The organism is Altererythrobacter sp. CAU 1778 (assembly GCF_054482795.1).
This window is the reverse complement of sequence record NZ_JBTLRP010000001.1, coordinates 601,464-659,134: the sequence shown is the minus strand read 5'-3', so window position 1 is coordinate 659,134 and position 57,671 is coordinate 601,464. Positions and strand designations below refer to the sequence as shown.

Annotated in this window: 46 protein-coding genes (2 of these 46 cut by a window edge); 27 read left to right on the top strand and 19 right to left on the bottom strand. The window is 65.2% G+C overall.

The genetic code is table 11. The annotated features are described in order from the left end of the window. The 4 genes from ACXYN8_RS02880 to ACXYN8_RS02865 form a co-directional block, all read right to left on the bottom strand. Positions 1-520, bottom strand: partial view of a TolC family protein gene (locus ACXYN8_RS02880; protein ID WP_226700164.1) — the 5' portion only. Its footprint begins 734 nt before the window's first position; 520 of the gene's 1,254 nt are visible here — the first part of the coding sequence; it begins with the start codon at positions 518-520; its stop codon lies beyond the left edge, outside the window. Positions 521-584: 64 nt separating this feature from the next. Beyond that, entirely contained in the window at positions 585-923 is a 339-nt protein-coding gene (locus ACXYN8_RS02875) for a hypothetical protein (RefSeq protein ID WP_222553358.1), read from the bottom strand. 83 nt (positions 924-1,006) lie between these two features. Then, positions 1,007-1,390, bottom strand: a complete 384-nt coding sequence (locus tag ACXYN8_RS02870; RefSeq protein ID WP_458887799.1) for a DUF3703 domain-containing protein — start codon at positions 1,388-1,390, stop codon at positions 1,007-1,009. Continuing rightward, positions 1,383-2,003 (bottom strand): cation transporter, encoded by a 621-nt coding sequence (locus ACXYN8_RS02865; RefSeq protein WP_458887797.1) that lies wholly within the window; start codon positions 2,001-2,003, stop codon positions 1,383-1,385. Before ACXYN8_RS02865 ends, ACXYN8_RS02870 begins: the two co-directional genes overlap by 8 nt. A gap of 67 nt (positions 2,004-2,070) precedes the next feature. On the opposite strand from ACXYN8_RS02865, the gene ACXYN8_RS02860 reads away from it, so the two are divergent. Further along, positions 2,071-2,469, top strand: a complete 399-nt coding sequence (locus ACXYN8_RS02860) for a MerR family transcriptional regulator (RefSeq protein WP_458887796.1) — start codon at positions 2,071-2,073, stop codon at positions 2,467-2,469. Between the two features lie 314 nt (positions 2,470-2,783). Here the strand turns inward: ACXYN8_RS02860 and ACXYN8_RS02855 are convergent, their stop codons facing one another. From ACXYN8_RS02855 to ACXYN8_RS02840, 4 genes are all read right to left on the bottom strand, one after another. Next, positions 2,784-3,959: a tyrosine-type recombinase/integrase gene (locus ACXYN8_RS02855; protein WP_458887795.1), complete on the bottom strand. Its 1,176-nt coding sequence runs from the start codon at positions 3,957-3,959 to the stop codon at positions 2,784-2,786. A 155-nt stretch (positions 3,960-4,114) separates the two neighbouring features. Further along, positions 4,115-5,455, bottom strand: coding sequence for a hypothetical protein (locus tag ACXYN8_RS02850; RefSeq protein ID WP_458887794.1), 1,341 nt, complete (start codon positions 5,453-5,455; stop codon positions 4,115-4,117). A gap of 96 nt (positions 5,456-5,551) precedes the next feature. Further along, positions 5,552-6,202, bottom strand: a complete 651-nt coding sequence (locus ACXYN8_RS02845) for a LuxR C-terminal-related transcriptional regulator (RefSeq protein WP_458887793.1) — start codon at positions 6,200-6,202, stop codon at positions 5,552-5,554. Positions 6,203-6,450: 248 nt separating this feature from the next. After that, positions 6,451-7,059, bottom strand: coding sequence for a polysaccharide biosynthesis/export family protein (locus tag ACXYN8_RS02840; protein WP_458887792.1), 609 nt, complete (start codon positions 7,057-7,059; stop codon positions 6,451-6,453). A 271-nt stretch (positions 7,060-7,330) separates the two neighbouring features. On the opposite strand from ACXYN8_RS02840, the gene ACXYN8_RS02835 reads away from it, so the two are divergent. Then, positions 7,331-8,104, top strand: coding sequence for a sugar transferase (locus ACXYN8_RS02835; protein ID WP_458887791.1), 774 nt, complete (start codon positions 7,331-7,333; stop codon positions 8,102-8,104). 18 nt (positions 8,105-8,122) lie between these two features. Here ACXYN8_RS02835 and ACXYN8_RS02830 read toward each other — a convergent pair whose 3' ends face one another. Beyond that, the gene (locus ACXYN8_RS02830) at positions 8,123-8,248 is read right to left on the bottom strand and encodes a hypothetical protein (RefSeq protein WP_458887790.1); all 126 of its coding nucleotides are present in this window, start codon (positions 8,246-8,248) and stop codon (positions 8,123-8,125) included. 127 nt (positions 8,249-8,375) lie between these two features. On the opposite strand from ACXYN8_RS02830, the gene ACXYN8_RS02825 reads away from it, so the two are divergent. The 5 genes from ACXYN8_RS02825 to ACXYN8_RS02805 are packed head-to-tail and all read left to right on the top strand — an operon-like array spanning position 8,376 to position 15,315. Next, positions 8,376-9,752: an outer membrane beta-barrel protein gene (locus ACXYN8_RS02825; protein WP_458887789.1), complete on the top strand. Its 1,377-nt coding sequence runs from the start codon at positions 8,376-8,378 to the stop codon at positions 9,750-9,752. A 32-nt stretch (positions 9,753-9,784) separates the two neighbouring features. After that, a complete protein-coding gene (locus ACXYN8_RS02820) occupies positions 9,785-11,917 on the top strand; it encodes a GumC family protein (protein WP_458887788.1) in 2,133 nt (710 codons plus the stop codon). Next, entirely contained in the window at positions 11,917-13,062 is a 1,146-nt protein-coding gene (locus ACXYN8_RS02815) for a glycosyltransferase (RefSeq protein ID WP_458887787.1), read from the top strand. The genes ACXYN8_RS02820 and ACXYN8_RS02815 overlap by 1 nt, the downstream gene beginning before the upstream one ends. 7 nt (positions 13,063-13,069) lie before the next feature. Continuing rightward, positions 13,070-14,524, top strand: a complete 1,455-nt coding sequence (locus tag ACXYN8_RS02810; protein WP_458887786.1) for a glycoside hydrolase — start codon at positions 13,070-13,072, stop codon at positions 14,522-14,524. Continuing rightward, positions 14,515-15,315 carry a methyltransferase, TIGR04325 family gene (locus tag ACXYN8_RS02805; RefSeq protein WP_458887785.1) on the top strand — a complete coding sequence of 267 codons (801 nt, stop codon included), beginning with the start codon at positions 14,515-14,517 and terminating at the stop codon, positions 15,313-15,315. The genes ACXYN8_RS02810 and ACXYN8_RS02805 overlap by 10 nt, the downstream gene beginning before the upstream one ends. A gap of 7 nt (positions 15,316-15,322) precedes the next feature. On the opposite strand, the gene ACXYN8_RS02800 is transcribed toward ACXYN8_RS02805, so the two are convergent. Both ACXYN8_RS02800 and ACXYN8_RS02795 read right to left on the bottom strand, forming a co-directional pair. Next, the gene (locus ACXYN8_RS02800) at positions 15,323-16,825 is read right to left on the bottom strand and encodes a lipopolysaccharide biosynthesis protein (protein ID WP_458887784.1); all 1,503 of its coding nucleotides are present in this window, start codon (positions 16,823-16,825) and stop codon (positions 15,323-15,325) included. Next, the gene (locus ACXYN8_RS02795) at positions 16,822-17,589 is read right to left on the bottom strand and encodes a 4'-phosphopantetheinyl transferase family protein (RefSeq protein ID WP_458887783.1); all 768 of its coding nucleotides are present in this window, start codon (positions 17,587-17,589) and stop codon (positions 16,822-16,824) included. The genes ACXYN8_RS02800 and ACXYN8_RS02795 overlap by 4 nt, the downstream gene beginning before the upstream one ends. A gap of 396 nt (positions 17,590-17,985) precedes the next feature. Here ACXYN8_RS02795 and ACXYN8_RS02790 point away from each other — a divergent pair, with 396 nt between their 5' ends. From ACXYN8_RS02790 to ACXYN8_RS02775, 4 genes are read left to right on the top strand one after another with little or no spacing between them, the layout of a single operon-like run. Continuing rightward, positions 17,986-19,857, top strand: a complete 1,872-nt coding sequence (locus tag ACXYN8_RS02790) for a non-ribosomal peptide synthetase (protein ID WP_458887782.1) — start codon at positions 17,986-17,988, stop codon at positions 19,855-19,857. Further along, positions 19,854-27,836 (top strand): hybrid non-ribosomal peptide synthetase/type I polyketide synthase, encoded by a 7,983-nt coding sequence (locus tag ACXYN8_RS02785; RefSeq protein WP_458887781.1) that lies wholly within the window; start codon positions 19,854-19,856, stop codon positions 27,834-27,836. The genes ACXYN8_RS02790 and ACXYN8_RS02785 overlap by 4 nt, the downstream gene beginning before the upstream one ends. Next, on the top strand, positions 27,833-30,079 hold the full coding sequence (locus ACXYN8_RS02780; RefSeq protein ID WP_458887780.1) for a condensation domain-containing protein: 2,247 nt from the start codon (positions 27,833-27,835) through the stop codon (positions 30,077-30,079). The genes ACXYN8_RS02785 and ACXYN8_RS02780 overlap by 4 nt, the downstream gene beginning before the upstream one ends. After that, a complete protein-coding gene (locus tag ACXYN8_RS02775) occupies positions 30,063-31,082 on the top strand; it encodes a poly(ethylene terephthalate) hydrolase family protein (protein WP_458887779.1) in 1,020 nt (339 codons plus the stop codon). Before ACXYN8_RS02780 ends, ACXYN8_RS02775 begins: the two co-directional genes overlap by 17 nt. Here ACXYN8_RS02775 and ACXYN8_RS02770 read toward each other — a convergent pair. From ACXYN8_RS02770 to ACXYN8_RS02755, 4 genes are all read right to left on the bottom strand, one after another. Beyond that, positions 31,079-32,173: a glycosyltransferase family 4 protein gene (locus ACXYN8_RS02770; protein WP_458887778.1), complete on the bottom strand. Its 1,095-nt coding sequence runs from the start codon at positions 32,171-32,173 to the stop codon at positions 31,079-31,081. The two genes, ACXYN8_RS02775 and ACXYN8_RS02770, sit on opposite strands and share 4 nt — an antisense overlap. Positions 32,174-32,202: 29 nt before the next feature. Continuing rightward, a complete protein-coding gene (locus ACXYN8_RS02765; protein ID WP_458887777.1) occupies positions 32,203-33,072 on the bottom strand; it encodes a glycosyltransferase family 2 protein in 870 nt (289 codons plus the stop codon). A 24-nt stretch (positions 33,073-33,096) separates the two neighbouring features. Further along, a complete protein-coding gene (locus ACXYN8_RS02760) occupies positions 33,097-33,420 on the bottom strand; it encodes a hypothetical protein (protein WP_458887776.1) in 324 nt (107 codons plus the stop codon). 122 nt (positions 33,421-33,542) lie between these two features. Further along, positions 33,543-34,850, bottom strand: coding sequence for a cell wall hydrolase (locus tag ACXYN8_RS02755; RefSeq protein WP_458887775.1), 1,308 nt, complete (start codon positions 34,848-34,850; stop codon positions 33,543-33,545). Positions 34,851-34,939: 89 nt separating this feature from the next. Here ACXYN8_RS02755 and ACXYN8_RS02750 point away from each other — a divergent pair, with 89 nt between their 5' ends. Further along, on the top strand, positions 34,940-35,989 hold the full coding sequence (locus ACXYN8_RS02750) for a glycosyltransferase family 2 protein (protein ID WP_458887774.1): 1,050 nt from the start codon (positions 34,940-34,942) through the stop codon (positions 35,987-35,989). Here ACXYN8_RS02750 and ACXYN8_RS02745 read toward each other — a convergent pair. The 3 genes from ACXYN8_RS02745 to ACXYN8_RS02735 form a co-directional block, all read right to left on the bottom strand. After that, positions 35,954-36,841 (bottom strand): glycoside hydrolase family 16 protein, encoded by an 888-nt coding sequence (locus tag ACXYN8_RS02745; RefSeq protein WP_458887773.1) that lies wholly within the window; start codon positions 36,839-36,841, stop codon positions 35,954-35,956. The genes ACXYN8_RS02750 and ACXYN8_RS02745 overlap by 36 nt on opposite strands. A 108-nt stretch (positions 36,842-36,949) precedes the next feature. Continuing rightward, positions 36,950-37,243 carry a hypothetical protein gene (locus ACXYN8_RS02740; RefSeq protein ID WP_458887772.1) on the bottom strand — a complete coding sequence of 98 codons (294 nt, stop codon included), beginning with the start codon at positions 37,241-37,243 and terminating at the stop codon, positions 36,950-36,952. 61 nt (positions 37,244-37,304) lie between these two features. Continuing rightward, positions 37,305-37,919, bottom strand: a complete 615-nt coding sequence (locus ACXYN8_RS02735) for a TetR/AcrR family transcriptional regulator (protein ID WP_458887771.1) — start codon at positions 37,917-37,919, stop codon at positions 37,305-37,307. 119 nt (positions 37,920-38,038) lie between these two features. Here ACXYN8_RS02735 and ACXYN8_RS02730 point away from each other — a divergent pair, with 119 nt between their 5' ends. Then, positions 38,039-40,393 carry a TonB-dependent receptor gene (locus ACXYN8_RS02730; RefSeq protein WP_458887770.1) on the top strand — a complete coding sequence of 785 codons (2,355 nt, stop codon included), beginning with the start codon at positions 38,039-38,041 and terminating at the stop codon, positions 40,391-40,393. A 30-nt stretch (positions 40,394-40,423) separates the two neighbouring features. Here the strand turns inward: ACXYN8_RS02730 and ACXYN8_RS02725 are convergent, their stop codons facing one another. After that, on the bottom strand, positions 40,424-41,716 hold the full coding sequence (locus tag ACXYN8_RS02725; RefSeq protein ID WP_458887769.1) for a sulfotransferase family protein: 1,293 nt from the start codon (positions 41,714-41,716) through the stop codon (positions 40,424-40,426). Positions 41,717-41,864: 148 nt separating this feature from the next. Here ACXYN8_RS02725 and serS point away from each other — a divergent pair, with 148 nt between their 5' ends. The 14 genes from serS to ACXYN8_RS02655 all read left to right on the top strand — a co-directional run. Continuing rightward, entirely contained in the window at positions 41,865-43,145 is a 1,281-nt protein-coding gene (gene serS / locus ACXYN8_RS02720) for a serine--tRNA ligase (RefSeq protein ID WP_458887768.1), read from the top strand. Then, complete coding sequence (gene surE / locus ACXYN8_RS02715; protein WP_458887767.1) at positions 43,142-43,903, top strand: 5'/3'-nucleotidase SurE; 762 nt, start codon at positions 43,142-43,144, stop codon at positions 43,901-43,903. Before serS ends, surE begins: the two co-directional genes overlap by 4 nt. A 10-nt stretch (positions 43,904-43,913) precedes the next feature. Further along, positions 43,914-44,720, top strand: a complete 807-nt coding sequence (locus tag ACXYN8_RS02710) for a peptidoglycan DD-metalloendopeptidase family protein (RefSeq protein WP_458887766.1) — start codon at positions 43,914-43,916, stop codon at positions 44,718-44,720. Positions 44,721-44,737: 17 nt separating this feature from the next. Beyond that, positions 44,738-45,829 carry a potassium channel family protein gene (locus ACXYN8_RS02705; RefSeq protein ID WP_458887765.1) on the top strand — a complete coding sequence of 364 codons (1,092 nt, stop codon included), beginning with the start codon at positions 44,738-44,740 and terminating at the stop codon, positions 45,827-45,829. A gap of 59 nt (positions 45,830-45,888) precedes the next feature. Further along, on the top strand, positions 45,889-47,268 hold the full coding sequence (rimO, locus tag ACXYN8_RS02700; RefSeq protein WP_458887763.1) for a 30S ribosomal protein S12 methylthiotransferase RimO: 1,380 nt from the start codon (positions 45,889-45,891) through the stop codon (positions 47,266-47,268). Between the two features lie 22 nt (positions 47,269-47,290). Continuing rightward, positions 47,291-48,109 carry a transglutaminase-like domain-containing protein gene (locus ACXYN8_RS02695; protein ID WP_458887762.1) on the top strand — a complete coding sequence of 273 codons (819 nt, stop codon included), beginning with the start codon at positions 47,291-47,293 and terminating at the stop codon, positions 48,107-48,109. 121 nt (positions 48,110-48,230) lie between these two features. After that, positions 48,231-49,679, top strand: coding sequence for a glucose-6-phosphate dehydrogenase (gene zwf / locus ACXYN8_RS02690; RefSeq protein WP_458887760.1), 1,449 nt, complete (start codon positions 48,231-48,233; stop codon positions 49,677-49,679). Continuing rightward, complete coding sequence (gene edd / locus ACXYN8_RS02685; protein ID WP_458887759.1) at positions 49,672-51,477, top strand: phosphogluconate dehydratase; 1,806 nt, start codon at positions 49,672-49,674, stop codon at positions 51,475-51,477. Before zwf ends, edd begins: the two co-directional genes overlap by 8 nt. Beyond that, positions 51,474-52,460, top strand: a complete 987-nt coding sequence (gene glk / locus ACXYN8_RS02680) for a glucokinase (protein ID WP_458887757.1) — start codon at positions 51,474-51,476, stop codon at positions 52,458-52,460. Before edd ends, glk begins: the two co-directional genes overlap by 4 nt. Continuing rightward, the gene (gene eda, locus ACXYN8_RS02675; RefSeq protein WP_458887756.1) at positions 52,457-53,071 is read left to right on the top strand and encodes a bifunctional 4-hydroxy-2-oxoglutarate aldolase/2-dehydro-3-deoxy-phosphogluconate aldolase; all 615 of its coding nucleotides are present in this window, start codon (positions 52,457-52,459) and stop codon (positions 53,069-53,071) included. Before glk ends, eda begins: the two co-directional genes overlap by 4 nt. After that, positions 53,068-55,842, top strand: a complete 2,775-nt coding sequence (locus tag ACXYN8_RS02670) for a phosphoenolpyruvate carboxylase (RefSeq protein ID WP_458887755.1) — start codon at positions 53,068-53,070, stop codon at positions 55,840-55,842. Before eda ends, ACXYN8_RS02670 begins: the two co-directional genes overlap by 4 nt. A gap of 108 nt (positions 55,843-55,950) precedes the next feature. Continuing rightward, positions 55,951-56,505, top strand: a complete 555-nt coding sequence (locus tag ACXYN8_RS02665) for a DUF4402 domain-containing protein (RefSeq protein WP_458887754.1) — start codon at positions 55,951-55,953, stop codon at positions 56,503-56,505. Between the two features lie 4 nt (positions 56,506-56,509). Then, positions 56,510-57,067, top strand: coding sequence for a DUF4402 domain-containing protein (locus ACXYN8_RS02660; RefSeq protein ID WP_458887753.1), 558 nt, complete (start codon positions 56,510-56,512; stop codon positions 57,065-57,067). A 216-nt stretch (positions 57,068-57,283) separates the two neighbouring features. Then, positions 57,284-57,671, top strand: the 5' portion of a protein-coding gene (locus tag ACXYN8_RS02655; protein ID WP_458887752.1) for a DUF4402 domain-containing protein. The gene runs 122 nt beyond the window's last position; 388 of the gene's 510 nt are visible here — the first part of the coding sequence; the start codon lies at positions 57,284-57,286; its stop codon lies off the right edge, out of view.

Genomic DNA, 57,671 nt, shown 5'->3' with positions numbered 1-57,671 from the left:
TACGCGCCAGTTCTTCATTGCGCGCGACCACATCCTGCGCAAGTTCGACCCTGGCAGCTGCGGCAACAGCCGTGAGGTATCGCTCGCGCACCAGTTGGCCGAGTTCGACCGTGGTCAGATCGGCCCTGAGGGATGCGAGTCCCGCCTGGGCTTCAGCCGCACTGACACGGGCGGAGCGTTTGCCGCCTAGTTCGAGACGCTGTCCTACAGAGAGTGTATACTCGGTCGCCTGAAGGCCGGAAAAAGCCCCGCTGCCAGCGAGGTTCTCGACCTCGAAGGACACTTCGGGATTAGGCCGGAGGCGAGCCTGATCGACAAGCGCCGCTGCCGCCTCGGATTCCGCGCGGGGACCCACGAGGCGAGGGTTGGTGGTGGCGGTATCGGCCTCAGCGGCGACCCCGCTGAGTTCGAGGGCGTCGTCGAGCGTGACGACACGCGGGTCCTGCGCGCTGGCAGGTCCCGTGGACAGGGCGAGTATCAGCCCCCAGACGGGGGCTGCTCGCCACGATATGGCGAACATTGATGGGTATTCCTCTGGTGACGTTCAGTCAGCGTCGGAAAACAGGTCCGACGCGCGGCGAACGTCAGCCGCGAGGAGGGGGCGTTGCCAGTTCGGTCAGATTGGACGCAAAAGAGGGCTGGTCGCCAGCGCGCAGGGCACTCATCACCGAGCCCAAGGTGACGGCGTCAGACGACCGTCCGACGGCCTGCGAAGCATGATGACAATGGCCATGCGCACATGCGCCGTGCTTCTCCGGGCCACGGTCATCATCGCCGGGCTCGTCGTGCTGCTCGAGTTGGGATGCTACCGGAGGCTCTCCCGCGCATTCGGCCGCTTCCGCCACCGGAGCCCACAGGACACCGAATGCGGTGCACAGCGTGATGAGCTGTAGCAAAAGGGAGCGGGCGAAGAGCCGGGTCATCGCGCGTCCGGTAGCAGCGGAGGCTCGGCTGCGAAAGAACTATCTCGCGAGACGGAATGTGATTTCATAACAAAACCATCGATCTACTTCGAGCCACGAACATCTTGAACTGGCGATTGACCAAGCACACGACTGATCTCCGGTTCTATTTCCAACCGAGCGAATGCGCTTACATTCGAACGACCACTGTTTCCTATTGGAAGTCTCCTGGTGATGTTGCCTATGGGGGCAAGGGAAAGTCGGAATATCTGACCTAGAAGTTCGCGCCAATCACGCGTTCTCCACGCAAGCTCCAGCATACGCCAATGCGAGACGCAGTGCGGTCCCAAGCGGTCCTGAGCAACTACGTGGGCCCGTTCGAGATGGTGCCAGGCTTCCTCGAAATTCTGCTCGTCCGTAGCCTTCGCTGCGCGTCGGTATTCTTCTGCGAGAAATGCATCCCTGCTGGGAATGGTATTGCTATCCATGGGACAGCTCCTGGCGTGCCTGGCCGAACACCTCCGCACTGCCCCACAGGGCTAGTCCGGCCATGATCGAGGCGACGAGCAGGTCGGGCCACGCGTCGCCCGTTCCGAACACGCCGAGGGCGGCGCCGAGAACCGCAATATTACCGATCGCGTCGTTGCGGGAGCAAATCCATACCGATCGCATGTTCGCATCGCCTTTTCGGAAACGGAAGAGCATGAGCGCGACGATCACATTAGTCGTCAGAGCCAGCGTGCCGACCACTCCCATTGTAGCCGGCTCCGGATTGGCACCCTCCATCAATCCATAGATCGCATAGCCGATCACCCAGATGCCAAAGGCGAGCATGGACGTAGCCTTTACCAAGGCAGCTCTGGCCCGCCATGCGAGCGCCATCCCGGCGACGCCAAGACTGATCGCATAGTTTGCGGCATCGCCGAAGAAATCGAGCGCATCGGCCTGGAGCGAACGGGAATCAGCAGCGACACCAGCCACCATTTCCACCACGAACATGGCTGCATTGACGGTAAGCGCGATCCACAGGACGCGGCGCCAGCGAGGATCGTTGTGCGCGGCGGCATCAGGCTCCGGTGTCTGGCAGCAGGACTTCGCCATGCCACTCTCCTTGCAACGTTCGAGTCGCAAGAACATATGCACCTTGTAGCAACTACAAGGTCAAGCGATGCGTATCGGAGAACTTGCAAAAGCCACCGGCACAAAGGCGGAGACGATCCGCTATTATGAACGAGAAGGCATCTTGCCTGCTGCGGATCGCACGGACAGCAATTACCGCGACTATTCGGACAATCACTTGGCAGCGCTCACATTCGTTCGCCGCGCGCGCCAGCTCGGCTTCAGCATGGCGCAGGTGCGAGAACTTCTCGCGCTCTCCAACCATGAGAACAACCCGTGTCAGGATGTTGATCGACTGGTTCAGCTGCAGCTGACCGAGGTTGAGCGCAAGATCGCCGATCTAATGGCGCTACGAGACGAGCTGGGACAGATGTTACGGTCCTGCCAGGCGGATAAGATCGGTGAGTGCCAAATCATCGGCAGCCTAGGGCGCCAAAGCGTCATGTGAGACCTTGATGACCGTCTGCTTATGGGTGACCCAGCGAAGCAATGGAATGGCCGACATTAGGGCGCGAAGCTGCCGTTGCGTCCAACGCAATCGTGGGCGAGGCCATTTTGAAAAAATTGGACAAGCCTGCCCCCCGTTGTGGACTTCCATATACATGCACTGGGCACCCACACACAGCCCGAGCACAAAGTTTCTGCAATTCTGCAAAAATCCGCGGAAGTCTGCGGTTGCGGTTGAGAGCTATTCCGGGTTCGAATCCTCTCTCCCAGACCAGTTTACTGATGCTGCCTAAAATCTCATCGGCTGACCTCATTCTAGAGCATTAAGGTCGCCAGCGCGTCTTCGGCATCGTCGCGCACAAGATGGCCATAGTGCTTCTCGATCATCGCGACACTTGTCCCGGACAATTGGGCAACTGTCAGGATCGGCAAGCGCACGCGTACAAGGTCCGTGATAACGCTATGGCGTAATGTGTAAGCGGACACGGCATCTGGTAAGCTGGCTTCCCGTACAGCATCCTTGATTGGGTGTTTCCAAGTATCCTTGTTCCAAACGTCCCCCGAGTGCCGAGCAAAGACCGGCGCGGTTGGCAATTTACCCTTCGCCTGAGCGGCAAGGAAATCGGCGATCATTTGTGGTAACGAAATTTGCCGCGGGCTGCCGTTCTTGTCCTTGCCTATTGTTAGTGTCCGGGTGCGCTTGTCAAAATCACGCGCGACAAGGCCTGCAAGCGAGCCGGGACGCAATGGCAGGAGACATAGCGCCCTTAGAAACGGCCGCACTTCCGCGCAGGCGGTATCGATCAGTCTCTTGCGCTCAGTCTTGTCCAAATAAAGTTCTCGGCGCTTGTCGGCACCCTTGAAGGGCTTGAGCGCCTCCTGCCATGCTGCATCGGTATTGGGGGCACCGGGCGTGAGGACGCGACCCAGCGCCGCGCGCAATGGCACCATGTCGCGGTTCACTGTCGACTTGGCTCGTTCCTTACAGCGCTTCTCTCCTTCCTTGGTCCGGGACAACAGGGCGGGTGCCTTTTCCAGCCGCTTGCGCCAGCTGCGCAAGTGGTGCCGCCGAAGCTTGTCGAGCTTCACCTTGGCGATGGGATCATCGTAGACATGTCTCCGGAACACACCTTCAGCGATGGAATTGGGCTTGTCCTCCAGATAGGCGAGACAGGCATCCTTCACCGTCACCATATCGCGGGCGCGTTCGCCGCCGGACTCTACAGTTGCCGCCCACGCCTCAGCGTCGGTCTTGGCCTGCTTGAACACGTCATGACCGGTAAGCGTGCCGTAATCGCCGAGCCGCTTGCGCTTGTTGCGATTGGTGTCAGCGTCGTAGAATCTGGCGAACCACGTGCCGCCGTCGGCCTTCTTCGATGGCCGATAGCCGAGATAGACCCCTTGGCGCAGACGATGCCAGTGCGGCTCGTCACCTGATTTCGGCTTCAATCTTTCACGATCCCCGATGCGGCTCAAGTCTGGCATCAGCATGCGCTATCCTAAAATCCATGAAAAAAACATGAAAAACTTGAGTGGACAGCGGCGAACACCGACGGGCATCAAACATTGGTTTTATTAGGTTTTATGATTCTCAGAAACCACAGATTTGCGTTATTCCCATCCTTCACACGGGTGGGGTCGCAAGTTCAATCCTTGCCGCGCCCACCATTTCCCCGGCCATTGTTCGTTGAAATGATCTCGTAGCGCCGCGCAAGCTCCTGCTCGCGGCTCAGCTTTTCGATCAGGGCGGGGTTTTCGCAGACCTCGCCTACCATGATGACCTTTCCGCTTCGGTCCTGCCGAACGAGGACGAGGCCGAATTCGCCGCTGCCGAGATGCGCTTCGGTCAGGGGGCGTGTCGGAAGGTCCCGCAATTTCCGCACGGTCGCGGCGGCGAGCTTGCGTTGGCCGGGCTCGCGCTTTCCGGCGCGGCGCAGGGCACGTGCTTCGGCGACGATGCCCTTGATACCGCCTTCTGCCGTTTCGATGAAGGCGCTCAGCCCGCCCTCCTCTACCCCGCAATGCGCCGCGTGTGCGAGCACGGTGGCGTATTCGGTCACCCGCGTGCGGTCGAAAGCGCTGCCGAACACCAGTTTCACGACCGGCGTCATCGGCGCACGTGCCTGAAACGTTATGCCGGCTTCCTGCGCGATGGCGGTCAGGCGGTCGGGATCGCCCAGCGCCAACAAAGCGAAGTCATACGCCTTGGCGATGGCGGCATAGAGCGCCTTGCGCGAGCGCTTGTCATAGGCGAGCGCGTGGTCTGCCAGCGCACGCGCGCGCTCCAGCGCGTCGTTCAGACTGCCGGCAGGCGGCACCGCGCGGGCTTCCGCCGCTGCAGCCATTTGCCCAAGTTCCAGATCGAGGATTGCGACCGGATCGTGTGCGAGATGCTCCGCCGTCAGGTCGAAGACGCTGGTGTCCGGGGCTGCCCGGTCCTCACCGTCGAGCACGGCGAAGATGTGGACGTTGCTGCCGAGCCGATCGCAGAAGGGCAGCAGGATGCCGCGGAAGACCAGTTCGCCTTCCGGCCCGCTGGCAGTAATCTTTTGGAGTTCGAGCGGTTGGGAATCGCTCCGAACCTGCTCGCACTGCCGGGCCAGTTCGCCCAGCACAGAAGCGCCGTCGAAGTCGGAAAGATCGTGAACGGTGCCGCGATCCTCAATGCCCGCCATCTCTGCGACGTAATGGCCCAGGTAGACGATGCGCGAGTGAAGCTGGCCGTCGGAGAAGGACAGCAGCACGCTATGGGCGCGATAGAGGGGCAGCAATTCGGCCTTCAGCGTCTCCAGCCGTGGAAGGCCGCCATGGCGCGGCAAACGGGCCCAGATCGCCTTTGCATTCTCCACGAAGAGGTCGTGATCGAAGCCGTCATAAACCTGCGGCAATCCCCCGCGTCGCGGCGCGCTGCCGGGGGTCATGGCAACCTTCAGCAAAGGCTCTGAAAAGGGGTCGCGCAGATGCGCCTGAGAGATGTTCGTCGTCATGCCCACCCGTCGTCGAAATCGTCAGACAACCCATCAATTCGCCGTCCGGGCGCTGTCTCAAAAGGGGTAGCTTGGGGTGCCCCCGCGCGGCCGCAGTCAGGCGTGCGCCGCTACCTCTTCATTGCCCGAAAGATGATGCGCGCTGGCCCAGATCGCTGCCTGGGTCCGGTTGCGCACGTTCAGTTTCCTGAGGATCGCCTTCACGTGAACCTTCACAGTCGCTTCGCAGACGTCGAGTTCGCGCGCGATCAGCTTGTTGGGATAGCCGGCCATCAGGCAACAAAGCACCTCCAGTTCGCGCGGAGAGAGATTGGCGTTGGCGATCTCTGTCTCGACCTGCTGCGGTCGGCCCTGCGCGGGCGAATTCCAGTCGAGCATCTCCAGCATCTGCGAAGGGAAGACCTTCTCGCCCAGCGCCACCAGCCGCAATGCCGTGACGAGCGGCTTGGAGCTCGTACTCCGCACGATCACGCCCCGCGCGCCGGCGTGGAAACAATCGAGCGTCGCCGCGAGATCGAATTCGTCGGTCACGATGACGACGTCCACATTATCGTGCGCGCTCAGGATCGCCTCCGTCGAACGCACCAGTTCCTGCGGTGAAAAGTGATCGATGACGATGAGCACGCGGCTCTCATCTTCGGAGATATTCAGCGAAACTGCCTTGTCCGCAGCGCCGACGACATCAAAGCCCGCGCCAACCAAAATCGCGGTAAGACCTTCACGAATAAGGTCGTTCGGGCTCGCCAAGCAAACCATGTCCGTCATTTTTCATGCCCCAAAATCGCGAAACAAAAACCGCCTGTTCTGTTCTACCCTCGCCGGACATTGCGTGCGTGCGAGGGAATCGCGACTCGGTGACGATGTGGTTAATACAGTATTATAAGCGGGGAAAACATCGCAAGGGGCGTTTCCATTGCGTCGCAGATTGGTGCTAAATAATCTTTGCTGGCCCTACACCTAAGGGATAGCCGCCCAATACTCCCAAGGTATAGCTTTCAGAAAAAGGCCTCGCGCACGGTGATAGTATCGCCCGGCGCGATCAGCAGCTGCGCATCGCCCAGCTTCACCCGCACCCGCTGCCCTGTGCGCTGGCGTTCCAGCAGGATGATCTTCTTGTTCGCGCGGGGCGTGAAGCCGCCCGCCTTGGCCACCGCCTGGCTTAGCGTCAGATCGCCCGAGTAGGCGTATTCGCCCGGTTCGTTCACCTCGCCCAGGATATAGAACGGGCGATGCTCGATCACCTCCACCGAAACGCGCGGCACCAGCACGTATCCGCCTGCCTGAAGGCGCTGCGCGATGGCTTCAGCGAGCGAGCTCGTGACGTGACCGTCCGCCCGGATGGATTCGAGCAGCGGCAACGACAGGTCGCCGTCGGTGCTGATCTGGTAATCGCCGCTGAGGCTGGGTTCGTCGAACACGGTGACCCGCAGCTTGTCGCCGGAAGCGACGCGGTATCCGGCGACCAGCTGGCCGTTGAGAGCCTGCGGCTCCAGCGTGGGCTCGCGGCTCCCCGCGGCGGCGGCGCTGCTGCCGACTGCAAGGGCGAGTGCCGCAACCACCCCCACAAGACGTCCGGTATGGTGCCAGAATTGTCCGCGCATCATGCCACTCCCACTCCTTGCATCCACCACGGCAAGCGGCCGCGGGCGAGTTGACGGGGCAAGGAATAGCGTAACCGGCGCAGGGCTGGATATTATCACCTTGCGTAACCAGGGCGCGGAATCGCCGGGGCCGATAGCTCTTCTGAATAGGTCGCACTTACGCCCAATGCCCGGTTGAGCCGCGAGCGTTTTCCGCGATGATTCACACCGTAAGGGGTCACTGTCGGCGCGTGCCGGAAGGGGCTGCGATACCAGATCGGATGGATCGACCAGCGTGGAAATATTGAAGGAAGACGACAGGGGATTTGTCGAGCGCGAAACGGAGCCCGGTGCCGCTCCGCTGATGTTCGTCACCCCTTGCGGCCGACATTCCAGTCAGGCCGAACTCGCGCTGATCCGGGCCGAGGCGGAGGTAGCTCCACCACCGGTCCGCACTGCCGCCGCCACCCGCAAGCGCGCAATTCACGCCATCATTGCCCTGCTGCTGCTTGTCTTCCTGGCGCCGGTCCTACTGATCGTCGCGGCGCTGGTTGCGCTGACCGATCCCGGCCCGGTGTTCTATCGCCAGAAGCGTGTTGGGAAGGACGGCAAGCCGTTCGATTGCCTGAAATTCCGCACGATGCGGGTGGATGCGGAGGCGCGGCTGGTGGAACTCCTCGCACAGGATCCCGTCCTGCGCGCGGAATGGGAAGCGACCCGCAAACTCGAAGACGATCCGCGCATCACGCCGATCGGCCACTTCCTCCGCCTAAGCAGCCTCGACGAACTGCCGCAGCTCGTCAACGTGGTGGCCGGCGACATCAACCTGGTGGGCCCGCGCCCGATCATCGCGTCGGAGCTGCCGTGCTACGGGCGTTATCTGCGGCACTATCTCAGCGTGAGGCCGGGGCTGACCGGAATGTGGCAGATTTCGGGGCGGAGCAGCACGACGTACCGGCGCCGCGTGGCGGCCGACGTGCTGTATGTCCGCCGCCGTTCGCTTGCGCTGGATTGCTATATCGTCGTCGCGACCGTGCCGGCAGTGCTGTTCGCGAAGGGGGCGGTATGATGCCGCGCGCGCCCTGCGTCAGGCGGCCAGCCAGTAGGCGAGCGCGGCCCAACACGCGATGGCCAGCGGAGCGGCGACCAGCAGGCCGAGCGCAAATCCGCGGCGCGTGCGTGGAGTATCGGGACACTCCGGGCGTTTGGTCATATCGTACACTCTGGCGCTACCCGCTTTTTCTCTATGTTAGCCGGACTATCTAGCCGTGAGCTTCGCGCGGTGCACATCTCATGCGGCAGGACGCAGCAAAAACGCGGGAAGCCGCGCGGCGGTTCCCGTGTCGAAACGCTCCTTCGGACCGCTGCGGGCGGCCTCCGGCATTGTGCGCGATGGCCCCGTGGTACTCGCCGCGCTCGCACAGGAAGGCAGGACGGAGCGTATCCGTGCGCCCGCGATCCGACTTTCGGGGAGCCTGCATATATCCTCGCGCCACGACTCGCTGACGCTCGTCATCGGATTTGCCCTTGCCGCCTTGCTCGCCAGACCAGCTGCCGCGCAGGCCATCGAGCGTCCGGGAACGCCGACCGAGCTGTTCGAGCCGGAGCAGGGAAACGGCGCGCGGCTGGCCCCTTACCTCGTCCTCTATCCCACGATCACGATTGACGCGGTCTACGACACCAACGTCTACAATACCGACACGGACGAACGCTCCGACGGTATCCTGCGAGCGCGCCCGGAAGCCCTGCTCGCCTCCGACTTCGCGCGCCATTCGGTGGAACTCCGGGCGGGCGCGGAACTGCGCAAATACGCCGACAACACGGACGAGGATGCGGAGACCTTCCACCTCGACAGCACGGTCCGGCTCGACCTTGGCGAGCAGATCGACGTGACGGCGCAGGCCGGATACGCGAGCCTTACCGAACAGCGCGGCTCGGCGGGCGACCAGTTCTTCAGCGACGAACCGATTGCGTTCGACCGCAAATACGTCGCCCTCGCGGTCTCGCGCTTCCGCGCACAGCTCGGCCTCGCGCTCGACGGAAGGGTCACGACCCTCAACTACGACGATGCCACGCTGGGCGGCGCGCCCGTGTTCCTCGGCGACCGCGACGTGACGGTGCGCCAGCTAAACTTTCGCACCAGCTATCGCCTGCAGGAAGGGCTCAACCTGTTCGGGCAGGTCGGCGGCAACGAGGTCGACTATCGCACCACCGCCTCCAGTACGCGCGATTCCAGCGGCTGGTCGGCGCTCGCCGGCGTGCAGTTGCAGCCGAGCGCGGCGCTGAATTTCGAAGTGGGCGCAGGCTATCTTAAGCAGACTTTCGACAATCCGCAGTTCGATGCCGTCAAGGCGATCAACTATCGCCTGTCTGCCGACTGGCTGCCGCGCCGGACGTGGAAATTGCGCGCGGAAGTGTCGCGCAACGTCGATCCCAGCCCGCGCAACGACACGCCAGCCATCGTCCGCAGCGAATTCCGCCTTGGCGTGCAACACTCGCTCGGAGACCGCACGCTGATCGAGGCGAGCGCATCATCGACGCAGGACAATTATCGCGAGATCGACCGGACAGACCGATATTACCGCGTCGGACTGTCTGGCCGGCACAGGCTCAACAGCAGCACCGGCATCACCGCAGACATCGGTTACCGCACCCAGAACGGAGGGCGCGATTACAGCGGCTTCCACGCCGGTGCGGGCGTGCGGTTCGTGTTCTGACGCGCCCCAATCGAAGACGGAAGGATCGTCCCATGGCTAGCACCAACGCACTCGTCCCGGCCCGCGAAACCGGCGGCCCGCTCGCGCTGCCCCGGTGCCCGCATTACGACGAGGACAAGCTCGACCTGTCGGAAACGGTCAACTTCCTCGCGCGGTGGTGGCGGCTGATCCTCAGCGTCACGGCAGCCGTGTTTCTGATCGGCCTCGCGATCTCGCTCTACCTGCCGCAGACCTTCCGGGCGGAGGCGACGGTGGTCGTCGACAAGAGCGCCGAGAACGCCGACCGGTCCACCCCGACACCGGCAGGCCGCGCGGTGGTCAGCAATGAGCTGATCGAAACGCAGGTGGCAATCATCACTTCGGCGGAAATGACGTCGCGCGTGGTCGCGGCGCTGGGCCTCGCCAACGGGCTACCCGCCGCGCAACGGCAGGCTTTGGAAGAACAGGTGCGCGAGCGGGTCGACGCGCGGCGCGCCGGCGAAAGCTACGCGCTGACGATCGAGTATCTCGCTGCAACGCCAGAGGACGCGGCGACTGTCGTCAATGAATTCGCGCGGCAATATGCCAGCTGGGAACTGGGTGAGGAGCGCGGGCGCAATCAGGAAGCGCTGGCGATGGTGCGCGAACGGCTGACCGCGCTGCGAAACCAAGCGCAGCAGGATACGCAGGCGCTGCAGCAATATCGCATCGCCAACAACCTGCTTAGCACATCGGGCACTTCCCTCACCGAACAGGAAATTTCCAATTACGAACAGGAGGTTGCCCGCGCCCGCGCGTCTGCGGCAGAAGACGTTGCACGGCTCGACACCGCGCTCGACCAGTTGCGTTCCGGATCGAACGGCGACGACGTGGGCGAGGCGCTGGGATCGCAGGTCATTTCCTCGCTCAGAGAGCAGGAAGCGCTCGCCGCCGGCCAAGTTGCGGACCTGTCGGCACGCTATGGCCCCAATCATCCCGAACTCATCCGAGCGCAGAGCAAGCTTACGGAGGTGAAGTCGCAGATCCAGAGCGAGATCGGCCGCGTCGTCTCCAACCTTCGCGCCAAGCGGCAAGTGTCGCAGCAGCGTCTCGCTTCGCTGTCCGGAAGCCTCGGTTCGGCGAAGAGCAAGCTGTCGCAGAACAATGCCTCGATGGTCGGGCTCAGCGACCTGGAGCGCAAGGCGGCTGCCTCTCAGGGAATCTACGAAACCTATCTCGGCAGCTACAAGGGACTCGTCGCCGCGGAGGGCGCAGAACGGCCCGGCGCCAAGATCCTGACCATCGCGACCCCGCCGACCGACCCGGTCAGCCCCAACCTGCAGCTCAATCTGGCGCTGGCGGCGATTACCGGCCTCGGCCTCGGACTGCTGGTCGCCTACGCCGCAGAGGCGCTCTCGCAAGGCATCCGTTCGACCTCGGAAGTCGAGACGGCGCTCGGCGAGAATTTCCTCGGGTCGATCCCGCTGCTTTCGACCAGCGGCGTCAGCAGCCGCCATGCCGTCGAGGCCATTCGCGACGAACCCAAGTCCGCCTTCTCGGAATGCTTCCGTGCGCTATCGGCCTCGATCGAACAGGTGGCGGAACGCGATGACACGGTGATCGCCGTTACGTCCGCCCTCCCGAACGAGGGCAAGACGGTGATTTCCTGCTGCCTCGCGCACACCTCGGCCAGCGCTGGGATGAGGACCATATTGATCGACTGCGATCTGCGTCGGCGCGGCATCAGCCGGCTGCTGGGTATGCGCGCCGACCAAGTTGGTCTGGTCGAGGTGCTTCAGGGCGCCAAACCGCTCAACGTGCGCGACCTCAACGACGATTCGGTGTTCTGCATCCTGCCCATCCGGCCCAGCGAGATCGAGCCGGAAGGGCTGCTCACCGGCCCGCAGTTCGACGAGCTGATCAGCCAGCTGCGCGGTCAGTTCGACCGCATTATCCTCGACCTGCCGCCGGTGCTTCCCATCGCGGCGACCCGCAAGATTGCCGAGGCGGCGGATTCCGTGGTTTTCACGATGAACTGGCGCACCACGCCCAAGGCGGCGGCCATGGCGGCGCTCAAGCGGTTGCCACGCGACCGCGTCCATGTCGCCGGAATCGTGGTCAACAAGGTCGATATGCGTCGCCGCGCCATGTTCGGCGCGCATGACGCGGGATATTTCTACAACAAGTACAGCGAGTATTACGCCTGATGGAACATGGCCGGCTCCAGTCAGCCGCGATCCATCGCGCGCCAACGCCGTTCTCCGCGCCGCGGGTCGCCATCGTCCATTACTGGATGCTCTCGATGCGCGGGGGGGAGCGGGTGGTAGAGCGGATGCTGGACCTGTATCCCGGGGCCGACCTTTTCTGCCACGTGATGGACGACAGCCGCGTCTCGAAGAAAATCAGCGCGGCCAAGGTCACCCGCAGCTTCATCAGCCGCCTGCCGTTCCACAAGCGGTTGTACCAATATTACCTCCCGCTGATGCCCATGGCGCTCGAGGAACTGGACCTGGGCGGCTACGATCTCGTCATCAGCAGCGAATCCGGACCGGCAAAGGGCGTCATCACGCCGCCCGGCAGCACCCACGTATGCTACTGCCATTCGCCAATGCGATACCTGTGGGACCAGTACGGCCCCTACAAGCGCGAGGCCAACGCGCTGGCGCGACTGGCGATGCCGCTGATGTACCACCGGCTGCGGCAATGGGACGTAACCTCATCGGCGCTGGTCGACAATTTCGCCGCCAATTCGCGCTTCGTGCAGCAGCGCATCCGCAAGTTCTGGCGCCGCGAGGCGGAGGTAATCCACCCGCCGGTGGAGGTGGACCTGTTCAGACCGGCAGACGCGGTGGAGGATTACTATCTCTGGGTCGGGCAGATGGTGCCGTACAAGCGGCCCGATCTGGCGGTCGATGCCTTCAACGCAAACGGCTTGCCACTGGTGATGGTCGGCACGGGCAGCATGGCAAAGGCGCTGAAAGCGCGCGCCGGGCCCAACATCCGCTTCGTCGAGCGCATGGACTTCGATCGCCTGCGCCAGACCTTCGCCCGCGCAAAGGCATTCCTGATGACGGCGGAGGAGGACTTCGGCATCACCCCGGTCGAGAGCATGGCCACCGGGCGCCCCGTGATCGGATATGGCAAGGGCGGACTGCGCGACAGCGTAGTGGAGGGGGTCACAGGACTTTTCTTCGATCGCCAGGAAACGGACGCGCTGCAGGATGCGGTCGAGCGGTTCGAGAAGTTCGCGAAGCATTACGACCCCCGCGAATCAATTGCCCGCGCGCGCCTGTTCGCGCCGGAGGAATTCGACCGCAAGATGCTGGCCTTCGTCGGCGCGGCAATGGGGTGAAGGGGCGATGGAGCTGACCTTCATCGGCGCGATCCAGATTGCCATCGGAGTCGCGATCCTGGTGGCCGGGTCGCTGCGCGCGGCGTTCCTGTTTTTTGTCTTCTCCTGCCTGTTCGGCGGATCTGCTGCCATCATCCTGCCTGCCCTGGGCGGATCGTCTATCCCGCCCGCGCAAATCGCGCTGCTGTTCGTCGCCTTGCGGATCGTCGCGCCTGCCGGGGGCCATTTCGGCCGGGTACCGGAGGCTTTGCGGGCGAACATCTGGCTGCTCGTCTACACCGGGTTCGGCATCGCTTCCGCGATCCTTGCGCCGCGCATCTTCGAAGGGAAACTCGACGTCGCGCCGATGCGGCCGATCGTCGGGGGTGGCCTGTTCGAAACCGTGCCGCTCGCGCCTTCGCCGCAGAACCTGACGGCGGCGTTCTACCTGTTCGGGACGCTGGTGGCCGCGCTTTCGGCCTTCATCCTCACCCGCCACCTGCGCGGGGGCAAGGAAACGCTGGTGAACGCAGCGCTATGGGTCGGCTGGGCGCACCTGTTGCTTGGGCTGGCCGTGGCGCTGTTCGCCGGAACGCCGCTCGACACCGTGTTCGAGGCCTTGCGGAACGGCAGCTACGCGCAGCTCAACCAGTCGTACCAGGGGTTCGTTCGCATCCGTGGCGTGTTCCCCGAATCCTCCGCCTACGCCGAATTCGGCTTCGCGTGGTTCGTGGTGAATGCAGAACTTTGGTACCGGGGCATCCGCCCGCGCGCGACCGGCCTTCTGGCGCTGTATCTTGCTGCCATCCTCGTCGCGAGCACATCCTCCACCGCTTACGTCGGACTTGCCGCCTATCTCGCGTGGTTCGGTCTGCGCGTGGTGTTCGTACGCAGCGCGATCGAAGGGAAGCGATTGGCGCAGTTCGGCGCGGGCGTGCTGGCGATTGCGGTGGCGGTTTCCGCTTTGCTGCTTGCCAGCCCGGACCTATCCGCGCGGTTCGTCGCGATGGTCGAACAGATGACCATCGGGAAGAGCGCTTCGGCGTCTGCCGAGCAGCGGCTGTTCTGGGCGACGCAGGGATGGGAGGCGTTCCGCCAGTCCTTCGGCCTTGGCATCGGCGCGGGCAGCTTTCGTTCCTCGAGCTTCCTGACCGCGGTCGCGGGATCGATGGGTGTGATCGGGATCCTGTCCTTCACCCTTTACGGCCTGCGCGTGTTCGAAGCGTCGCGCCGTTCCACTTACGGGCGCGGAGCGGACCCGGCGCTGTCCATCGGCGGAGCCTTTGCCGTTGCCGCCGTGCTCTCTCTCGTGCCGGCCGCCGTATCTTCCCCGCGCCCCGATCCCGGCGTGATATTCGCGATCTTTGCGGGCGCGGCCATCGGTCTGCGCCCCCGCCGCGCAGCAGCGGCGCTGAGAGGCGATGGCGCGGAAACTGAAGCAAACAGGGGCGCCCTGCCCGGCGGAGCGGTGCCATGCTCATGACCGCCTCCGCGCCCGAAAGGCGGGGCGGCGCGGCGCGCCTGAAAGCCATCGCCAGAAGCGGGCGGAACGCCGTATCGCGGGCGTTGCGCCTCGAAGAACGCAAGAGATTTCGCGGTAGCTTCGCCTGCCATGCTGACGCCATCGCGGCGATCGGGCCGCGGCGGCTCGCCGGGTACGATCACGATGAACTTGCCGATGTGTCCTACGAGGAGATGTGCAAGGTCCACCTGTGGGACTACCCCGTGATCCACTGGTTGGCGAAGGTGCTGGACGGCCAGACGAACCTGATCGACGCCGGTGGGCACATGGGTACGAAATTTCGTGCGTTCGCGCGGTTCATCGACTTGCCGGACAGCTTTGACTGGGCGGTTCTGGACGTCCCCGCCATCGTGCGCGCAGGGCGGGATCGTGCAAGCCGGGACGGTTTGAACTCGCTATCCTTTCACGACGATACCGCGACTTTGCCGACCTCCGACGTCGTGCTTGCCTCCGGCCTGTTCCAGTATCTCGATGCCAGCCCTTCGCAATTCATCGCCGGTCTACCGCGGATGCCGCGCCACTTCATCATCAACAAGGTGGCGACGCGCGAGGGCGAGAGCGTGGTTACGCTGGAGCGTTTCCCGCAGGCGGAGGTGCCCTACCAGGTCCGCAGCCGCGTGAATTTTGAAGCCGATCTTGCAAGTGCGGGCTACATCATTCGCGACCAATGGGACATTCCGAGCTACAGCCGCCACCACGCGGCTTTCGGCTTCGCGACCAGCCGCGGCTATTACGCCGAACTGGCCGACTGACGCCCCGTCAGATCGGTTGCGCGGCGCGGCGGGGGAGCCGGGCCACAATCAGTCCCATCGTCTGGATCGCCAGCCGCTCCACCCCGTCGGGTTTGCCTGACAGCCACCAGATCGCCCAGTGCGTTGCCCAGTAGGTCGCCGCGGCGAGCGGCACGATCTTCGCCAGATAGAGGAGGATGCCGATCGTCCCCTCCGGCGGGGCGATGACGCTCTGCAACCCGAACACGACACCGGCCATGACCAGCGCGCTCAGCACCCCGCGGCCCGCCTTGCCGACCTGTTCCATCATGCCGATGCCCACAACCTTGCGGGCAAGGTGGATGCACAGGCCCGCCAGGAACAGGTCCGCGATCACCAGCGCGGCGACCGCGCCGATCCAGCCGAAGGCCATGATCAGCACGATGGTCAGCGGCACGCGCAGCGCGAAATCCTGAAGATTGCGCGTGAAGATGTGGCGCGGCTTGCCGGCGGCATAGAGCAGCGTCAGCGTCATGTGGGAATAGAGGCCGGGTATCAGCGCCAGCGATACCGCCTGAAAGACGATCGTCGCGCCGAGCCATTGCGGGCCAAGCACCAGCGCGATGAGCGGCTGCGCCAGCAGCGCCTGCCCGACGGCGATCGGCATGGCGATGGAAAGGACCGTCGCGATCGACATGCCATAGACAGCGCGCTGCCGCTCAACATCGCGATTGGACCGCGACAGCGCGGACATCAGCGGCCTCTGCATGGCCTCCAGCAGCGCCTTGTGCGTCGTCGCGGCAAGATCGCGCGTGGTGGAGAACAGGCCGACCGTAGCCTGCGAGGCAAGCTTGCCGAGCATGAAGCGGTCGGTCTGCCAGTTGAGCGCGCTGACCGTCTGCGCCCCCATGCTCCAACCGAGATAGCCGTAGAAGAAGCGGTAGTGCCGCAGGGTAAAATGCGGCCGCGCCGGAACGAGGACATAGCTTGCCAGCACGTAAAAGAACGGCCCGGCGATGGTCGCGGCGGCGATGGCCCAGTAGCTTTCTGTCGAGAGCGCGAGACTCACCGCCACCACCAGCGCGCACAGCTTGCCCACGACATCCGCCGCCGCATCCTGCGCAAAGCGCATGTGGCGGTAGAGCAGGACGAGCTTGGGGCTGCGAAGCGCCCGGATTGCCGGGGCGAGCGAGAGCGCGCAAATCAGCGCGATCAGACGGTCATCACCAAAGAAACGCGCCAGCGGCACCGACAATGCGCACAGCGCCGTGATGAGTAGCAGCGCGCGGATCAGGGCAATACTGAACGCCGCATCGACCAGGCTGCGCTTTACCGAGCGCAATTGCAGCAAAGCGCTGCCGGTCGGCATTTCCATCACCGCTTCGGTGATCTGCACGACCGACAGGGCGATCGCGACAAGGCCGAAGTCCGAGGGGGTCAGGTGCCGGGCAAGCACGATGAGCGTGACGAAATCGAACCCGCGCGAGCATATCCTTGCGACCGCGAGCATTGCGGCCCCGCCCGCGACCTTGTGCCGCAGACCGTGCTTCAACGCCTCTCTCCGGCAGTGCGCCAGTTTACCGTGCCGCCATGCGCGTGGCCGAATTGCCAACCGGCACTTCTGCGCGCCGCCGCCCCCAGCAGTCGCGGCAATCCGCGCGCGGTGAAATGGAGGTCGCGGGTGGATCCGATCAATCCTTCGCCGCTTGCCTTGAGATAGGCCTCGCTAAGGGTCCACAACCGCATGAACAGCGTGGGCTTGTCCTGTTCCGCATCGAAGGCGGCAAGCGCCGGCGCGCTCATCAGCTCGATCACCAGATCGCGCATTTCCGCCACGGGCCGCGATTGTTCGACATCGACGCCGACCGGCTGGCGCGCGATGGCGACCGCCACCAGCCCGCGAGTGTGTGAAATGTTGAAGTGAATGCCCGCAAGCCGACGCGAGAAAGGCGATGCCGGGTCGGGCAAGGGCTTGCCCGAACGCTCCGCAACGAAAGACAGCGCGCACGGGTCGCAGTCGGCCATGGCAGCCAGAACGCGGCGGAGCAGTGAATGTGCGGCGGTATAGCTCGCCCGGTCGGCGGCAAAGTGGAACCGTGCCGCCCGCGCTGCTTCGGCTACGGAGATGTTCCTTGAGAGCGCTTCTCCTGTGTCAGCCGAAGTAGAAGCGAGAAACAACCACACCTCGTCAGCGGGTGGCCCCGCGCCCGACAGGCCGTCGAGGCTTGGCCATATCCGCGTCCCCAGTGGTGGCAGACCGTCGGCGATGCAGGCCCAGGCAATCGCGTGGTCGCCAACCTCGGCTGGCGTGGCCACAAGCCGCCCGCAAGCGCCGTGTGAAAGGCCCTGTTCGCAACCCTCGGAAGTCTGCTCGGAAAGCATCAGCATCGCGGCCTTGAATCTCGCGAAATTGTGCGGCGCCACAATCGTTCATCGGTCTAGGGCAGGCGCTACCCCCTTGGGATAGGCCGGCTGACCCGACACCCCATCGCCCTCTCCCGAATGGTGATTTCCTCCTTCGCGATCTTCGCTGACAATGCCCGGCAAGAGGGATGGGCGATTGCGCCGATATGCCGCCAGGTGCGGGGCCGCTCAGACGCCGAAATCCCTCCTGCCGGAAAGGTTCTTCGGGTCGCTGAGACATCGCACCGCCCATTCGTGGGCCCTGAAAGGCCGGGTGCCACCACGACACTCGGAAATGCCGAAGACAATATGGCCACAGACCCGAATATCGCAGCCCGCCTCGCGCAGACAGCCGCCGAATGTCCCGGTGCCATTGCGATCGTCCGCTCCGGGCACGAGCCTGTGACCTATGACGAACTGGAGCGACGCTCCGCCGCGCTCGCGGCCCGTCTGTCGGCACTCGGTATCGGGCCGGGCAGCTACGTCGCCATCTGCACGCCGCGCTCGGTCGAAGCCATCGTCGCCATCGTCGCCATTGTTCGTGCAGGGGCGGCCTACGTCCCGCTCGATCCTGATTATCCGGACGCCAAGCTGTCCGAAATGCTGGCCGACACGCAGCCTGCCGCGATCCTGAGCGTCCCGTGTGCGCGTGACCGTATCGAACGGATTGCGGCAGAAGCGGCCAGCGCTTCGCGGCCCGCGATTTGGGACCTCGAGGATGCAACTTCGCAGATTTCCGATGCGCCCGGCGCTGGCAGTCCGGCGACGCCTGACAGTGCGGCCTATGTCATGTTCACCTCCGGCTCGACCGGGCGGCCCAAGGGTGTGGTCGTGCCGCAGCGCGCCATCCTGCGGCTGGTTGTCGGGCAGGACTATTGCGAATTCGGGCCGGACGAGGTGATCCTGCAACTCGCCCCGCTCAATTTCGACGCGAGCACGTTCGAAATCTGGGGCGCGCTGCTGAACGGCGGCGTCCTCGCGATCATGCCTGAAACGCAGCCCTCGACCGCTGAGATCGCGGCTGCGCTGGAGAAGCACCGGGTGACGACGCTATGGCTGACGGCGGGCTTGTTCCACCTGATGGTCGATACGGAAATTGCCGCTCTTACCGGGCTGCGACAGATGCTCGCAGGCGGCGACGTGCTCTCGCCCGACCATGTCCGACGCTTCCAGCATGCTGCGCCGCACGCGCGCATGATCAACGGCTACGGGCCGACCGAGAACACCACCTTCACCTGCTGTGCCACACTGTCGCGCGGTTTGTGGCCCATCGCTTCCGCCCCGATTGGGCGGCCGATTGCCGGAACCCAAGTGTTCATCGTGGACGATATGCTTTGTCCAGTGCCGGATGGCGAGGCGGGCCAGCTCGTCACCGCAGGAGAAGGGCTGGCAATCGGCTATCTGGACAATCGCCAGTTGACGGCGGAGCGGTTCGTCGAGGCCCCTGCCCCGATCGGCCAGCGCATTTACCTCACCGGGGATCTCGCCCGCAGACTTCCCGACGGGCAATTCGCGTTCCTTGGTCGGATGGACCGGCAGGTCAAGATCGACGGAAAGCGCATCGAGCCGGGCGAAATCGAGGTGGCGATGCGCGCCTGCGCAGGCGTGCAGGACGCCGCCATCGTGGTCGAGCAGGGCGCCGCCGGGATACGCCGGTTGCTAGGGTTCGTCGTCGCGAGCCATGCCGGGCTTTCCGCCATCGAGGCGGAAGTTCAGCACCGCCTCCCAAGGCATATGTGGCCGAGCCGCCTCTGCGCCGTCGACACGCTGCCGATCACGCCAAACGGAAAGATCGACCGCGACGCGCTGCTGATGCGGGCAGGTGAAAGCAGGCGGGCCGTTGCAGCCCCCGCAGATGCGGCACAGGAAACGGTAGCCGCGCTTTGGCGCGAAGCGCTCGGCATCCCGCAGATCGGGGTCGACGAAGCCTTCTTCGACCTTGGCGGCCGCTCGCTTCAGCTGATGCGGGTGCACAAGGGGCTGGAAGCTGCGTTCAATCGCACAATTGCCGTTGCGGACCTTTTCGCTCGTCCCACGATCCGCGCGATGGCGAAGCTCGGCAATGCCGATGGCCCGACCGGCAGCAGAGCCAGTCTCGCCCTCGTGCAGTCGCGCGCGCAGCAACGCCGTGCCGCGCTGTCCCGACGCAACCGACCGTTGATCGAGGAGGCAGTCCGATGAACGGCAACATGACCGACGCCTTCGAAAACGGGCTCGACGACGCGATCGCCATTGTCGGCATGGCGGGCCGCTTCCCGGGTGCCGCCTGCGTCGAGGATTTCTGGCAGAACCAGCGCAGCGGCAAGATTTCGATCTCGCATTTCTCCGAGGAGGAATTGCGCGACTGTTTCGACCCGAGCATCCGGCAGGACGAGAACTTCGTCAGCGCCCGCGGCGTGCTGGACGACGCGGACCTGTTCGATGCCGAACTGTTCGGGATGTACGCGCGCGAGGCCAAGCTCACCGATCCGCAGCACCGTGTCTTCCTCGAAGTTTCGCTCGCAGCGCTCGAGGTGGCAGGACTCGATCCGGCGCGGGCTACCGGCCCGGTCGGCGTGTTTGCGGGCGCGAGTATGCCGACCTATCTCGTCGGCCATGTTCTGAGCGGCGGTGACGGGCCGGCCCGCGCCTTCGCCAGCAATTACCAGCTGGGTGGGATGGACACTCTGGTCGGTTCCCTGCCCGACGCGCTCGCCACCCGCGTCGCCTACAAGCTCGACCTGAAAGGCCCGGCATTCACGGTGCAGAGCGCCTGCTCTACCTCACTGCTGGCGGTGGCGCAAGCGTGCCAGAGCCTGCTGATGTACCAGTGCGACGCGGCGTTGGCGGGCGGCGTCTCGATCACCTTCCCGCAGCAGCGCGGCTATCTCTACCAGGACGGCGGCATGGGATCGCGCGACGGCACCTGCCGACCGTTCGACCGCGACGCGTCGGGCACGGTGTTCGGCTCCGGCGCGGCGGTGGTGGTGCTCAAGCGCCTGTCCGATGCGCTGCGCGACAAGGACGAGATCGTTGCCCTGATCCGCGGGGCCGGCATCGCCAACGACGGCGCGAACAAGGTCGCCTTCACCGGACCGAGCGCGGAGGGACAGGCCGCCGCCATCGCCAGCGCCATTGCCGAGGCGGGGGTCGATCCGGCGAGCATCGGCTATGTCGAGTTGCACGGCACCGCGACACCGCTGGGCGATCCGATCGAGTTCGACGGTCTCAGGCACGCCTTCGGGCCGGACTGCGAAACAGGCGGCTGTGTGCTTGGCTCGGCGAAGGCGAATATCGGGCATCTCGATGCGGCGGCAGGCGTCACCGGGCTCATCAAGGCCGCGCTGTGCCTCAGGAACGAGGAAATCCCGCCGCTGGCCAATTTTACCGCGCCCAACCCGCATATCGACCTGGCCGACAGCCCGTTTCGCATCGTCAGCGAGCTTCAACCCTGGCCGCGCACGGACGTACCGCGCCGCGCGGGCGTCAGTTCCTTCGGCGTGGGCGGCACCAACGTTCACATCGTGCTCGAAGAACCACCGTTCCCGCCCCGCCGCACCGCTGCCGAGGGGTTGCAGATCCTGCCCTTTTCGGCGAAATCCGACGCGGCTCTCGATGCGCAGGCGCATGCGCTCTCCGCGCATCTTGCCCGGCATCCCGGAACCGAGTTGCGCGATGTCGCCTTCACCCTGGCACAGGGGCGCACGCGCCGTGAAAGCCGGGGGGCGGTGGTCGCCAGATCGACCGCGGAAGCTGCGGAAAAACTGGCCGCCTTCTCTTCACGCTCCATTCGCGCGCAAGCGAGCGACGCTCCGCCGGTGGTATTCATGTTCCCCGGACAGGGTTCGCAATATCCCGGCATGGGCGCGAACCTCTATCGCGGCGAGCCGACCTATCGCCGCTGGATCGACCGCGGCGCGGACCTGCTGCTCGACACGCTTGAGCGTGACGTTCGCGACCTGCTCTACCGCACACAGGACATTGGCGAGGATGCGGCGCATCCGATCCGTTCCACGATCTACGCCCAGCCCGCGTTGTTCCTGACCCAGTTCGCGCTGGTGCAGTTGTGGCTGGAACGCGGCGTCCGCCCAGCCGCGATGATCGGTCACAGCGTGGGCGAACTGGTCGCGGCAACCGTGGCCGGAGTGCTTTCGTTCGAGGACGGACTGGCTCTCGTCGCCCGCCGCGCCGCCCTGATGCAGAGCGCGGAGCCGGGCGCGATGCTCGCAGTGCGGATGGCGGAGGAAGACTTGCTCCCCTTGCTCGGCGACGGCGTCGATCTGGCCGCAGTGAACGCCCCCTCGCTATGCGTGGCGGCAGGACCGTTCGACGCAATCGCGCGGCTGGAAGATCGGCTGGAAGCCGCCGGGTCCGAAGGACGCAGGCTGCATACCTCGCACGCGTTCCATTCCGAGATGATGCAGCCCGTCGTCGCCGAACTGGAAAAGCTTGCCTGCGGTTTCGCCTATGGCGAGGCGGCGATCCCCTACGTCTCAGGCGTCAGCGGCGACTGGGCGGCGGGGGAATATTCAGCCTGCGGCGAATACTGGGCGCGCCACTGCCGCGCGCCGGTTCGCTTTGCCGAGGCTCTCAGAACGGTCGTCGGATCGAGCAGACCCATTCTGCTGGAGGTCGGCCCGGGACGCACGCTTGCGACCTTTGCCGGTCAGGGGCTGTCGCGAAACGACTATCTTGCCGCCGTTCCATCCATGCCGGACTTTTCGGACGCGGCGGACGACGAGACCAAACTTGCCGAGGCGATGGCGCGGCTGTGGTGCCTCGGCGCGGAACTGCGCTGGGACGATTTCTACGGCGAGGAAGCACGGCGCGTGCCCCTGCCGCCTTACCAGTTCCAGCGCCACAGCTACTGGATCGAGCCAGCCGAGGCACCGAACGCGGCAGCCTCCGATGGTTCGGACACCGCCATCGATCCGGTCCCACCCGCCGTGACACCTGCAACAGGAGCATCTTCAGTGGCCGATAGCCCATCGCGCAGCCAGCGCCTGTCCGGCGAAGTCGCCGCCCTGCTGGAAGATCTTTCCGGCGAGAGCATTTCCGACACGGAGTGGAGCCGCGACTTCCTCGAACTTGGGTTCGATTCCCTTTTCCTCGGACAGGTTGCCACACAGCTGAAGCGGACCTTCGGCATCAAGGTGACCTTCCGGCAGCTGATGAACGACTATCCCTCGATCGAGGCGCTGGTGGCTCATCTCGATGCAACGCTGCCGCCCGACCCGCCAGCCGCTGCGGTGACGGGAGAGTCCGTGGCACAGGTGGCAACAGACGCACCCATAGCCAGCGGGGCGATGCCACAGCCCGCCGCCGAGCCGGGCCAGGCAGGCGACCTCGCTGCGACATTCGCGGCGCAGCTGGCAGCGATGCAGGCGGTCATCGACGGCCAGCTCGCTCTCATCGGCTCGAAGCCGGCAGCCCACTCGCAGACTGTGCCCCCATCAGGCCGAGATGCGCTGCCGCGGTCCGGGGCGGGCGGCGCATCAACGCCCGCCCCGGCCTTGCCTGAAATGCCGTTGGTCGAAACGGCTGAAGCGGGCGAACGGTTCAGGCCGTTCAACGCCCGCGCGGCTCGCGATGCCGACCCGATCACGGATGAGCAGCGCCGCTTCATCGACGATCTCGTCGCGCAGTACTGCGCCAGGATGCCGACCTCGAAGGCGCAGGCTGCCAGGCATCGCAGCTATTTCTCCGACCCGCGCACGGCTGCGGGGTTCCGGCCCGAATGGAAGGAGATGGTCTTCCCCGTCGTCGCGGAGCGATCGAAGGGGTCGAAGCTGTGGGACGCCGACGGCAACGAATTCGTGGATCTGGTCAACGGATACGGCCAGACCGCCTTCGGTCACGCACCCGATTTCGTTGTCGAAGCGGTGGCCGCTCAGATGGAGAAAGGCTTCGCCATCGGTCCGCAGACCCCGCTTGCCGGAGAAGTTGCGGCGCGGATCGCCCGCATGGTCGATCTGGATCGGGTGACCTTCTGTAACACCGGATCGGAAGCGATCATGGCGGCGATGCGGCTTGCGCGCTGCGTCAGCGGGCGTGACAAGGTCGTCGTCTTCAACAACGACTATCATGGCCAGTTCGACGAAGTGCTGGTGAAGGCGGGCGGCAAGGCGGGCTTCGCACGCGCCCTGCCCATCGCACCCGGCATTCCGGGCGATTCGATCGCGAACATGGTCGTTCTGCCCTATGGCTCTTCGCAGGCCCTCGACTGGATCCGGGCGAATGCCCGGGACGTCGCCGCCGTCATCGTCGAACCGGTGCAGAGCCGCCATCCGGAACTGCTCCCGTTCGAATTTCTCCGCGAACTGCGCAGCCTGACCCGCGAAAGCGAAATTGCGCTGGTCTTCGACGAGGTGGTGACCGGCTTTCGCACGCATCCCGGTGGAATGCAGGCTGTGCTCGGCATCAGCGCCGACATGGCGACTTACGGCAAGGTTATCGGCGGGGGTATGCCGATCGGCATCCTAGCAGGGTCCGCGCAATACATGGACGCACTCGACGGTGGCAGCTGGAACTATGGCGACGACAGCGTGCCGGAGGTGGCGCCGACCTTCTTCGCGGGCACCTTCGTGCGCCACCCCCTGGCGCTCGCTGCGTGTAATGCGGTGCTGGACTTCCTCGAACGGAGCGGGCCGCAGATGCAGGCCGATCTGGCAAGCCGGACAGCCGGTCTGGTCGAGCGGATCGACGCGGCATTTGCGAGCCGCGGCGTGGCAGTGCGTGCGCCGACTTATTCAAGCTGGTTCATGCTCGACACCGCAAACGGCGACCGGCTGGGGGCGCTGTTTAACCAGCACATGCGGCTGAAGGGCGTCCACATCATCGACGGCTATCCGTGCTTCCTGACCACCGCGCACAGCGATGAGGACCTCGACCTGATCGTCGGCGCGGTGGGCGAAACGCTGGATGCCTTGCAGGCGGTCGGCATCTTCAAGGGCGATGGGGCAGCGCAGCCCGTTCGGGCGGACGCACCCGTGCCGCTGGAAATGCCGCTGACCGAGCCTCAGCTGGAAATCCTCCTGGCAACGCAAATGGGGCCGGAAGCGTCGACCGCCTACAACGAATCCCTGTCGATCGAATTCGGCGGCATTGTCGATCACGCGGCGCTTGCAGAGGCGATCAACGCCTTCGTCGCGCGGCACGAGGCCATGCGCGCAACGGCCAAGCCGGGCGAGCCGACGCTGGTCATTGCCAGCAATCTCACCATCGAAGTCCCGCGGATAGAGAGAGCGAACGAGGCCGATCTGGCGCGGATCAAGTCTGCCGAGGCGACCACGCCCTTCGACCTCGAACGCGGGCCGCTGCTGCGTGCCACACTGGTCGAACGCGACGACGGCACTTCGGTGCTGATCGCCTGCGCCCATCACATCGTGTTCGACGGCTGGACCGCGAACCTCTTCGCGGAGGAAATCGCCGCACTCTACCGCGAGCGGACCGGACATGGCGCCGCCGATCTCGACCCGGCGATGCCCTTCACCCGTTACGCCGCCGAACTGGCAAATGAAGGAGAGCGGGCCGAAGCGGACCTTGCCTACTGGCGCAACCTATTCGCAACCCTGCCCGATCCGGTCGAGTTGCCGGTCGACCGTCCGCGCCCGGCGCTCAAGAGCTTCGCAGGCGCCAGCCATACAAGCCTGATCGACGCCGACCTGGCCGCTGCCGCAAAAGCTGCCGGCGCGAAGCTGGGCTGTTCGCTGTTCGTTACGCTGTTCGCCGCTGTCCAGACCGCGATCGGGCGGCTGGCGAACACCGACGATGTCGTGCTGGTCTGTCCGACCGCCGGGCAAGCTGAAGTTGAGGACGGCGCGCTGGCTGGCCATTGCGTCAATTTCCTGCCGCTACGAGTGCCCATGGCGAAGGGCGCGCGCCTTGCCGACCACCTCGCCGCGGTCAAGGCCGGCGTGCTGGAGGCTTTCGACCACGGCACGGCCACCTATGGCGCCATCGTGCGCGCGCTGGAGCTGCCGCGCAGCACCAACCGCAGCCCGCTGACGGACATTCAGTTCAATCTGGAACGGGTGAGTGATGCGATCGATTTCGGCACCACCACCGGCAATTTGCGTGCCAATGCGAAGGCTGCGGTCAATTTCGACCTGTTCTTCAACCTTGTCGAATGCAGCGATGGGCTGAGGGTCGAAGTCGACTATGCCAGCGACCTGTTCGACGAGACCACGATCGAGCGGTGGGTCGAGAACCTGCGGCAGGTGCTCCGGGCGCTTGTGGCCGATCCGGCGCAGGCGATAGACGACATCGACGTGCTCGGATCGCAGGAACGTGCCTGGCTCGATGCCCGCAATCCGGTGTGGCCGCCGCTGCCCGACGACTGTTCGCTCGTGTCCGAATTCCGCCGCGCTGCTGGAGGTTTCGCAGATCGCGTGGCGCTTTCGGCGGACGGTGTGACGCGCACCTATGGCGAGTTGGAATCCCACACCAATCGCCTCGCCCGTGCACTGCTTGCGCGGGGTATCGGGCGCGGAGATCATGTCGCGCTGCTGGCCAACCGGTCGATTGCAGCCATGGAAATGATCGTCGCCGTCATCAAGACCGGCGCGGCCTACGTCCCGCTCGATCCCGCCTATCCGGCCGCGCGCCAGCGCTACGTTCTCGAGGATTGCGGCGCCCGCCAGGCGCTGCTCGGGCCGGGCGCAGAGGATGCGGAAGCTTATGCGGAACTGAAGGACACTGGCCTCAGCTACGATGCGCTGCGCGCGGAAGCTGACGGGCTTTCCGATGCTGCGCCTGATGTCGCGATACGGGCCGATGATCCGGTCTATGTCATGTACACCTCAGGCTCCACCGGGAAACCGAAGGGCGTGGTGGTACCCCATCGCGGGATAGTGCGGCTGGTGGTGGACCAGGATTACGTGGACCTTGGCCCGGATGAGACGCTGCTGCTTCTCACGGCGCTCGGCTTCGACCTGTGCCAGTTCGAGATCTGGGGCGCGCTGCTGTTCGGCGGGCGGCTTGCGATATTCACCGATTCCAAGCCCTCTTTGGCCGGGATCGAGCAGGCGATCGTCCGCGAGGGCGTTACCACCATGCTGCTGGCCGCGGCGTTGTTCCATTTGATCGTCGAGGAAAAGGTGACGGCGCTCGCCCCGTTGCGCCAGCTGGTGATCGGCGCGGACGTGGTTTCGCGAACCCATATACGCAAGGCTCAAAAAGCGTTGCCGCACGTCCGCTTCGTCAATGGCTACGGCCCGACCGAAAATTCGGGACTGACGACCTGCTACGCCTTCCCGGCTGAAGGTTGGGGTCCGGGTTCGTCGCCCATCGGAGAACCGATCGCGCGAAGCAGCGCGTTCATCATGGATCCGCGCGGTCATTTGAGCCCCAGGGGGTCCATCGGAGAACTCTGGTCAGGCGGCGAAGGCGTCGCGATCGAATATCTCGGCAAGCCCGATCTCACTGCCGAACGGTTCGTCACCCATCCAGACGACCCCGCGGTGCGCCTCTACCGAACCGGCGACTACGCGCGATGGCGGACGGACGGCGCAATCGAGTTTCTGGGTCGCATCGACGGGCAGCTGAAGATCAACGGAATGCGCGTCGAACTCGACGAGATCGAAGCTGTGCTGAGTGACTTCGGAAGCGTTGCGGAGGCGGCAGTCGCAGTGCGCGAGACGACTTCGGGCGGGCGCACGGTCCACGCGTTCGTCACCGTGGCTTCTGGCGAGACCATCGACATGGAAGCGCTGCGACAGCACATGGCAGAGGCATTGCCGCGCCATATGCAGCCTTCGTCGACGCACATTGTCGAGGCGTTGCCGCGAAACGCCAATGGCAAGATCGATCGTCTCGCGCTGCGCGACCGGGCCGATGCTGGTCCCGCGGCGAACGACAGCGGTGCGGATAAAAAGGCGATGACCGGCCTTGAGCAGCGCGTTGCAGCCATCTGGGCGGAGGTGCTCGGCCTCGACACCGTGTCCCGCGACGATGCGATCTTCGATCTGGGCGCGGACTCGCTGCAGATCTTCCGCATTGCCGCTCGCATGGCGGCGCAAGGGCTGGAAATCGAGAACCGCAAGCTGTTGACCAATCCCACGCTGGCCGAAGTGGCTGCGTTGATCGACGGTCTCGCGACCGGCGACACACCGCCCCCTGCCCCCAAGGTCGCCAAGCTTTCCGCCTATCGCCGTGAAGCGTTGCAGGGGGCCGGCGCATGAGCAGCAGGCCGACCGTAAGCGAAGACAAGCAAAGGGCGGAAATCGTCGCGCGATTCCCGGCGGCGGCCAACCAGCGGATGCACTGGGACGAGGTTGCCCGCGACCCGTCCGACCCGTCGCTCAACGCGGCTTTCCGACGAAGGCTGTCGGGCAAAGTCAGTGACGAGGCGATCGCAAAGGCGATGCAGGCGCTGATCGCCCGCCACGAAATCCTGCGAACGCGTTTCGTCGAAATCGACGGGGTCCTGCATCAGCACGTGCTCGAACGCGTGCCTTTCAAACTCGACCAGGTCGATCTTCGGCGGCTGCCGGACGCGCAGCGCGAGGAGGAGGCGCTGCGCATGAGCGAAGCTGCCGCCCGACGCCCCTTCCAGTTCGCTGGCGACGCGTCCGATGCGCCGCTTTTCCGCGCCATGCTGATCCGCGTCGCTGCGGACGAGGCCTATCTGCTGCTGGTCTTCCATCACCTCGTGATCGACGGCTGGTCGCTCGACGTGGTCGTGCGCGAAATCGGTCAACTGGCCGCTGCCGCCGGTGCGGGCGAGGCCGCGGCCCTGCCCGCCGTCGCCATGCAGTTCGGCGATTTCGCACGGTGGCAGGCAGATGTGACGACCAGCGAAGCGCTGGATGGAGAGCGCGCCTACTGGGCGGACAAACTTGCGGACCTTCCCGATTTTCGCCTCCCGCCCGACCGGCCCGGCGACCCAGGCGGCAAGCCATCGGAAATCCGCTCCTTCCTGTTACCGACCGGGACATCGGCTGCGTTCGAACAGCAGGCTCGGCAGGCGGGCCACACGATGTTCTCCTTCGCGACGGCCGCTGCGGCAATGGCGCTCAGGCAGGCAAGCGGCAGCGAGGAAATCGTCCTCGGCACGCAGATAGCCGGTCGCGACGATCCCGACGCGGAAGCAATCGTCGGACCGGTGATCAATACGGTGATCCTGCGCGTACCGACGCCAGAGAGCGCCGGTTTCGCGCAAGTGGCCCAAAGCGCGCGGGAGAATATTCGCGAAGCGATGGCGAACCAGCTTCTTCCTTTCGCGGAGGTGCAGCGAATGGTGCGGGATGCGCGCGAACCGGACGTTCCGGCCTATCGCGTCAACCTCGTCGTCCAGCGCACCTATATCAGCAGCGCGACGGTGCAGGATACGACCTACGGCGACTTCACCATCCAGTCCGTCGCTGCACCTTCGGTCGGGGCGCTGTGGGATCTCAGCCTGTTCATGGTGGGTCGCGCGGAAGGCTGGCGCCTTTCGTGCGAATATGCGCCCGAACTCTACGATTGCGAAACCATTGATGCGTTGCTGCACGGCTGGCGGGCGGCGATCGAAGACGCAGCGGGTATCGGCGGCGCTGCATCGGACGCCAGTATGCCTGAAGCCGCGAGGCCAGTAATCAATCCGCGCATCGACGCGCTGAAGCAGCGCATCCTGACCTTGCAGGCAGAGGGCGACGGTGCGCCGATCCTCGCGATAAACAACGCCTCCGTCCTTTATCCGGTCGCTCGCGCGATAGGCACTGCCCACCCCTTCCACGACCTGCAATTCTGTCCCGGCCCGACGCCGGTCGACTTGCCGCGCCGGCATTTCATCGACCACGCGCGCGACGCGGTGGAAATGATCCGCCTTGCGCAGCCGCACGGCCCCTATGTCCTGTTCGGCCTGTGCGTGATGGGCGCGCTGGCTATCGAGGCGGCGCGGATTCTCCAGTCGGAAGGCGAGACGGTCGAACTGGTCGTGCTCAACGACAGCTATCGACCCGGCTATCGCGAGCGGATGGGTTGGCTCGACCGCCAGCAGCGCGCATGGCAGGTGCGCTACCTGACCACCGCCAAGCTGCTGAAGCGAATGCGATCAGGCGAGCTGAGTTTCGCGCAAGTCATGGCAAACTACCGCATCGCTCGCGCGCTTGGGCTGCCACGGTTGGCGGCGCGTTTTTCCGGCGGCCCGGTAGGGCCGGAACCCGATGCCATGGTGGACGGCAGCCGCTGGTTTCCCGAAACCGTCCTGCTGCCCAGCCAGGCGGATTTCGTGCCCGAGCCCTATCGCGGCCGCGTCGTCATGTTCCGCAGCGAAGACGTCCCCAATGGTCGCCTTTTTCCCAAGGACTTCGGCTGGAGCGGCTATATCGACGGCCCGTTCGAGATCGTCGAATGCCCCGGCACCCACGACACGATGTTCCGTGATGCCGGTGCCAGCGTCATCGGCGCAGTCGTCCGGAGGATTCTTGGCGAGGCGAGCTAACCACCGGCGCGGCCTTTCGGGCTTCATCGCCATGGTCGGAGCGGCAATCGCCAGCGCTTTCTGTTTCAGCGGGTGCCAGGCAAACGGAGGTCCAGCGCCCAGCGGCCCGCATGAGATACGCACGGAAGAGATCGCTCTCGACACCGCGCGCGGCACCTATCCGGTCGAGATATACGGGCCGGATGCCGCTGACCGGCCTGCCCCGCTGATCTTGTACGCGCCGGGGTGGGGTAACGACGCAGGGGATTCGCGCAGCCTCCTGCGCGAACTCGCCAGCCATGGCTATGTCGTCGCCGCCTATGACGATCTGTCCTTCGATGATGGCATCGCCGGAGAAACCGAACAGAACAAGTCCGATCGGCACGCCGGTTTCGCTTACGACACGCCCGCGGCCTATCGCGCTTCGAAGCAGCTGGCAGCGCGGCGGATGGAACTCGCGCTGGCGAAGTCGGGGGCGGTTCTCGACGCGGTGCTGGCGGAACCGGACCTTGCGAAACGCATCGACGCCAATCGTATCGGCTTCGTCGGCTTTTCCTTCGGTGGGGCGACCGCCGCAGCCATGGCCGCACGCGACCCGCGGATTTCCGTCGCAGTCAATCTGGACGGGTGGCTCTTCGCCGATCCTCCCGCCATGCCGAAGGTGCCTTACCTGCTGATTTCCATTCCCGAAGACTTCCCGCCCGCAAGCTGGGCCAATTCATCGCAGCCGTCGCGGCGCGCGCTGTATGAAGGCGCGCTGGCCGACCAGACGTTGCATCGCGCCTTGCTGGGTCGCGGTGTTTTCGCGTGGCTGCTGGCAGAAGGAATGGAGCACAGCGCGCTCAACGACCAGTCGCAGCGATGGGGCGACCCGCGTTTTCGCGCACTCAAGACCGCGCAATTCGCGGCAGTGCTCGGCTTCATCGACGCGGCACTTCTGCAAGGAACTCCCCCCAGCCCGCTGGTGGTGCCGGGCGTCCTGACTGCGGTGGACGAAGATCGGCTCCTGCCGCTCGCAGACTAACCCTCCGCCAGATGTCGCAGTAGGCGGCGGGCATTGGCTTTCCAGCGAAATTGCCTTTCACGCTCCCTCCCCTTGCGCGACAATTCGGCACCCGTTTCGGGTTCGCGAGCCAGCCGGTCGCAGCATTCGGCCCATTCCTCGGGGCGACGCGGGTCGCAATAAAGCGCCGCATCCGCGCAGGCCTCAGGAATTGCACCACCGGTTGAAGCCACCACCGGACAGCCGCAGGCCATCGCCTCCAGCGCGCTCATCCCGAAACCCTCGGTCAGCGATGGGAGCAAGAGCGCGCGGGCGCCCCGGTACAGCGTCTTCAGTTCGCCGTCGCTGACCCTGCCGAGAAGTCGGGTTCCCCCGATAGAGATGTCGTCCGCGCGCGAGAATACGCCCTCGTCGACGGACCCGACCAATGCCAGCGGAACGCCGTCCGTCGTCCTGAGGCGCATGGCCTCTGCCAGCATGGCGAGGTTCTTGTGCGGGGCGAGGCTGCCGACCGCGAGGAAATAGCCTTGCGAAGTCAGGCCGAAGCGTGTGAGCGCATCCGGGTCTGCCTCCATTCGCCCCATGTGATCTGCGCCGTTCGGAAGGACGAGAAACTCCCTTCCCGACCCCACGCCATTGGCTTGAAGCCGCCCGGCGGAAAACTTCGACACCGTGGCCAACCAGCGCACCGTCCGACCAAGGAGCGGCAGCAGCAGGCGATAGGCAAGACGAAAGCCGGCCGAATAGGATTGCGGCACATCGAATACCTGCGCGTCGTGAATCAGCACCATCTGCCGTCGCCTGAGCACGGGACCAGTGTTGCACAGGCTCAGCAGGACCGCGCCGGGCGCAGCGGCGGGAAGAACGAGCTGCTCCCACGAATGGCCGGAGCGTGCCGAGCGCCATATCCGGCTATCGCCCGACAGCCCCAAGGTGGCGCGGATTTGCTCGTCGCGCAGCGTGCATCGCGGCACGGCAATATCGATGCGCAACCCGTGACCATCTTCCGCAACCACTTGCGCCAGCGCGCGGACCAGTTCCGCAGCGACCCGATCCACGCCCGTCAGGGCACGGGTGAGGAAGCGTCCGTTGATCAACAGGTTTGGGCCCATCGACTAGCGCCGGTCGCGCTTCGGCGATCTCACAGCTGTTCGATGCGCTGCGGCGTCACACGGCCCCGCAAAATGTCGGCAGCAGCAAGCGCGTTGCCGCGCAGCCGCCCGCGACGATCGATCCCGTTTTCGGGCCACAAGCTGCGCGATCCGTTCATGGCGATATTGCGCGCCATGAGCGACAGACCGTGCCAGCGGCCGATCGTCCCCTTGCGCAGCAGGTAGATGACATTGGCAACCTGCGAATAGCCGAGCCGAAGGCCCGATTGCCGCCCGCCGCGCGTGCCGAGGTGGATGCCGGTCAGGCCCGAAGTCCTGCGCATGGCACCGCGACGCGAAAGCCGGTTACTGAAATCGACATCCTCCTGCCAGCCGTAGAGGGGCAGCGCCTCGTCGAAACTCAACCCCGCGATGGCGCTGGTGCGGAAGGCCATGTTGCATCCGTAGAGCCAGCTGATCGGCTCCGGATCGGTGCCGATCGGCACCCCGCACCCCCGGTCGAGCGCATCGGCCGCATCCTCGAAGGCGATCTGGCTGGTGTGCGCACCGTCGGCCATCAGCACGCCGGTCAGGCCGACCAGCTTCGGATCCGCGGTGAACTCCCGCTCCATCGTCTCGAGGAAATGGCGCTCCGGCAGAAAGTCGTCGTCGAAGAAGACGATGGCATCGCTCTTCTCGCGCAGCATTTCGAGGGCGGCGTTGCGCTGCCTGCACAGCCCGCGCTCGGCCAGCAGAACCTGCGCGGCCGGGATCGCCTCGACGACCCCGGCCACGTCTGCGGCATCGCTGCCTACCACCACGATGCCATCGGCGGGCCTGGTCTGGCCGGAGAGCCGCGCCAGGCTGCGGCAAAGCAACTCCGCCCGACCGACCGATGCCACTGCCACCCAGATACGCATGTTAGCCATCTCCTGTCGTGCCCGTCAGTGCGGGTCTGCCGGTTCGCCGTCGAGCCGATCGGCCACCGCCCGCAGGATGTCCGGCAGGTCGGATCGCATATCGAACATCTCGTAGAGATTGATCGCCCCGCCCAGCATGGCGAGCGCGATGGTATGCCGTGCAAGCCCAAGCTCGATGAAGCGGGCATACCCCTCCATCATCGCTTCGCTGACGGCGACGAAATCGCTGTGGTGCGGACGGTCTGCCTCTTCGCGCATCTGAAACAGACTATCCGCCAGCTCGCGAGGCGTGGGGCGTCTTCCCGCGCTCCAGTGGCCGAAGACGCTGCGATCCCTTGTATCGTCCATAACCGGTGTTCCTGCTGCGTATTCGGTGGCTGTCCAAGCTCATGTCGCGGCCCCTGTTTCTGTGTTTTGTTAACCATGCTGATTACGGGTTTTCCGGCGAAAACCGCGATTTCTATTTGGAGCTAGCCCGAATTGATTGCCATCAGGCGGCGCAAGGCGAGATCGCTCGCCGGCAGGCACTGGCTGGCACTGGGCCGCTCGACGCGCGTACAGTCCCACAGTGCGAGGTCCATGCCCGATGTTGGGTCGCGAGCGAACAGGAACAATGGCCGCTCGCGTTGCGGAAGCGGCAGCGCGCGATTGCGCGCGACGCTGTCGTCCGTCGCGTAGGACAGGACGACGCAGCCCCTTGCCCCGGCGCAGCGGTTGAGTGCGGTAACGGCCCACCGCCCGCTCGGCTGCGCGCTGTCGACCTGAGCGAAAATGGCCGATGGCCGCTCCATCGCCACCGGCACGGCCCGGACTGGCGGCAGGGCAATGTCGGGCAGAAAGTCGACGTCGGCGACCTCTGGTTCAGCCCCGGTCAAGGTCTCTCCGGTGCGCGGATTGCGCTGTGGCCGTCGCGCCAGATCGTCTCCTGCGAAGGAGGCCACAAAGGCGCGATCGGCGTCCAGCAGCTCGGCAGAGCGAACCGGCAGCAGCGAATGGCCCTGGCCACGCCAGCGGTAGAAGATGTGACGGCCGACCGTGCTCAACCGCTCCAGCTTGCCGCTCCACCACGGGGAGACGTAATCGGCATGGTAGTGCGTGGCGTCGGCAACGCTGGGGTCGACCAGCCCGTCGAGGCTGGCTTGCGCGCGCAGGCGGGCAGCGCTCCATGTCGCTTCGCTGGGGAACCGCCGCCGCAGCGAGCCATCGCAGGTAAAGGTGAACTGGCAGCCGGTCTTGCGCGTGGAACCCTGGAACACGACGCCGCAAATGGTCTTGGGAAACGCCTTGTGCCGCGACCGGTTGAGCACGACCTGCATCACCGATTTCTGCGCCACCGGATCGTTGCCGGCTTCGTACCATGCCGCGGCAGCGAGACAGGCGACGGCAAGGTCGCGGGCGTCGGCGCTACCCTGAAAGAGGTATGGCGCGACGGCATTGAGCTGGTGGGGCGCCAGTTCCTGCTCTGCGCTGGCCGCCGCCTTCACGCCCGGCTGCACGGCATTGGAGCGCGCGGTGCGCCCCGGAACGGGAATGGCGGAAGCTTCCAGCCGCGCGACCTCCATGTTGGACACCCTTTTCGGAGCCTTGGCCTGCGGGGCCGCGAGAACCGCCAGCACCCAGAAAAGCGACAGGAAAACAGCGCCAAGATAGCGCCCCGGAACCGAGCCCAGTGTCCATCGCAATCCGTTGAAGCCCAGCGCCCGATCCATTGCCGCCTGCCTGTTTCCCTTGTCCGTGGTAGCTGGCCGATTGAACACCTTTTCGCGCGGCCCCTCCATGCGGCATTGGGCGTAATCGGCGGCGCAGAAGTCGTAGGCCGGAGTCGCAGCGGACAGCGTATCGGCAGGTTTGCTATCCGCGGTGCGATATGCAGACGGACATTCGATCAGCCCTGGTTGCAGGTGAGGCAGCGCATACCGGCGCTCCGCTGACGTTCAGCTTCGTCATCGCCAATTACAATTACGCGCGTTTCGTGCGCCGGGCGATCGACAGCGCGCTGGGGCAGGAGTGGCCCCACGTCGAGATCGTGGTCGTGGACGACGGATCGACCGACGGCTCGCGCGGGGTCATCCGCAGCTATGGCGACAAGGTAATTGCCATATTCCAGGCGAACGCCGGTCAGCGCGCGGCCAACAATGCCGGATTCGCACGCTCATGCGGCGATGTCGTGGTGTTCCTCGACGCCGATGACGTGCTGGAGCCGGGCTTCGCACGCGAGGTCGCCGCCGTTTGGCGGCCGGGGATCAGCAAGGTGCAGGTGCAGATGGCCCGCGTCGACGCGGCGGAACGCAAGCTAGGCTCGCTGGTGCCCGACATTGCGTGCGCCCCCTCTCCGGAAGAGATCCGCCGCTGGGCCACGATGACCAGCGAATATCCTACCCCGCCGGGTTCGGGCAACGCCTACGCCCGCACGTTTCTCGCGCGGTTCTTCCCCATCGGCGGGGAGCACGACGCCTTTACCGATTCCACCTGCCTCGCGCTGGCCCCGTTCCTCGGTGACGTGGTCACAGTGGCAAAGCCGCTGGTGCTCTACCGCCAGCATGGCGACAACGACAGCAACCTACTGGCCGACCGCAGCCGCTTCGCGCGCGAGGTCGACAGGGCCTACAGGCGGCAGCACAGCGCAGAGACGATCTGCCGCGCGCTCGGCACCGACAGGCCGCAGGAAAATTGCATCCGGCGCGGGCTGCACCTGCTCCAGTTGCGGATTGCGTCCCTCCGGATCAATCCGGCTATCCACCCCGTGCCAGGGGAGAACCGTCTGACGATGTTACGCGACCTTGCCGTATCGATGAAAGGACGCGGGTTCGAGCCGTTCGGTCGGCGGCTTCGCGTTGCGACATGGTCGCTGCTCGCACTGATCCTGCCGCGCGGCCCGGCGCTAAGGCTGATCCGCTGGCGCTTCAGCACGCGCTGAAATCTCCGCTGTTCCGCAATCGCCGCGTTCCTCCTCCGGGAGCGGTGCGTAAAGGCGCACGTAGTCGATCTCCAGCCGCGACGGGCTAGGGGTATTCTCGATCGAATAACCCGATCCGAGCGCAAGGTTGACGAGCGGAAACAGCGGGGCTTTCAATTCCGCCGGTGTCGGGTGCTGCCAGACAGGACGCCGGTCGAGATAATAGGTGATCCGATCTGGCGAGACATCGACGCCGAACCGGTGGAACCCGTCCGTGGGCCCGCCGCCGGGTATCGGGATACGCTGCGTGACGCCGTCCTTGCGGCCATCGATCAGCGGTTTGTGGTAGATGTGCCAGGTGGCATAGTAGGAACTAGGGTCGTGGCCGTAGAACTCCATGACGTCGATTTCGACATCGGGTGTTTTCCCGCGCCGGGACTGGTGGCTGTATAGCCAGAATGCAGGCCAGGTGCCGGGTCCGGGACCGACCTTCATCCGTGCTTCGAAATAGCCATATTGCTGGCTGGTCCCCGCCCCTTCGGTATCCGTGGCGGCTATCAGTCCGGAGGTCCAGCGACCGTCCCGGCGCTTTCGCGCGGTGATGACGAGCGTGCCATTCTCTATGGCGAACGGCCCGTCGGCGCCGGGGTCGAGAAACTGGGCGTCGCCGAAATCGCCGGCCCAAGGCGTATGCGCGATCCAGCGCTTGTCGCCCAATCGCCATGCCGCGATGCTCAGGTCGTCGAATTCATCCGACCAGAACAGTCGGTATTCGCATAGGTCCAGCCGCCTCTCGTCGACCGCCGCGCGCTGCGAGGGCGATCCGAGGACGAAGGCCAGGGCAGCCAGCCCGGCGAGCGCAGGGTAATGCATATCGTTGCCCCAGACTGAGAAGCCTGGGCATCATAGCACTGCGCAAGCAAAAATGCGCGCCCGGATGGTTCCGGACGCGCATTTCGCGTTCGTCTTGCCCGCAGGCTATCAGGCGGCGACCGGTTCCGGCTTGCTGGTTGCCGGCGCCGTGTCGATATGCGTCGCGGTCGAGGTTTTCGGCGGGGTTGCGGTGGTGGTGCGATCCCGCTTCACGTCGCCCTTGTCGGCGAGCTTCTTCCACGCATAACCGCCGACGCCGATTGCAATCATCGCGGGCAGGCTGAGGCGGCGAAGCACCATCGGTGCGATGAAGCCTAGCGCGGCCCCGGTCGTTCCGTCGATCTTGCTGGTTTCCCTTGCCGCACCTGCGCCAATGGCTGCGGTGATAATCTTGCCAATCATGGTAATCTCCTTTGGAAATCCAACGATTGGACAGCGAGGCGGTTCCGCGCTCAGCCGCTTCTCAGCGCGCCTGCAATCCACTTCGCAGCAACTCGCCCGCACGAGACGCGACAGCATCGAGATCGTCGCTCTCCTCGCTCCATATCGCATAGCGCATTCCGAGGAAGACGTTCATCCCCATGATCGCCCAGGCTTCCACCTCGGCGCAGTCGGTCCGCAGCTCACCTGCCGCGACTCCGCTGCGCAGGCGTTCGGAAATGCGGCCGGCGACAGAGGTGTAATGTGCGCGGTAAGCGGTCGGGTCGACGAACTCCGCCTCGTCGATGATGCGGTAGATTTCCTTGTGCTCGCTGGCGAAGGCGAGAAAGGCCGCCAGCGCGGATTGCTCGGTTGCCAGCGCATCCTTCGGTTCGGTGATCGCGCTTGCCGCGGCCTGTCGCACCGCGTCGGACAAGTCGCCGACGAGCGCACGGAAGATGGCGTCCTTCGAATCGAAATAGGTGTAGAAACTGCCCAGCGCGACACCTGCGCGGCGCGTGATCGAACTGATCGACGCCTCGTGAAACCCCCGCTCCCCGAATTCGACCGTCGCGGCATCGAGCAGCTTGCGCAGCGTCTTGCGCCCGCGTGCAGTGCGCGGTTCCTTGGATGATATCGCAGCTTCGCCCTGCGGCATGAAACCTCTCCTCCGAAGCGGCAGATACATGGCAGGCAAGCCCATCTCAACAACAAACTTGAAAGTCGGTTCAGTTTTCAATATTGCTTGCTGCAATAAGGTTTGGAGAGGACATTCCGATGAAAAAAGATACCGCTTTTCGCGGCGCCACGCTGATGCTCGGCGCGGCACCGATTGCCTTGCTGGCCGCACCCGCCGCGGCGCAGGACGCCACTGCCGTCATCGATACCGAGGAACAGACCGCCGCCGACAGCGCTGCGGACAACAGCGTGATCCTCGTCACTGCCCGCCGCCGGGAAGAGCGGCTGGTCGACGTGCCGATCGCGGTCACCACGCTCAGCGGAGAACAGCTGGCGCAGCGCGGCGCGCAGGACATTACCGACATCGGGCAAGTTGCGCCGAACGTGACGCTCGAAAGCTCGCGTGCGACCAATTCCACCCTCTCCGCCTTCATCCGGGGGATCGGGCAGCAAGACCCGGTTTCCGGCTTCGAACAGGGTGTCGGCATCTATCTGGACGACGTGTACCTCAACCGCCCGCAGGCCGCCGTGCTCGACATCTACGACGTCGAACGGATCGAGGTGCTGCGCGGTCCGCAGGGCACGCTTTACGGGCGCAACACGATCGGCGGTGCGGTGAAATACGTGACCCGGCGCCTGCCGCAGGAACTCTCCCTCAAGGCCCGCGCGACCTACGGCACCTACGATCAGGCCGAAGGCGTGGTCACCGTCAGCGGCCCTCTCAGCGACGAAGTGCGCGTGGGCGGTTCGGTTGCGCGCCTGTCGCGCGGGGGCTTCGGTGAGAACTTGACGCTCGGCACCGACAATTACGACAAGGACATCTGGGCCGGACGCGCGTCGCTCGAAATGGGTGGCTACGGTGCGCCTGTCTTCCTGCGGGTGCAGGGCGACTACACCCGCGACAAGAGCAGCCCACGCGGCGGCCATCGCCTGATCCCCGGCCTCGTCACCGGCGCGCCGGTGCTAGGCGACGTTTTCGACACGCGCGGCGGGCTGAACGACCCGGAACAGGATATTAAGGCCTACGGCCTGTCGATGAACGCCGAGATCGATCTGGGCGCAGGCATGACCTTCCGCTCCATCTCCGCATGGCGCGAGGACAAGAGCGAAACGCCGATCGATTTCGATGCGCTTCCCGCCGTCGATCTCGATGTGCCGGGCGCATATTACAACGATCAGATCAGCCAGGAATTCCAGCTTCTGTATGACGATGGCGGACCGCTGACCGGGCTGCTGGGGCTCTACTATCTCGAAGCTTCGGCGGACACGCTGTTCGATGTTCGCATCTTCACCACCTTTGCCGGACTGACCGCCTTTACGCAGGCGAATGTCGATACGGAAACCTACGCGGTCTTCGGCGACTTCAGCTACGATCTGACCGAACAGCTCAGCCTGTCCGTCGGGGGCCGCTACACCTGGGACGATCGCAGCGCGGACATCCTCCGTCAGAACTACCTCGGCGGCGGATCGCCGGAGTTCGGCGGAGCAGGCGTGCCTTTCGGTGCTCCGGGTACCGATTTCGAAGGATCGCGCAGCTTCGAGAAGTTCACCCCCCGCGCCTCGATCAGCTTCATGCCGACGCCGGATCACAATCTCTACGCCAGCTATTCCAAGGGCTTCAAGGGCGGCGGCTTCGACCCGCGCGGCGTGGGCGCGAATGCACCCGCAGCGATCCCCGGCGCACCCACCGACGCCGAAGTTGCCAGCTTCCTCAGCTTCCGGCCCGAACAGGTCGACAGCTACGAAGTCGGCTACAAGGCAAATCTGATGGACGGCATGGTCAATATCGCGCTGGCCGGTTTCTACGCCGACTATACCGACGTGCAGATCCCCGGATCGGTCGCCTGCGAAGTCGGCGGCCTGCCGAGCTTCTGCGGGGTCGTTTCCAATGCGGGCAAGGCAACTTTCAAGGGCGTCGAGTTCGAAGGCAACGCGCGCCTCGGCGGCGGTCTGGGAGCGGCGGTTTCGGTCGGCTACATCGACGCGCAGTACGACGAATACATCACCAATATCGGCGGCGTACCCACCGATGTTGCGGAGTATCGCGAAGTGCAGAACACGCCGAAGTTCACGGCGTCCGGCACACTCAGCTACACTGCCGACATGGGCGCGGGCGAGCTTTATGCAGGGACAACGCTGTCCTACCGCAGCAAGACTTACCAGTTCGAGATTCCGAACCCCTATCTCGACCAGTCGGGCTACGCGCTATGGGACGCGAGCGTCGTCTACACCGGGCCGGAAGATCGCTGGAGCATCGGATTGCTCGGCAAGAACATCCTCGACAAGGAATACAAGACCAGCGGCTATACCTTCGTCGCCACAAATCCGGTGACGGGCGACATCGTCAATGGCGCCAACGGTTTCCCCGTTCCGACGTTGGGGCCGGAAGGCACGCTGACGGCATTCTATGGCAACCCGCGCCAGGTCTTCGTCACCGCCACGTTCAACTACTGATCGAAGTGCTCTCTGCCGAAGGCCGCCTGCCTAGCTGCGGGCGGCCTTCGTTCTTTGCGGTTCGGGGCGATCCTCCACGGCAATCCCGTAGCTGCGCACGTATTCGCCCAGTTCGGCATCGACCTGCTCTGGCGTGAGGCCGAATTCGGCGAGGCTGTAGCGATGCGGGCGCCGCTTCAGATCGCGGGTTCGCGACAGGTAGTTTTCCATTCCCGGCAGCGCGGGCGCGATGTCGAGGCCGAGGAAATCGTACACCCGCCCCATGGCGCCGCGCCAGTCGCGATCCATCTCGTCGAAATGGACGTCGATCATCCGTTCGGCGGGGATCGCATCGCGCGCTGCGCGCATCCGCTCGATCATCAGCGTGGTCTTGCGCAGCCATTCCTGCCCGATGCCGTCAGGCGGAACGTCGTCCGAATAGATGATCGTCTGGTTCCAGGCGAGCGAGGCAGCGCTGCCGACCACCGCCTGCGGGTCGCGATGGGTGAAGATCAACCGCGCGTCGGGGAACACGTCGAGCAGTGCGGGCAGATCCAGCATGTGCTGCGGTGTCTTGAGGATCCAGGGCCGTAACGATGATACCTGCTGCGACCAGCCGGTCAGGCGCAACAGGTCCGCCATCCCGCGATAGGCCGGGCGCGCGTCCTGCGCTTCGCACCAGCGGCCGTAAGACGGCACCTGCCATTGCGCTTCGTGCTTCATGCCCCAGAAGCTGTTGACCAGCAGGCCGAGTTCTTCCTCCGGTTCCATCGGGCCGGTCGGGTGGATGTTGAGCGTGCGCGGGTTGGCTATGCGAGCCACCTTCATGATCCGCGCGGCCAGCGTCTGGCGGAAATCCGGTGTACCGGGCTCGAAATCGGGGCGCGGCACCGGGCTGATCGTTTCGAAACTGCGAAGGTGAGAGAACCGCCGGTCGGCGGCAAGCAGGCGATGCATCCGGGTGGTACCGGACCGCATCGGGCCGACCACGATGACCGGGTGCGGCAGCGGGCGCGCGAGAATCTCGGGATGCCGCTTGAACCACATCTGCGCCCACAGCCGGTCCTTCAAGACCTTGTGGAACTGCAGCTTCGCAGCCATCACCCCGGCATCGTTGAGCTTCGCTTCCGCCTCGATCGAGTCCAGCAGCACGTCGAGCGGCTTGACGAACCATTCGTCTCCGAAATCGTCGAGACCGGTCTCTGCCGCCGCATCATCCATCAGGGCCTGCCGCTCAAGCAGCGGACGTTTGCGAATGCCGGTGCGCCATGCGAACCCCATCCATGCGTCGAGCAGATCGATCGCACGGCTCCGGCGGGGCGGCTGGATGGGCTTGTCCGTCACGTAACCTCGTTGGCGCTTTACTGATGACCGGCGGCTGAAGGCCGCGGCAGTGGCAAATCTACCTCCGGCGGGCAACTCGGTTCCCCGATAGCTCCCCGGCGCTATGGATGCTGGACAAGCCCTCCGCTGCGCGGGCATAGGCCGCGCCATGCACGATATCCGCACCATTCGCGACGATCCTACGGCTTTCGACGCCGCCCTCGCCACGCGCGGTTACGCGCCGGTCTCGTCCCAGATCCTTTCACTGGACGAGGAACGGCGCGGCCTGATCACCCGGTTGCAGGAGGCGCAGGCCCGCCGCAACGAAGCGAGCAAGGCGATCGGCCAGGCCATGGGACGCGGCGACAAGGACGAAGCCGAGGCGCTGAAGGCCGAGGTGGCCGGGTTGAAGCAGTCCATGCCCGAGGTCGAGCAGCAGGAACGCGACCTTGCCGACAAGCTCGACACGCTTCTGGCGAGCATTCCCAACCTTCCCGCAGCAGATGTCCCGCAGGGCGAGGACGAGAACGCGAACGCGGAAGTTGCGCGATGGGGTACTCCGCGTGCATTCGACTTCCAGCCGCAGGAGCACGCCGACTTCGCCCCTGCGCTTGGCCTCGATTTCGAGACTGCGGCGAAAATGTCCGGCGCGCGCTTCGCGTTCCTGAAAGGCCAGATGGCGCGGCTCGAACGCGCGCTCGGCCAGTTCATGCTCGACCTGCAAACGGAAGAGCGCGGGTACACCGAATGTCAGCCGCCTTTGCTCGTCCGGGACGATGCGGTGTTCGGAACGGGGCAATTGCCCAAGTTCGCGGAGGATCTTTTCGCCACCACCGATGGCCGCTGGCTGATCCCCACCGCCGAGGTCAGCCTGACCAATTCGGTGCGCGAGCAGATCGTCGACGACCTTTCGCAGCCCATGCGACTCACCGCCCTTACCCCGTGTTTCCGCAGCGAAGCGGGATCGGCGGGGCGCGACACGCGCGGCTATATCCGGCAGCACCAGTTTTCGAAGGTCGAGCTGGTCTCGATTTGCCGCGAGGAGGACTACGAAGCGGAGCACGAACACATGGCTCGCTCCGCTGAACTGGTGCTCGAAAGGCTGGAGCTACCCTACCGCAAGATGCTGCTGTGCACCGGCGACATGGGCTTCGGCGCGCGGCGGACCTACGACCTCGAAGTGTGGCTGCCGGGGCAGGACGCCTATCGCGAAATCAGCTCGGTCAGCTGGTGCGGCACTTTCCAGGCGCGGCGCATGAATGCGCGCTACCGACCGGAAGGCGAAAAGAAGACCGAGTTCGTGCACACGCTCAACGGTTCCGGCCTCGCGGTCGGGCGCACACTGGTGGCCGTGCTGGAGAATTACCAGCAGGCCGACGGCAGCGTGATAGTACCCGACGCGCTCAAGCCCTACACGGGCGGCATGGTCGTGCTGGAGCAAGCGGCATGAGGATACTGCTGACCAACGACGACGGCATCCACGCCCCCGGCTTCGCGGTGCTGGAAGAAATCGCCGCGCAGCTGAGCGACGACGTCTGGGTCTGCGCCCCGGCGGAGGAACAGTCCGGCGCAGGCCATTCGCTGACGCTCAACCAGCCCGTGCGTCTTCGCCAGCTGGGCGAGCGGCGCTATTGCGTGACCGGTACGCCGACCGACACGGTGATGCTGGCGCTGCAAACGCTGTTCGACGAGCACAAGCCCGACCTGATCCTGTCCGGCGTCAACCGCGGCGCCAATCTGGCGGACGACATCACCTATTCGGGGACGGTCAGCGCGGCGATGGAAGGGGCGCTCGCCGGGGTCCGATCGATCGCGTTGAGCCAGGTTCTGGACCGCGACGGTGCGCATGAAGCCTTCGATGCGGCCCGCCAATGGGGTGTCGAAGTGCTGCAAAAGCTGATCGACATGCCGCTGGTCGACCGCACCTTGATCAACGTCAACTTCCCGCCACGGCCCGCGAGCGAGATCAAGGGCATCCGCGCGGTGCGGCAGGGCTTCCACGACTATTCGCGCGCTTCGGTGGTCGAAGGCCGCGACCCGCGCGGGCTGACCTATTACTGGTTCGGACTGCACGCGATCGAGCACACGCTCGATCACGGCACCGACCTGGAGGCAATCGCCGACGGCCATATTGCCGTGACCCCGCTGCAACTCGAATTGACGCACGACGCTTCGCTCGCCACACTGCGCCAAAGGTTTGCGGGATAGGAATTTTTCCATGACACGCTGCGCCGGGCTCGTCGCCGTATTTGCCGCGCTGCTTCTCGGCATGACGACAGGCGCGCTCGCCAACCCCGCGACCGAGACCGAGCACACGGTCGAGGAAGGGGAGACGATGAACGGCATCGCCAACCGCGCAGGCGTTTCCGCCAGCGTGATCGCGGCGGCCAATGGCATCTCGGAACCCTACGTCGTCAAGCTCGGCCAGAAGCTCGTCATCCCGCGCCAGCGCACGCATGTGGTGAAGGAAGGGGAGACCGGCCTCGGGCTCGCCAATCGCTACGGTGTGCCCTTCTCCGCCATCAAGACGGCGAACAAGCTGGCGGGCGACGGCAGTATCCGCGTCGGGCAGAAGCTGATCATTCCCGCCGTCATGCCGGAAACGAAACTCGCCCGCCGCGCCCTGCCCGCCACGAGCGCGCGCACGCCGGACTTTCGCGCGCCGCACGACGGCGACCTGCTTTACACCTACCGTTACCGCGCGGCCGACAACGCCGGACACGAAGGCTTCGATTACGCGGTCGATCCCGGCGACATGGTTCGGGCTTCTGCCAGCGGGCGAGTCATTTTCGCCGGCGACGAACCGGTGCGCTTCGGCAAGATGGTCATCATTTCCCACGGCGGAGGCTGGCACACCGTCTACGGCCACATGACCGATGTCACTGTGAAGCGCGGTGAGCAGGTCAGGCAGGGCGAGCGGATCGGCATTGCCGGACAGGGCGGCAAGGCGGAACGGCCCGAACTGCATTTCGAAATTCGCAAGAACCGCAAGCCGGTCGATCCCGCTCCACTGGTTCACGACTGAAGGCTGCGGCAAGGCGCATGAGCGACGACAAACTCCGCGCGCGGCTGCGCTCCCAGCAATACTCGCCGCTGCGCCGCGCCGTGCGCCTGCCCGTGTGGGGCGATATCGGCATCCGGCTGGGTCTCGCGCTGTTCCTGATCTTCACCGTGGTGATGATCCACTGGTGGGACCGTGCCGGGCTGGTCGACAATCTCGATGGCGACATCAGTTTCCTCGACGTCGTCTATTTCACCATGATCTCGATCACCACCACCGGCTTCGGCGACATTGCCCCGATCAGCGATCGTGCGCGGCTGGTGGAAGCGGTGATCGTCACCCCCGTCCGGTTTGCCGTGCTGTTCATTTTCGTCGGCACGGCCTACAATTTCCTTATCAAGCGCAGTTGGGAGAATTGGCGCATGGCCCGCATCCAGGAAGAACTCTGCGACCACGTGGTCGTGCTGGGCTTCGGCGTCAGCGGCTCCGAAAGCGTGGCCGAACTGATTGCGCGCGGCACCGATCCGTCCACCATCGTCGTCATCGATCCGAGCGAGGACAGGCTGGTCAACGCCGAACGGCTCGGCTGCAACGTGATGGCGGGTGACGCGACGCGCGACGACACGCTCAAGGCGGTCCGCATCCATCTGGCGGAATCGGTGCTGGTATCGGCCGGTCGCGACGACACCTCGATCCTGATCGTGCTGACCGTTCGCCACCTCGCCCCGGACGTGCCGATCAGCGTGGTGGTGCGCGCCGACGACAACGAACTGCTGGCCCGGCAGGCGGGTGCGAACAACGTCATCAATCCGGTGCGCTTCACCGGCCTGCTGCTGGCGGGCAGCGCCAAGGGTACGCATATCGCGGAATACATGGCGGACCTCGCCAGCGTCAGCGGCCGGGTGCAACTGGTCGAACGCAAGGTGCTGCCCGACGAAGACGGCTGTTCGATCGACAAGCTGAGTTCCGGCGGACGCGGCCTTCGCATCTATCGCGACGGCAAGGCTCTGGGCTTCTGGGAAACCGACTGCCAGACCGTGCGGGCGGGCGACATCATCGTGGAAATCGTCCCGACCGAATACGGCGCCACCAGCGGCGACCGCCACGAAGGGATGGCGAACGTCCCCGGTTGAGGGGGCACCACTCTCCTATGGCGTCGCCAGCGTCTGTGGTGTAGAGGCGCCGCCAATCCATGAACACATCGCCTGCCTCTATTCCCGACCAGAAGAAGGTCGGCATGGTCTCCCTCGGCTGCCCGAAAGCGCTGGTCGATAGCGAACGCATCCTCACGCGCCTGCGCGCCGATGGCTATGCGATGAGCCCCGACTATGCCGGCGCCGACGTGGTGCTCGTCAACACCTGCGGCTTCCTCGACAGCGCCAAGGAAGAAAGCCTCGCCGCCATCGGGGAAGCGATCGCGGAAAACGGCCGCGTGATCGTGACCGGGTGCATGGGCGAAGAAGCGGACGCGATCCGCGCCGCCCACCCGCAAGTGCTCGCGGTGACCGGCGCCCATCAGTACGAACAGGTGGTCGAGGCGGTCCACGAATACGCGCCGCCCAGTCAGGGCCCGTTCGTCGACCTGATCCCGCAGCCCGACATCAAGCTGACGCCCCGCCACTACAGCTATCTCAAGATTTCAGAGGGGTGCAATCACTCGTGCGCCTTCTGCATCATTCCCGATCTGCGCGGCAAACTCGCCAGCCGACGTGTCGATGCCGTGCTGCGCGAGGCCGAGAAACTGGTCGCGGCGGGGACGAAGGAACTGCTGGTCATCAGCCAGGATACCTCGGCCTATGGCGTCGATACACGGCACGAGCCGCGCGACTGGAAAGGCCGCGAAGTGCGCGCGCACATGACCGACCTTGCCCGCGAACTCGGCCAGCTGCGGACGCCGCAGGGCGAGACGCCGTGGGTGCGCTTGCATTACGTCTACCCCTACCCGCACGTCGACGCGGTCATCCCGCTGATGGCGGAGGGTTTGCTGACGCCCTATCTCGACATTCCCTTCCAGCACGCCAGCCCCAAGGTGCTGAAGTCAATGAAGCGTCCGGCGAACGAGGCCAGGGTGCTCGAACGGTTGAAGGGCTGGCGCGAAGTGTGTCCGGAGATTGCCGTGCGCTCCAGCTTCGTGGTCGGCTTTCCCGGAGAGACGGAGGATGATTTCCGCTATCTCCTCGACTGGCTGGAGGAAGCGCAGCTCGACCGTGTCGGGGCGTTCCGGTTCGAGCCGGTCGAAGGCGCGCAGGCCAATGCCCTGCCCGACCATGTACCCGAAGCGATCAAGGAAGAACGCTACGCGCGGATCATGGAAGTGACGGAGCGGATCAGCGCGGCCAAGCTTTCCGCCAAGGTCGGCAGGACCATTCCCGTCATCATCGACGAGGTGGGCGAACCGGACGAAGATGGCGACATCGGCGCCACGGGCCGCAGCCAGGCCGACGCCCCGGAAATCGATGGCGCGGTGTATCTTCGCGACGTTTCTGCCACGCTTTCGGCAGGCGACTTCGTCGACGTAACCATCGAAGACGCCGACGCGCATGATCTTTATGGCGTGATCGCGGCAAATTAGCCGGGATAGAAAGCGCACGACAGTGCGTTATCCGCCCATGCCCATCGCCATCGAATCCAGCTTCGCCTTCCAGCTCGACCGCCCGACCGACTGCCTTTTGCAGTTCGAGGCGGCAGTGATCCCGGAACAACGCCTGCTCGAAACCGATACCTGGCTGACCCTGGGCGAACATTTCGCCCGCGTGCCCGCGCAGGATGAAATCGGGGAGCGTATCTGGCTGCGCGCCGAAGGCCGCATCGACGTTTCGTACAAGGCGCTGGTCGAAATCGACCGGATCGTCCCGGACGTCGCGACCCTCGCCCAGCTCGACGCGCACGACCTGCCGGGGGAAGCGATCGAATATCTTCTCGATTCCCGCTATTGCGCCGCCGACCGCTTCCAGTCCTTCGTCGATGCCGAATTCGGCGACACCGCCGGCGGCGCGCGAGTGGAGGCGATCCGCGAATGGATTGCCCGCAAGATCGAATACGCCAGCGGCAGCAGCACGGCGGATACCTCCGCGCTCGATACCTTCGTCGAACGGCGCGGAATCTGCCGCGACTTCGCGCACCTTACCGTCGCCATGGTCCGCGCCAGCGCCATCCCCGCACGCTACGTGGCGTGCTACGCACCCGGCGTAGAGCCCCCCGATTTCCATGCCGTCGCCGAGGTCTTCCTCGCTGATCCCAGCATCGAGGATGGCGGCGCGTGGCATATCGTCGACGCGACCGGCATGGCCGATCCGGCCAAGACGGTGAAGATCGGCATCGGACGCGACGCCGCCGACGTCAGCTTCATGACGACCTTCGGCCTTTCGGATTTCATCGAAAGCAAGGTGAGCGTGGAGGAGCGTGCGGGCTGATCCAGCCGCTCCGCGCATGAATATGTATGCGGCGCGCTAGGATTGCGCACCCAATCTTGCTACCCGTTGTGCGCCGCCGCAATTTTCGACGCCCGGTTCCGACAGGAGAGCATTTCAGCGCATGAGTTTCACGGCCAACCGCCTGCTGCTGTTCGGCGCCACGGGAGACCTGGCGCAGCGAATGCTCATCCCCTCGCTCTGCGCGCTCGATGCGGACGAACTGTTGCGGCCCGATCTCAAGATCGTCGGCACCGCACGGTCGGACATGGACGATCATGCGTTCCGCAATTTCGCGCGGGAATCGCTGGAGAAATACCTTCCCGCCAATCGCCGGCGCGGCATGGCCGAGTTCCTCAACCGCCTGTCTTACGAGGCGGTCGATGCGACCACGCTGGAAGGGTACCAGGAACTCGCCACCAAGGTCGCCAATGGCAATGCCGGCGACGATGGCCTCGCGATCTTCCTGTCGACCGCGCCCAGCCTGTTCGAACCCACGATCAAGGGCCTGCGTCACGCGGGCCTTGCCTCGGTAAACAGCCGTATCGGCCTGGAAAAGCCGCTCGGCACCTCGCTGGCGACAAGCTGCACCATCAACGACGCCGTGGCCGATGCCTTTCCGGAAGACCGGATCTTCCGCATCGACCACTATCTCGGCAAGGAGACGGTGCAGAACCTGCTGGCGCTGCGCTTCGCGAACCTGATGTTCGAGCCGTTGTGGAACGCGGCGCATATCGACCACGTCCAGATCACCGTCGCGGAAACGGTCGGACTGGAAGGCCGTGTAGCGTTCTACGACGATGCGGGCGCGCTGCGCGACATGGTCCAGAACCACATGCTGCAACTGCTCGCGCTGGTGGCGATGGAGCCGCCGGTCAGCTTCGATGCGACCGCCGTGCGCGACGAAAAGGTCAAGGTGCTGCGCGCCCTGCGCCGCGTCGCGGCGGACGAGACCGTGACGGGCCAGTACCGCGCGGGTGCGATCTCCGGAAAGGCGGTCCCCGGCTATGACGAGGAACTGGGCAAGGACAGCCAGACCGAAACCTTTGTCGCGATCAAGGCCCATGTCGACAACTGGCGGTGGCAGGGGGTGCCCTTTTACCTGCGCACCGGAAAGCGCCTGCCCGAACGCGTGACCGAGATCGTCGTGCAGTTCCGCTGCGTGCCGCACTCGATCTTCGCCGGCAAAGGCGCAACGATGCAGCCCAACAAGCTGGTTATCGGCATCCAGCCGGAAGAGAACGTCCATCTCTCGCTGATGGCAAAGGTGCCGGGTCTGGACCGCGAAGGCATCCGTCTGCGGCAGGTCCCGCTCGACATCGCCATGCCCGATGCCTTCAGCGGCGCGGTGCGGCGCATTGCTTACGAGCGCCTGTTGCTCGACCTCATCGAAGGCGACCAGACGCTGTTCGTCCGCCGCGACGAGGTGGAAGCGCAATGGCACTGGATCGACGCCATTCGCGAGGAATGGGACGCGAGCGGGGAACCGCCCAAGACCTACACCGCAGGCAGCTGGGGGCCGAGCGCGGCCATCGCCCTGGCGGAACGCAATGGGGTAAGCTGGCATGAGTAATCTTCACCCCACTGTCGCGCGCGTGACGGACCGCATCATCGAACGGTCCAGAGACGGACGCGCGCGCTATCTTGAACTGATGGACCGGCAGACCCAGAGCGGCGTCGACCGGTCGCGTCTGTCCTGTTCCAACCTCGCGCACGGCTTCGCCGCTTCGGAGGAAGACAAGCCCGCGATCATGGAAATGCGCGGGCCGAACATCGGCATCGTCACCGCCTATAACGACATGCTCTCCGCCCATCAGCCCTACGGCCGGTATCCGGAGCGGATGAAGATCTACGCCCGCGAAGTCGGCGCGACGGCGCAGGTCGCTGGCGGCACTCCGGCCATGTGCGACGGCGTGACACAGGGGCAGGACGGCATGGAGCTGTCGCTGTTCAGCCGCGACGCCATCGCGCTCGCCACCGGCATCGCACTCAGCCACGCGATGTTCGACGGGATCGCCCTGCTCGGCATTTGCGACAAGATCGTTCCCGGCCTGTTGATCGGCGCGCTGCGCTTCGGCAATCTGCCTGCGGTCTTCGTGCCCAGCGGGCCGATGCCGACCGGCATTTCCAACAAGGAGAAGCAGCAGGTCCGCCAGCTCTATGCCGAAGGCAAGGTAGGGCGGGAGGAACTGCTGGCGAGCGAGAGCGCGAGCTATCATTCGCCCGGCACCTGCACTTTCTACGGCACGGCCAATTCCAACCAGATGATGATGGAGCTGATGGGCCTCCACGTCCCTGGCGCGGCCTTCGTCCAGCCCGGCACCAAGCTGCGTCAGGCGCTCGACCGGGAGGCGGTGCATCGCCTTGCCGCCTTGGCCAAGGACGAAACCCGCACTCTGGCGCGCTGCGTGGACGAGAAAGCGATCGTCAATGCGGCGGTCGGCCTGCTGGCGACCGGCGGATCGACCAATCATGCGATCCACATTCCGGCGATGGCGCGCGCGGCGGGCATCGTGATCGACTGGACCGACCTCGCCGAACTTTCCAGCGCCGTGCCGCTGCTGGCGCGGGTCTATCCCAACGGATCGGGCGACGTGAACCACTTCCAGGACGCGGGCGGGATGGGATTCGTGGTGCGCGAACTGCTCGACGCAGGGCTCGCCCACCGCGACATCGTCACCATCGGGGGCGACGACCTGACGATCTACGGGCAGGAACCGGGGCTCGATGGCGATACGCTGGCATGGCGCGATGTCGGGCCGAGCGGCGACACCGAAATGCTGCGCCCTGCCGCCGAGCCGTTCCAGGCCGACGGGGGAATGCGCCTGCTGGCCGGAAATCTCGGCCGGGCTTGTTTCAAGAGTTCCGCTGTCGACCCCTCGCGCTACACGATCGAGGCACCGTGCCGGATCTTCGAAACGCAGCCCGATGTCGTCAAGGCGTTCGAACGCGGCGAGCTCGACCGTGACGTCGTGGTGGTCGTCCGCTTCCAGGGGCCGCGTGCCAACGGAATGCCGGAGCTGCACATGCTCACCCCGCCGCTCGGCGTATTGCAGGACCGCGGCTACCGCGTGGCGCTGGTCACCGACGGGCGCATGTCCGGCGCAAGCGGGAAGATCCCTGCGGCCATTCACTGTTCGCCCGAGGCACTCGGCGGCGGGCCGCTCAGCCTGCTGCGCGATGGCGACGTCGTGCGGGTCTGCGCTGACAGCGGGACGCTTTCCACAACCGCCGATCTTTCGACCCGCGAGCCTGCGAGCGATCCGTTGCCCGACATGGGTCTGGGACGCGAACTGTTCGCCATGTTCCGCCACTATGCCGACGAAGCGGAAAAGGGAGGCTCGGCCATGCTGGCGAGCGCTGGTCTGTGACGGAGGTCGTCGCAGTCGACATCGGCGGGACGCATGCCCGCTTCTGCATCGCGACCATCGCCGCGGACGGCACCATCACGCTGGGCGAGCCGGATACGCTGCACACCGAAGACCATGCGAGTTTCCAGACCGCGTGGGAAGATTTCCGGGAGCGGCAGGGCGGCACGCTGCCGCCCAATGTCTCGATGGCGATCGCGGGCCCTGTGGGCGGCGAAGTCATTCGTTTCACCAACAATCCCTGGATCATCCGCCCCGCCCTGGTGCGGGAGAAGCTGGGCGTCGAATCGTACACGATCGTGAACGATTTCGAAGCCGTGGCCCACGCCGTGGCGCGTGCCGGGGAGGACCAGTTCCTGCACCTGACCGGCCCGGACAAGCCGCTCAGCCCGACCGGGCGGCTCAGTGTGCTCGGCCCCGGCACCGGCCTTGGCGTGGCGCATCTCTACCGGGAAGCGGACGGCACCTATCGCGTCTCCGCGACCGAGGGCGGACACATCGACTTCGCCCCGCTCGACCAGATCGACGATGCCATTCTCGCTCGCCTGCGCAAGCGGCATAACCGGGTGTCGATCGAACGCGTGGTCGCTGGCCCGGCCATTTCCGACATATACCAGACGCTCGCCGCGATGGAGGGCAAGCCGGTCGCCGAAGAAGACGATATCGCCATCTGGAAGCGCGGGCAGGACGGCAGCGACAGCCTCGCCGCGGCCGCGGTCGACCGGCTTTGCATGTCGCTCGGCAGCGTCGCAGGCGATATCGCGCTCGCACAGGGCGGCTTCGGCGGCGTCGTGATCGCGGGCGGCCTCGGCTATCGCATTCGCGACACCTTGCTGCGGTCCGGCTTTGCCGAACGCTTCAAGGCCAAGGGTCGCTTCCAGGAACTGATGGCGAGCATTCCGGTCAAATTGATCGTCCATCCCCAGCCGGGCCTGTTCGGCGCAGCCGCGGCCTTCGCATCTGAACACGCAGGAGCATCCACGTGAGCCCCATCGAAACCATCATGCGCACCGCGCCGGTCATCCCGGTCATCGTGATCGACGACGTGGCACAGGCACGCCCGCTGGCAGAGGCGCTGGTCGGAGGCGGTCTCAAAGTCCTCGAGGTAACGCTCCGCACGCCCGCCGCGCTCGACGCGATCCGGGCGATGCGCGAAGTGGACGGGGCGATCGTGGGCGCTGGCACGGTGACCAACCCGGCGGAGCTTGACGCAGCCCTGGAAGCGGGCAGCGAATTCATCGTCTCGCCCGGTCTGACCGATACGCTTGGGCGCGCGGCAATTTCTGCCGAGGTGCCGTTCCTGCCCGGCATTGCCAATGCGGGTGACATCATGCGCGGGATGGATCTGGGCCTCACGCATTTCAAGTTCTTTCCGGCGGTGGCAGCGGGCGGCCTGCCTGCGCTCAAGGCGCTTGCCGCGCCGTTCGGCCAATGCAGCTTTTGCCCCACCGGCGGCATCAGCGAAGACACCGCGCGCGAATGGCTGGCGTTCGATCCCGTCCTCTGCGTCGGCGGCAGCTGGGTCGCCCCGCGCACCGACCCGGACTACGCCGCCGTGACCGAAGCTGCCCGCCGCGCGCGGGGGCTGGCGGCGTGAACACGGCGGCAGATCTTCGCGAACGCCTGCAGGAACTGCACAAACGGACGGCGGAAACACCGCTGTTCAACCCGGTCTTCCAGCTATCCCACGACATCTCGCGCCAGCTGGAGAGCGGCGGGACGGACCTCGACGCGCTCGAAAGCCTGGTCGCGGAGCTTGAGTGCGAAGGGCTGAAAGCCCGCGCCACGCGATTGCGTCGCCTGGTGTCCCCGGTCGGACTGGCGGCAAACGACGCTGCCAATGCCGATGTGCTGGCCGACTGCGACGACTTCGCGCAATTCGCTGCGCTGGTCGAATGTCCTCAGCTTCATGCCGTCTTCACCGCGCATCCGACATTCCTGCTGACCCCGGCACAGTCCGAAGCGGTCGCGAAATCCGCCAGCCGCGACGGCGATATCGACGACACAACCTGCGTTTTCGCGACCGAACGGCCGGCAATTACGCTCGACTATGAACATGGCCGCGCCATGTCGGCCATCGCGAACGCGCAGGAAGCGCGCGACCGGATCGTCTCGGGCATCCTTGCGACGGCTGCGAAGCGCTTTCCCGACAAGTGGCGCGATCTCGCGCCGCTGCCGTTCCGGTTCGCCACCTGGGTCGGATACGACATGGACGGGCGCACCGACATCGCCTGGTACACCTCGATCCGCTTCCGCCTGTCGGAAAAGGCCGAACGCCTGCGCCGTTACGCCGCATCACTGAAGCAGGTCGACACAGGCCACGCATTGGTCGCGAAGCTCGAGGCCGCTGCTGCCTATGCCGGTGCCCGAGCGGAAGATTTCGGCGGAGACCTGTCCGACGCCGCTTCCCTGTCCGAAGCGGCCAACCGCCTGACAGCGGACCATCCCGACAAGCTCGTCTCGCTCGCGCCGGTGATCGCCCAGCTCGAAGCCGAGGCGGAAAGCGGCGACCGGGCCGTCGCGCTCAAGACCATCGCCGCCGCGATGCGCGCTGATGGCCTTGGCATGGGCTGGATTCACTTCCGCGTGAACGCCAAGCAATTGCACAACGCGATCCGCCGCCGCGTGCCCGATGGCGAAACGCTCGACCTCGCCAGCCGCAGCGCGCTCGCGACGCTGCGCACAATGTTGCGGCAGGTGAAGCCATTGCGCGCCAATTTCGGCGCGCTGGCGGTCGAAAGCAGCACCGCGATCCGCCAGTTCCTCGCGATGGCGCAGATCATTCATCACATCGATGGCGATGCGCCGATCCGGATGCTGGTGGCCGAATGCGAGCAGCCCGGTACCGTGCTGTCCGGCCTGTATTTCGCCAAGCTGTTCGGGATCGCCGACAAGGTCGACATATCCCCTCTGTTCGAGACCGAGACCGCGCTGGAACACGGCGGCCGCTTCCTCGACGCGCTGCTGGCGGAGGACGAATACCGCGACTACGCCAAAACGCGCGGGCGGGTTTGCATTCAGACCGGCTTTTCGGATGCCGGCCGCTTCGTCGGCCAGGTGTCAGCCAGCCTCGCGATCGAGCGGTTGCAGGGCCGCCTGTCCGAAGCGATGGAACGCAACGGGCTGACCGAAGTCGCCGCGCTGATCTTCGACACCCATGGCGAAAGCATGGGCCGCGGTGCGCATCCCAGCAGTTTTCAGGATCGGCTGGAATGGCCGCTGTCCCCATGGTCGCGGCGACGTTTCGCGCGCGCCGGTATCCGGCTGGAACCGGAAGTCAGCTTCCAGGGCGGCGACGGTTACCTGTTTTTCGCCACGCCCGAACTCGCACTGGCCACGCTCTCGCGCATCTTCTGCCTGCGCCCGGCCGAAACCGACGTGGATGCGCCGACCGATCCCTTCTACCGCCGCACCGACCTCAGCCTCGATTTCTACCGCGCGATCCGGCGCGAGCAGCAGATGCATCTGCACAGCCGCACCTATAATCGCGCGATAACCGCCTTCGGCCTCGGCCTGCTGAACGAAACCGGCAGCCGCAAGTCGCGCCGCCAGTCGGATCTTTCCGCCGACCGCGACATGAGCCTGCGGCAGATCCGCGCCATTCCGCACAATGCGATCCTCCAGCAGCTGGGCTATCCGGTCAACGTGATCGCCGGGATCGGCACGGCGGCGGAAGGCAATGTGGAAGACATCGCCAGCCTGCTGACCGAGAGCGCGCGCGGCCAGCAGCTCATCCGGCTGGCGCAGGCGTCCAACAAACTCGCTTCGGTGAAGACCGTGGCCGCCTATGGCGAGCTGTTCAATTCCGCCTACTGGGCCAGCCGCACCTACCGCGGGACCGAATCCGAGATTTCCGAGCCGTGCGAGGCGCTGGCCGAATATCTCATCGGAGACGATCGCAACGGCGTATTCCGCCGCCTCGCCTCGCGCCTGCGCGTCGATGCGCTGAAGCTGCATCGCCTTCTCGACCAGCTGCCCGGCGAAGCCGCCGACCCCGAACGCGAACACACCCGCCGCACAATTGGCGCGTGCCAGGCGCTGCGCCTCGCGCTGTTGCAGCACATGTTCCTGCGCGTCGTCAGCGTGCCCTCTTTCAGCCGCGCCAACGACATCAGCCGCGAAGACGTGCTGGAAATGGTCTTTACCCTGCGCATCGACGATGCACTGGCGCAGTTGCGTCGCGCCTTCCCGACAGGCGCGCCGCAGGCGGGCGATTACGCGCTGGACGAACCCGCCGACTACCCCGACCGCAGCGACGATGGTTACAGCGCCATCCGCCGCGACAACGTCGAACCGATCGAGCGTGCTTACGAACTCTCCCTTCGCCTTTCGACTGCCATCGCTAACGTCTTCGGCGCGCACGGCTGATCGCTCTGCCAAGCCTGCGGGTTAACGCGGATTGCCGCCGTTAAGGTGATTTGCGATACTGCTGACCGAACGGTGCGGTATTTTGCCGCGCGGCAAGGGGAACGGGCAATGACGCGGAGGCTGCTGAAAGCAGCGCTGGCTGGCGTGGTGGTGGGCGTATCGCTCGCCCCGCCCGTCGTGCATTCCGCGCCGCGGCAGATAACGGTTTCCCCCGATTCCGAACTGCGTTTCGGCACCTTCCTCGTATTCGGCAGCGGCGCCCGTGTTGTCGCGCCCGGCGGTGCGACGACCAACGTGTCGATCTTCCCCGTACCCGGCGACAGCACCGCGCCCGCGCGCTTTACCGTGACCTATGATCGCGGAAACAATGCCGCCAACAATCGCCGGCCCCGGACGGTGGAAATAGAGCTCGTGATGAGCCAGCCTGCCCCGGTCACGGTCAACGGCGTAACCGGCAGGGTATCGGCCTTCAACACGGACCTGCCCGGCGTGGGGCGGATCGAGCCGGGCCGCGCGTTTCGGCTGACCATCCCGAACTGCCAGACCCGGACCTGCTCCGCCAGTTTCCAGATCGGCGGGCGCATCGACGTGACGCGGCAGGCGAATGGCGCGGAGCTGACCATCCCGCTGATGATGGACGCCGTGCTGATCAGCGACGGCTAGAGCGGTGCGGCGCGCGCTTGCCTGCCTGACGCTGCCCGTGGGCGCATTCGCCCTGCCTACCCTAGCGCTGGCCGCACCGGGCGAGACATCGACCGCCAGCGGAACGGTGAGCGCGACCGTGGTGAAGCCGCTGGTGCTGGAACCGCAGAGCGACCTTTCTTTCGGTGCGGTAACCCTCGAAGCGCGCGGGGCGGGCAGCGTGACCGTCGGCGCAGTGCCGGGCGCGATCAGCCACGGCGGTGCAGCCCGGCCGATCTGCCACGGAGCGGCAGCCTGCGATCCGCATCCGGCCCGGTTCTTCCTGCGCGGAGAGGCAGGCCGTGACTATCAGGTGCAACTTCCCCCGACCCTCACGGCATTCGGGGGCAAGCCAGGCTCGCCCAGTCTCCAGGTCGAGAGTCTGACCGTGGCGACCGACAGCATGGCCGGCGCAGGTCCGCGCGGACGGCTGGCACCCGACGGCAGCGACGAATTCGGCATCGGCGGAACGGTGGTGATGCCCGCGGGTACGCCGCCCGATACATATAGGGCAAATGTCACGGTGCTGGTCACTTACATTTAACCATATCCGTCCACGCGGTGTTTTCCGTAACCCCAACATACCACTGATTTTGCGTCATTTTTCTGTTTACACCGGTGACAGTAATCGTCAGTCCCACACAACCACTTGTTAACTCCTACGCACTTATACCGAGTTCGGCACGAAGGGTCGTTAAACCGGTTCGTGACGCCCGGCGGATGTGCCGGTGAGACTAGAGAGAACATAGGGGTACACACCGTGAAAAAGATTTTGGTTCTGGCAGCGGGCGCTGCTGCTATCGTTTCCGCTCCGGCTTTCGCAGCACCGGGCGACACCGCAACCGCGCAGGGTAGCGCGACCGCGACCGTCGTTGCTCCGATTACGCTGACGCACGACACCGGCGCAGAGCTCGGCTTCGGCACCTTCACCACCGGCACGACCGGCGGCAGCGTCGTCGTGACGCAGGCTGGTGTCGGCACGTCGACCGGCGACGTCACGCACATGTCGACCTCGACCGAAACGGCTGACGCCTTCACCGCAACCGGCGACGCCGACCGCGGCTTCACCATCTCCACCACCGGTGGTTCGGTGACGCTGAACGGCGACGGCACGACTAGCCCGATGGCCTTCACCACCAGCGCTCCGG

Bases quoted from the DNA above. Each gene is read 5' to 3' on its own strand.
- ACXYN8_RS02730 (WP_458887770.1), top strand. From the start codon at position 38,039: ATGAAAAAAGATACCGCTTTTCGCGGCGCCACGCTGATGCTCGGCGCG.
- ACXYN8_RS02870 (WP_458887799.1), bottom strand. From the start codon at position 1,390: ATGGATAGCAATACCATTCCCAGCAGGGATGCATTTCTCGCAGAAGAA.
- edd (WP_458887759.1), top strand. From the start codon at position 49,672: ATGAGTAATCTTCACCCCACTGTCGCGCGCGTGACGGACCGCATCATC.
- ACXYN8_RS02710 (WP_458887766.1), top strand. From the start codon at position 43,914: ATGACACGCTGCGCCGGGCTCGTCGCCGTATTTGCCGCGCTGCTTCTC.
- ACXYN8_RS02865 (WP_458887797.1), bottom strand. From the start codon at position 2,003: ATGGCGAAGTCCTGCTGCCAGACACCGGAGCCTGATGCCGCCGCGCAC.
- ACXYN8_RS02815 (WP_458887787.1), top strand. From the start codon at position 11,917: ATGGAACATGGCCGGCTCCAGTCAGCCGCGATCCATCGCGCGCCAACG.
- ACXYN8_RS02855 (WP_458887795.1), bottom strand. From the start codon at position 3,959: ATGCTGATGCCAGACTTGAGCCGCATCGGGGATCGTGAAAGATTGAAG.
- ACXYN8_RS02765 (WP_458887777.1), bottom strand. From the start codon at position 33,072: ATGCGTATCTGGGTGGCAGTGGCATCGGTCGGTCGGGCGGAGTTGCTT.
- rimO (WP_458887763.1), top strand. From the start codon at position 45,889: ATGAACACATCGCCTGCCTCTATTCCCGACCAGAAGAAGGTCGGCATG.
- ACXYN8_RS02830 (WP_458887790.1), bottom strand. From the start codon at position 8,248: ATGACCAAACGCCCGGAGTGTCCCGATACTCCACGCACGCGCCGCGGA.
- ACXYN8_RS02790 (WP_458887782.1), top strand. From the start codon at position 17,986: ATGGCCACAGACCCGAATATCGCAGCCCGCCTCGCGCAGACAGCCGCC.
- ACXYN8_RS02735 (WP_458887771.1), bottom strand. From the start codon at position 37,919: ATGCCGCAGGGCGAAGCTGCGATATCATCCAAGGAACCGCGCACTGCA.
- ACXYN8_RS02840 (WP_458887792.1), bottom strand. From the start codon at position 7,059: ATGATGCGCGGACAATTCTGGCACCATACCGGACGTCTTGTGGGGGTG.
- ACXYN8_RS02810 (WP_458887786.1), top strand. From the start codon at position 13,070: ATGGAGCTGACCTTCATCGGCGCGATCCAGATTGCCATCGGAGTCGCG.
- ACXYN8_RS02760 (WP_458887776.1), bottom strand. From the start codon at position 33,420: ATGGACGATACAAGGGATCGCAGCGTCTTCGGCCACTGGAGCGCGGGA.
- ACXYN8_RS02770 (WP_458887778.1), bottom strand. From the start codon at position 32,173: ATGGGCCCAAACCTGTTGATCAACGGACGCTTCCTCACCCGTGCCCTG.
- ACXYN8_RS02750 (WP_458887774.1), top strand. From the start codon at position 34,940: ATGCAGACGGACATTCGATCAGCCCTGGTTGCAGGTGAGGCAGCGCAT.
- ACXYN8_RS02745 (WP_458887773.1), bottom strand. From the start codon at position 36,841: ATGCATTACCCTGCGCTCGCCGGGCTGGCTGCCCTGGCCTTCGTCCTC.
- ACXYN8_RS02755 (WP_458887775.1), bottom strand. From the start codon at position 34,850: ATGGAGGGGCCGCGCGAAAAGGTGTTCAATCGGCCAGCTACCACGGAC.
- ACXYN8_RS02860 (WP_458887796.1), top strand. From the start codon at position 2,071: ATGCGTATCGGAGAACTTGCAAAAGCCACCGGCACAAAGGCGGAGACG.
- ACXYN8_RS02785 (WP_458887781.1), top strand. From the start codon at position 19,854: ATGAACGGCAACATGACCGACGCCTTCGAAAACGGGCTCGACGACGCG.
- ACXYN8_RS02705 (WP_458887765.1), top strand. From the start codon at position 44,738: ATGAGCGACGACAAACTCCGCGCGCGGCTGCGCTCCCAGCAATACTCG.
- surE (WP_458887767.1), top strand. From the start codon at position 43,142: ATGAGGATACTGCTGACCAACGACGACGGCATCCACGCCCCCGGCTTC.
- ACXYN8_RS02805 (WP_458887785.1), top strand. From the start codon at position 14,515: ATGCTCATGACCGCCTCCGCGCCCGAAAGGCGGGGCGGCGCGGCGCGC.
- ACXYN8_RS02850 (WP_458887794.1), bottom strand. From the start codon at position 5,455: ATGACGACGAACATCTCTCAGGCGCATCTGCGCGACCCCTTTTCAGAG.
- zwf (WP_458887760.1), top strand. From the start codon at position 48,231: ATGAGTTTCACGGCCAACCGCCTGCTGCTGTTCGGCGCCACGGGAGAC.
- ACXYN8_RS02665 (WP_458887754.1), top strand. From the start codon at position 55,951: ATGACGCGGAGGCTGCTGAAAGCAGCGCTGGCTGGCGTGGTGGTGGGC.
- ACXYN8_RS02820 (WP_458887788.1), top strand. From the start codon at position 9,785: ATGGCTAGCACCAACGCACTCGTCCCGGCCCGCGAAACCGGCGGCCCG.
- ACXYN8_RS02740 (WP_458887772.1), bottom strand. From the start codon at position 37,243: ATGATTGGCAAGATTATCACCGCAGCCATTGGCGCAGGTGCGGCAAGG.
- serS (WP_458887768.1), top strand. From the start codon at position 41,865: ATGCACGATATCCGCACCATTCGCGACGATCCTACGGCTTTCGACGCC.
- ACXYN8_RS02875 (WP_222553358.1), bottom strand. From the start codon at position 923: ATGACCCGGCTCTTCGCCCGCTCCCTTTTGCTACAGCTCATCACGCTG.
- ACXYN8_RS02780 (WP_458887780.1), top strand. From the start codon at position 27,833: ATGAGCAGCAGGCCGACCGTAAGCGAAGACAAGCAAAGGGCGGAAATC.